At 65.9% G+C, this 53,568-nt stretch carries 60 protein-coding genes and 1 tRNA gene (2 of these 61 cut by a window edge); 27 read left to right on the forward strand and 34 right to left on the reverse strand.

What is annotated here, in order from left to right; translation table 11 throughout:
• Both rho and VGT77_RS14685 read left to right on the forward strand, forming a co-directional pair.
• Nucleotides 1–1,231, forward strand: the 3' portion of a protein-coding gene (rho, locus tag VGT77_RS14680) for a transcription termination factor Rho (RefSeq protein WP_327463828.1). The gene continues 26 nt to the left of window position 1, outside the view; only the last 1,231 of its 1,257 coding nucleotides appear in the window; the start codon falls outside the window, past its left edge; it ends in the stop codon at nt 1,229–1,231.
• Nucleotides 1,232–1,393: 162 nt separating this feature from the next.
• Entirely contained in the window at nt 1,394–2,098 is a 705-nt protein-coding gene (locus VGT77_RS14685) for a TerC family protein (RefSeq protein WP_327463829.1), read from the forward strand.
• A 62-nt stretch (nt 2,099–2,160) separates the two neighbouring features.
• Here VGT77_RS14685 and VGT77_RS14690 read toward each other — a convergent pair whose 3' ends face one another.
• Both VGT77_RS14690 and VGT77_RS14695 read right to left on the reverse strand, forming a co-directional pair.
• Nucleotides 2,161–2,856 carry a dienelactone hydrolase family protein gene (locus VGT77_RS14690; RefSeq protein WP_414713411.1) on the reverse strand — a complete coding sequence of 232 codons (696 nt, stop codon included), beginning with the start codon at nt 2,854–2,856 and terminating at the stop codon, nt 2,161–2,163.
• Nucleotides 2,853–3,326 carry a methylated-DNA--[protein]-cysteine S-methyltransferase gene (locus tag VGT77_RS14695; RefSeq protein WP_327463830.1) on the reverse strand — a complete coding sequence of 158 codons (474 nt, stop codon included), beginning with the start codon at nt 3,324–3,326 and terminating at the stop codon, nt 2,853–2,855. Before VGT77_RS14695 ends, VGT77_RS14690 begins: the two co-directional genes overlap by 4 nt.
• Nucleotides 3,327–3,360: 34 nt before the next feature.
• On the opposite strand from VGT77_RS14695, the gene VGT77_RS14700 reads away from it, so the two are divergent.
• From VGT77_RS14700 to VGT77_RS14725, 6 genes are read left to right on the forward strand one after another with little or no spacing between them, the layout of a single operon-like run.
• Entirely contained in the window at nt 3,361–3,591 is a 231-nt protein-coding gene (locus VGT77_RS14700) for a DUF6489 family protein (protein WP_327463831.1), read from the forward strand.
• Entirely contained in the window at nt 3,588–4,868 is a 1,281-nt protein-coding gene (gene mnmE / locus VGT77_RS14705; protein ID WP_327463832.1) for a tRNA uridine-5-carboxymethylaminomethyl(34) synthesis GTPase MnmE, read from the forward strand. Before VGT77_RS14700 ends, mnmE begins: the two co-directional genes overlap by 4 nt.
• A gap of 59 nt (nt 4,869–4,927) precedes the next feature.
• Entirely contained in the window at nt 4,928–6,760 is a 1,833-nt protein-coding gene (gene mnmG / locus VGT77_RS14710; RefSeq protein ID WP_327463833.1) for a tRNA uridine-5-carboxymethylaminomethyl(34) synthesis enzyme MnmG, read from the forward strand.
• Entirely contained in the window at nt 6,757–7,377 is a 621-nt protein-coding gene (gene rsmG / locus VGT77_RS14715) for a 16S rRNA (guanine(527)-N(7))-methyltransferase RsmG (RefSeq protein WP_327463834.1), read from the forward strand. Before mnmG ends, rsmG begins: the two co-directional genes overlap by 4 nt.
• Nucleotides 7,374–8,156 (forward strand): ParA family protein, encoded by a 783-nt coding sequence (locus VGT77_RS14720; protein WP_327463835.1) that lies wholly within the window; start codon nt 7,374–7,376, stop codon nt 8,154–8,156. Before rsmG ends, VGT77_RS14720 begins: the two co-directional genes overlap by 4 nt.
• Nucleotides 8,153–9,028, forward strand: coding sequence for a ParB/RepB/Spo0J family partition protein (locus tag VGT77_RS14725; protein WP_327463836.1), 876 nt, complete (start codon nt 8,153–8,155; stop codon nt 9,026–9,028). Before VGT77_RS14720 ends, VGT77_RS14725 begins: the two co-directional genes overlap by 4 nt.
• A gap of 104 nt (nt 9,029–9,132) precedes the next feature.
• Here the strand turns inward: VGT77_RS14725 and holA are convergent, their stop codons facing one another.
• Genes holA through VGT77_RS14745 form a run of 4 tightly spaced genes read right to left on the reverse strand, consistent with a single transcriptional unit; the run spans nt 9,133 to nt 13,612 of the window.
• Entirely contained in the window at nt 9,133–10,146 is a 1,014-nt protein-coding gene (gene holA, locus VGT77_RS14730) for a DNA polymerase III subunit delta (protein WP_327463837.1), read from the reverse strand.
• Complete coding sequence (lptE, locus tag VGT77_RS14735) at nt 10,143–10,625, reverse strand: LPS assembly lipoprotein LptE (protein WP_327463838.1); 483 nt, start codon at nt 10,623–10,625, stop codon at nt 10,143–10,145. Before lptE ends, holA begins: the two co-directional genes overlap by 4 nt.
• Complete coding sequence (gene leuS / locus VGT77_RS14740) at nt 10,622–13,126, reverse strand: leucine--tRNA ligase (RefSeq protein WP_327463839.1); 2,505 nt, start codon at nt 13,124–13,126, stop codon at nt 10,622–10,624. The genes lptE and leuS overlap by 4 nt, the downstream gene beginning before the upstream one ends.
• Nucleotides 13,127–13,132: 6 nt before the next feature.
• Entirely contained in the window at nt 13,133–13,612 is a 480-nt protein-coding gene (locus VGT77_RS14745) for a DUF3576 domain-containing protein (RefSeq protein ID WP_327463840.1), read from the reverse strand.
• 201 nt (nt 13,613–13,813) lie between these two features.
• On the opposite strand from VGT77_RS14745, the gene VGT77_RS14750 reads away from it, so the two are divergent.
• A complete protein-coding gene (locus VGT77_RS14750; RefSeq protein ID WP_327463841.1) occupies nt 13,814–14,515 on the forward strand; it encodes a porin in 702 nt (233 codons plus the stop codon).
• 98 nt (nt 14,516–14,613) lie between these two features.
• Here VGT77_RS14750 and VGT77_RS14755 read toward each other — a convergent pair whose 3' ends face one another.
• Entirely contained in the window at nt 14,614–15,138 is a 525-nt protein-coding gene (locus tag VGT77_RS14755) for a thiamine phosphate synthase (RefSeq protein WP_327463842.1), read from the reverse strand.
• A gap of 21 nt (nt 15,139–15,159) precedes the next feature.
• On the opposite strand from VGT77_RS14755, the gene VGT77_RS14760 reads away from it, so the two are divergent.
• Both VGT77_RS14760 and VGT77_RS14765 read left to right on the forward strand, forming a co-directional pair.
• Complete coding sequence (locus tag VGT77_RS14760; protein ID WP_327463843.1) at nt 15,160–15,819, forward strand: YggS family pyridoxal phosphate-dependent enzyme; 660 nt, start codon at nt 15,160–15,162, stop codon at nt 15,817–15,819.
• On the forward strand, nt 15,816–16,478 hold the full coding sequence (locus VGT77_RS14765) for an HAD family phosphatase (RefSeq protein ID WP_327463844.1): 663 nt from the start codon (nt 15,816–15,818) through the stop codon (nt 16,476–16,478). Before VGT77_RS14760 ends, VGT77_RS14765 begins: the two co-directional genes overlap by 4 nt.
• 148 nt (nt 16,479–16,626) lie before the next feature.
• Here the strand turns inward: VGT77_RS14765 and ribA are convergent, their stop codons facing one another.
• From ribA to VGT77_RS14790, 5 genes are all read right to left on the reverse strand, one after another.
• Nucleotides 16,627–17,679, reverse strand: coding sequence for a GTP cyclohydrolase II (gene ribA, locus VGT77_RS14770; protein WP_327463845.1), 1,053 nt, complete (start codon nt 17,677–17,679; stop codon nt 16,627–16,629).
• Nucleotides 17,676–18,470 carry an exodeoxyribonuclease III gene (locus tag VGT77_RS14775; RefSeq protein ID WP_327463846.1) on the reverse strand — a complete coding sequence of 265 codons (795 nt, stop codon included), beginning with the start codon at nt 18,468–18,470 and terminating at the stop codon, nt 17,676–17,678. Before VGT77_RS14775 ends, ribA begins: the two co-directional genes overlap by 4 nt.
• Nucleotides 18,471–18,662: 192 nt before the next feature.
• A complete protein-coding gene (locus VGT77_RS14780; RefSeq protein ID WP_327463847.1) occupies nt 18,663–19,274 on the reverse strand; it encodes an outer membrane lipoprotein carrier protein LolA in 612 nt (203 codons plus the stop codon).
• Between the two features lie 79 nt (nt 19,275–19,353).
• On the reverse strand, nt 19,354–21,666 hold the full coding sequence (locus tag VGT77_RS14785) for an FtsK/SpoIIIE family DNA translocase (RefSeq protein ID WP_327463848.1): 2,313 nt from the start codon (nt 21,664–21,666) through the stop codon (nt 19,354–19,356).
• A gap of 86 nt (nt 21,667–21,752) precedes the next feature.
• Nucleotides 21,753–22,364, reverse strand: coding sequence for a TylF/MycF/NovP-related O-methyltransferase (locus tag VGT77_RS14790; RefSeq protein WP_327463849.1), 612 nt, complete (start codon nt 22,362–22,364; stop codon nt 21,753–21,755).
• Between the two features lie 190 nt (nt 22,365–22,554).
• Between VGT77_RS14790 and VGT77_RS14795 the strand changes: the two genes are divergently transcribed.
• Nucleotides 22,555–23,760 carry a UbiH/UbiF/VisC/COQ6 family ubiquinone biosynthesis hydroxylase gene (locus VGT77_RS14795; RefSeq protein ID WP_327463850.1) on the forward strand — a complete coding sequence of 402 codons (1,206 nt, stop codon included), beginning with the start codon at nt 22,555–22,557 and terminating at the stop codon, nt 23,758–23,760.
• Between the two features lie 105 nt (nt 23,761–23,865).
• On the forward strand, nt 23,866–24,171 hold the full coding sequence (locus VGT77_RS14800) for a hypothetical protein (protein WP_327463851.1): 306 nt from the start codon (nt 23,866–23,868) through the stop codon (nt 24,169–24,171).
• Here VGT77_RS14800 and VGT77_RS14805 read toward each other — a convergent pair.
• Genes VGT77_RS14805 through VGT77_RS14820 form a run of 4 tightly spaced genes read right to left on the reverse strand, consistent with a single transcriptional unit; the run spans nt 24,168 to nt 26,159 of the window.
• On the reverse strand, nt 24,168–24,464 hold the full coding sequence (locus tag VGT77_RS14805) for a chorismate mutase (protein WP_327464011.1): 297 nt from the start codon (nt 24,462–24,464) through the stop codon (nt 24,168–24,170). The two genes, VGT77_RS14800 and VGT77_RS14805, sit on opposite strands and share 4 nt — an antisense overlap.
• The gene (locus VGT77_RS14810; RefSeq protein ID WP_327463852.1) at nt 24,464–24,646 is read right to left on the reverse strand and encodes a Trm112 family protein; all 183 of its coding nucleotides are present in this window, start codon (nt 24,644–24,646) and stop codon (nt 24,464–24,466) included. The genes VGT77_RS14805 and VGT77_RS14810 overlap by 1 nt, the downstream gene beginning before the upstream one ends.
• Nucleotides 24,643–25,263 carry an LON peptidase substrate-binding domain-containing protein gene (locus VGT77_RS14815; protein ID WP_327463853.1) on the reverse strand — a complete coding sequence of 207 codons (621 nt, stop codon included), beginning with the start codon at nt 25,261–25,263 and terminating at the stop codon, nt 24,643–24,645. Before VGT77_RS14815 ends, VGT77_RS14810 begins: the two co-directional genes overlap by 4 nt.
• A complete protein-coding gene (locus tag VGT77_RS14820; RefSeq protein WP_414713423.1) occupies nt 25,263–26,159 on the reverse strand; it encodes a tetratricopeptide repeat protein in 897 nt (298 codons plus the stop codon). Before VGT77_RS14820 ends, VGT77_RS14815 begins: the two co-directional genes overlap by 1 nt.
• A 141-nt stretch (nt 26,160–26,300) precedes the next feature.
• Here VGT77_RS14820 and VGT77_RS14825 point away from each other — a divergent pair.
• Nucleotides 26,301–26,375 (forward strand) — tRNA-Gly (locus VGT77_RS14825).
• 142 nt (nt 26,376–26,517) lie between these two features.
• Here VGT77_RS14825 and VGT77_RS14830 read toward each other — a convergent pair.
• The 4 genes from VGT77_RS14830 to VGT77_RS14845 are packed head-to-tail and all read right to left on the reverse strand — an operon-like array spanning nt 26,518 to nt 29,355.
• Complete coding sequence (locus VGT77_RS14830; RefSeq protein ID WP_327463855.1) at nt 26,518–26,832, reverse strand: multidrug efflux SMR transporter; 315 nt, start codon at nt 26,830–26,832, stop codon at nt 26,518–26,520.
• Nucleotides 26,832–27,311, reverse strand: a complete 480-nt coding sequence (locus VGT77_RS14835) for a GNAT family N-acetyltransferase (RefSeq protein WP_327463856.1) — start codon at nt 27,309–27,311, stop codon at nt 26,832–26,834. The genes VGT77_RS14830 and VGT77_RS14835 overlap by 1 nt, the downstream gene beginning before the upstream one ends.
• The gene (locus VGT77_RS14840; protein ID WP_327463857.1) at nt 27,308–28,210 is read right to left on the reverse strand and encodes a DMT family transporter; all 903 of its coding nucleotides are present in this window, start codon (nt 28,208–28,210) and stop codon (nt 27,308–27,310) included. Before VGT77_RS14840 ends, VGT77_RS14835 begins: the two co-directional genes overlap by 4 nt.
• Nucleotides 28,207–29,355 carry an MBL fold metallo-hydrolase gene (locus VGT77_RS14845; protein ID WP_327463858.1) on the reverse strand — a complete coding sequence of 383 codons (1,149 nt, stop codon included), beginning with the start codon at nt 29,353–29,355 and terminating at the stop codon, nt 28,207–28,209. The genes VGT77_RS14840 and VGT77_RS14845 overlap by 4 nt, the downstream gene beginning before the upstream one ends.
• Before the next feature lie 24 nt (nt 29,356–29,379).
• Here VGT77_RS14845 and VGT77_RS14850 point away from each other — a divergent pair, with 24 nt between their 5' ends.
• The 9 genes from VGT77_RS14850 (at nt 29,380) to VGT77_RS14890 (ending at nt 40,087) form a co-directional block, all read left to right on the forward strand.
• On the forward strand, nt 29,380–30,513 hold the full coding sequence (locus tag VGT77_RS14850; protein ID WP_327463859.1) for a serine hydrolase domain-containing protein: 1,134 nt from the start codon (nt 29,380–29,382) through the stop codon (nt 30,511–30,513).
• Between the two features lie 54 nt (nt 30,514–30,567).
• Nucleotides 30,568–31,947, forward strand: coding sequence for a glycosyl transferase family protein (locus VGT77_RS14855; RefSeq protein WP_327463860.1), 1,380 nt, complete (start codon nt 30,568–30,570; stop codon nt 31,945–31,947).
• A gap of 260 nt (nt 31,948–32,207) precedes the next feature.
• Nucleotides 32,208–32,933 (forward strand): hypothetical protein, encoded by a 726-nt coding sequence (locus VGT77_RS14860; protein WP_327463861.1) that lies wholly within the window; start codon nt 32,208–32,210, stop codon nt 32,931–32,933.
• 43 nt (nt 32,934–32,976) lie between these two features.
• Nucleotides 32,977–33,891: a sulfite exporter TauE/SafE family protein gene (locus VGT77_RS14865; protein WP_327463862.1), complete on the forward strand. Its 915-nt coding sequence runs from the start codon at nt 32,977–32,979 to the stop codon at nt 33,889–33,891.
• Nucleotides 33,888–34,643 (forward strand): TIGR02186 family protein, encoded by a 756-nt coding sequence (locus VGT77_RS14870; protein WP_327463863.1) that lies wholly within the window; start codon nt 33,888–33,890, stop codon nt 34,641–34,643. The genes VGT77_RS14865 and VGT77_RS14870 overlap by 4 nt, the downstream gene beginning before the upstream one ends.
• 57 nt (nt 34,644–34,700) lie before the next feature.
• The gene (locus VGT77_RS14875; RefSeq protein WP_327463864.1) at nt 34,701–36,368 is read left to right on the forward strand and encodes an ATP-binding protein; all 1,668 of its coding nucleotides are present in this window, start codon (nt 34,701–34,703) and stop codon (nt 36,366–36,368) included.
• A gap of 48 nt (nt 36,369–36,416) precedes the next feature.
• Nucleotides 36,417–36,794, forward strand: a complete 378-nt coding sequence (locus VGT77_RS14880) for a histidine triad nucleotide-binding protein (RefSeq protein ID WP_327463865.1) — start codon at nt 36,417–36,419, stop codon at nt 36,792–36,794.
• 21 nt (nt 36,795–36,815) lie between these two features.
• Entirely contained in the window at nt 36,816–39,554 is a 2,739-nt protein-coding gene (locus tag VGT77_RS14885; RefSeq protein WP_327463866.1) for an ATP-dependent DNA helicase, read from the forward strand.
• Nucleotides 39,551–40,087 carry a histidine phosphatase family protein gene (locus VGT77_RS14890; protein ID WP_327463867.1) on the forward strand — a complete coding sequence of 179 codons (537 nt, stop codon included), beginning with the start codon at nt 39,551–39,553 and terminating at the stop codon, nt 40,085–40,087. Before VGT77_RS14885 ends, VGT77_RS14890 begins: the two co-directional genes overlap by 4 nt.
• Nucleotides 40,088–40,104: 17 nt before the next feature.
• Here the strand turns inward: VGT77_RS14890 and VGT77_RS14895 are convergent, their stop codons facing one another.
• The 6 genes from VGT77_RS14895 to rpmF all read right to left on the reverse strand — a co-directional run bounded on the left by VGT77_RS14895 (nt 40,105) and on the right by rpmF (nt 43,784).
• Nucleotides 40,105–40,689 carry a PEPxxWA-CTERM sorting domain-containing protein gene (locus tag VGT77_RS14895; RefSeq protein ID WP_327463868.1) on the reverse strand — a complete coding sequence of 195 codons (585 nt, stop codon included), beginning with the start codon at nt 40,687–40,689 and terminating at the stop codon, nt 40,105–40,107.
• 111 nt (nt 40,690–40,800) lie between these two features.
• Nucleotides 40,801–41,148 (reverse strand): MerR family transcriptional regulator, encoded by a 348-nt coding sequence (locus tag VGT77_RS14900; RefSeq protein ID WP_327463869.1) that lies wholly within the window; start codon nt 41,146–41,148, stop codon nt 40,801–40,803.
• 1 nt (nt 41,149) lies between these two features.
• Nucleotides 41,150–41,473: an integration host factor subunit alpha gene (locus VGT77_RS14905; RefSeq protein ID WP_327463870.1), complete on the reverse strand. Its 324-nt coding sequence runs from the start codon at nt 41,471–41,473 to the stop codon at nt 41,150–41,152.
• 93 nt (nt 41,474–41,566) lie between these two features.
• Entirely contained in the window at nt 41,567–42,526 is a 960-nt protein-coding gene (locus VGT77_RS14910) for a beta-ketoacyl-ACP synthase III (protein ID WP_327463871.1), read from the reverse strand.
• Nucleotides 42,523–43,572, reverse strand: coding sequence for a phosphate acyltransferase PlsX (plsX, locus tag VGT77_RS14915; protein ID WP_327463872.1), 1,050 nt, complete (start codon nt 43,570–43,572; stop codon nt 42,523–42,525). Before plsX ends, VGT77_RS14910 begins: the two co-directional genes overlap by 4 nt.
• Nucleotides 43,573–43,604: 32 nt before the next feature.
• Nucleotides 43,605–43,784: a 50S ribosomal protein L32 gene (rpmF, locus tag VGT77_RS14920; RefSeq protein WP_327463873.1), complete on the reverse strand. Its 180-nt coding sequence runs from the start codon at nt 43,782–43,784 to the stop codon at nt 43,605–43,607.
• Between the two features lie 180 nt (nt 43,785–43,964).
• On the opposite strand from rpmF, the gene VGT77_RS14925 reads away from it, so the two are divergent.
• Nucleotides 43,965–44,393, forward strand: a complete 429-nt coding sequence (locus VGT77_RS14925) for an MAPEG family protein (protein WP_327463874.1) — start codon at nt 43,965–43,967, stop codon at nt 44,391–44,393.
• Here the strand turns inward: VGT77_RS14925 and VGT77_RS14930 are convergent.
• On the reverse strand, nt 44,390–44,986 hold the full coding sequence (locus VGT77_RS14930) for a J domain-containing protein (RefSeq protein WP_327463875.1): 597 nt from the start codon (nt 44,984–44,986) through the stop codon (nt 44,390–44,392). The genes VGT77_RS14925 and VGT77_RS14930 overlap by 4 nt on opposite strands.
• Before the next feature lie 32 nt (nt 44,987–45,018).
• Between VGT77_RS14930 and VGT77_RS14935 the strand changes: the two genes are divergently transcribed.
• From VGT77_RS14935 to VGT77_RS14945, 3 genes are all read left to right on the forward strand, one after another.
• Nucleotides 45,019–45,306 (forward strand): BolA family protein, encoded by a 288-nt coding sequence (locus tag VGT77_RS14935; protein WP_327463876.1) that lies wholly within the window; start codon nt 45,019–45,021, stop codon nt 45,304–45,306.
• Nucleotides 45,307–45,489: 183 nt separating this feature from the next.
• Nucleotides 45,490–45,666 (forward strand): DUF465 domain-containing protein, encoded by a 177-nt coding sequence (locus VGT77_RS14940; RefSeq protein ID WP_327463877.1) that lies wholly within the window; start codon nt 45,490–45,492, stop codon nt 45,664–45,666.
• 104 nt (nt 45,667–45,770) lie between these two features.
• Nucleotides 45,771–46,688, forward strand: coding sequence for a TerC family protein (locus VGT77_RS14945; RefSeq protein ID WP_327464012.1), 918 nt, complete (start codon nt 45,771–45,773; stop codon nt 46,686–46,688).
• Here the strand turns inward: VGT77_RS14945 and VGT77_RS14950 are convergent.
• From VGT77_RS14950 to VGT77_RS14980, 7 genes are all read right to left on the reverse strand, one after another.
• Entirely contained in the window at nt 46,657–47,496 is an 840-nt protein-coding gene (locus tag VGT77_RS14950) for a hypothetical protein (protein ID WP_327463878.1), read from the reverse strand. The genes VGT77_RS14945 and VGT77_RS14950 overlap by 32 nt on opposite strands.
• 78 nt (nt 47,497–47,574) lie before the next feature.
• Nucleotides 47,575–48,999, reverse strand: a complete 1,425-nt coding sequence (locus VGT77_RS14955; RefSeq protein WP_327463879.1) for an aldehyde dehydrogenase family protein — start codon at nt 48,997–48,999, stop codon at nt 47,575–47,577.
• Between the two features lie 67 nt (nt 49,000–49,066).
• Nucleotides 49,067–49,987 carry an MBL fold metallo-hydrolase gene (locus tag VGT77_RS14960; RefSeq protein WP_327463880.1) on the reverse strand — a complete coding sequence of 307 codons (921 nt, stop codon included), beginning with the start codon at nt 49,985–49,987 and terminating at the stop codon, nt 49,067–49,069.
• 185 nt (nt 49,988–50,172) lie between these two features.
• On the reverse strand, nt 50,173–50,529 hold the full coding sequence (locus tag VGT77_RS14965; RefSeq protein WP_327463881.1) for a tetratricopeptide repeat protein: 357 nt from the start codon (nt 50,527–50,529) through the stop codon (nt 50,173–50,175).
• An 88-nt stretch (nt 50,530–50,617) separates the two neighbouring features.
• The gene (rnr, locus tag VGT77_RS14970) at nt 50,618–52,840 is read right to left on the reverse strand and encodes a ribonuclease R (RefSeq protein WP_327463882.1); all 2,223 of its coding nucleotides are present in this window, start codon (nt 52,838–52,840) and stop codon (nt 50,618–50,620) included.
• Between the two features lie 148 nt (nt 52,841–52,988).
• Nucleotides 52,989–53,342 (reverse strand): iron-sulfur cluster assembly accessory protein, encoded by a 354-nt coding sequence (locus tag VGT77_RS14975; RefSeq protein WP_327463883.1) that lies wholly within the window; start codon nt 53,340–53,342, stop codon nt 52,989–52,991.
• 98 nt (nt 53,343–53,440) lie between these two features.
• Nucleotides 53,441–53,568 carry the end of an SUF system Fe-S cluster assembly protein gene (locus VGT77_RS14980; protein ID WP_327463884.1) on the reverse strand. It continues 337 nt past the right edge of the window, so 128 of the gene's 465 nt are visible here — the last part of the coding sequence; its start codon lies off the right edge, out of view — the gene reads right to left on this strand; its stop codon occupies nt 53,441–53,443.

Consider the following 53,568-nt stretch of genomic DNA (forward strand, 5'->3'; position numbering starts at 1 on the left):
CACGCCTGCCGAGCTGGTCGAAAAGGCCGAGCAGCTGGGTGTGGAGGGCGCATCGACGCTCCGCAAACAGGATCTGATGTTCGCGATTCTGAAGGCCGAGGCCGAGAATGGCGAGCAGATCATGGGCGAAGGCACGATCGAGGTGCTGCCCGACGGTTTCGGCTTCCTGCGCAGCCCGGAGGCTAATTATCTCGCCGGCCCCGACGACATTTATGTCTCGCCGAACCAGGTGCGGAAGTTCGGCCTGCGCACCGGCGACACGGTCGAGGGCGAAGTGCGGGCGCCCAAGGACGGCGAGCGTTATTTCGCCTTAACCCGCCTTAACCAGGTCAATTTCGATGATCCGGAGGCGGTGCGTCACCGCGTCAACTTCGACAATCTGACACCGCTCTATCCGGAGCAGAAGCTCGATCTCGATCCCAAGGATCCGACGATCAAGGACAAGTCGGCGCGGGTGATCGACATCATCTCGCCGCAAGGCAAGGGACAGCGCGCGCTGATCGTCGCCCCGCCGCGGGTCGGTAAGACGGTGCTCCTCCAGAACATCGCCCGCTCGATCACGGCCAATCACCCTGAAGTCTTCCTGATCGTGCTGCTGATCGATGAGCGGCCAGAGGAAGTGACCGACATGCAGCGTTCGGTACGCGGCGAAGTGATCAGCTCGACCTTCGACGAGCCGGCCACACGCCACGTGCAGGTCGCGGAAATGGTGATCGAGAAGGCCAAGCGCCTGGTGGAGCACAAGAAGGACGTCGTGATCCTCTTGGACTCGATCACGCGTCTGGGCCGCGCCTACAACACCGTCGTGCCGTCTTCCGGCAAGGTCCTGACCGGCGGCGTCGACGCGAATGCCTTGCAGCGGCCGAAGCGCTTCTTCGGCGCCGCCCGCAACATCGAGGAGGGTGGCTCGCTGTCCATCATCGCCACCGCGCTGATCGATACCGGCAGCCGCATGGACGAAGTCATTTTCGAAGAGTTCAAGGGCACCGGCAATTCGGAAATCGTGCTCGACCGCAAGGTCGCCGACAAGCGCATCTTCCCGGCAATGGATGTCGGCAAGTCCGGCACGCGCAAGGAAGAGCTGCTCGTCGACAAGGGCACGCTCTCCAAGATGTGGGTGCTGCGCCGCATCCTCATGCAGATGGGCACAGTGGACGCGATGGAGTTCCTCCTCGACAAGATGAAGGATTCGAAAACGAACGCGGACTTCTTCGACAGCATGAATCAGTAGCGACGGGCGGCCGTGCTGTGTCAGCCACGGTCTCGCGCTAGCTCGGCCCGCGCGCAAGGCGCGACTGACGGCGCGGATTCACTCCGCGCCAGCCCTTGCCCCCTTCCGCTCCACTCGCCTATCGCCTCCTGAACCCTGGCGACTGAAAGGCGTTAGACCCGGATGCTCGAACTTCTCACCGCATCGGCCGCAGCAACTGGCGGCATCTGGGACGCCATCGTCCACGATTTCTCGAACATCACCGAGCCGGCCGCCTTCGCCGCCTTTCTGCAAGTGCTGATGATCGACATTGTGCTGGCAGGCGACAATGCGATCGTCGTCGGCGCGCTTGCGGCGGGCCTTCCGGCCGATCAGCGCAAGAAGGTCATCTTCATCGGCGTGATCGCGGCGCTCGTGCTGCGCGTGGCCTTCGCTCTTGTCGTCACGCAGTTGATGCAGATCGTCGGGCTGATCTTCATCGGCGGTCTGCTGCTGGTCTGGGTGGCCTGGCGTATGTGGCGCGACTTGCGCCACGCCGGCGAGTCGCCCGGTTCCGAGGAGATTGTCGGCGACGAGCATTCCGGCCTCAAGCCGGCGAAGAGCTTTGCCGGGGCCGCCTGGGCGGTCGCAATCGCCGACGTCAGCATGAGCCTCGACAATGTGCTCGCTGTCGCCGGTGCGGCGCGCGACCACCCCGGCATCCTGATCGTCGGCCTGATCTTCGCCGTCGCTCTGATGGGCCTCGCGGCCAACATCATCGCCCAGTATATCGAGCGGTATAAGTGGATCGCCTATGTCGGCCTGGCGGTAATCGTCTATGTCGCCGGCAAGATGATCTATGACGGGTGGATTGATCCCAAAGTCGGGTTGGGCACTCTGTTCAGCTGATTGCTGCCGTTCGTATCGAGCGAAGCCGAGATACGCTTCTCGACTGCGGTTGGGACGAGGGTCTAAGCCAGATGCTCCGCGAAGAACGCCTCGGTGCGGCTGTCGGCGAGCCGCGCGGCTTCGTCGTTCCGGCGCTTCCCCATCTCGGCCGCGAAGCCGTGATCCAGGCCTTCATAGTCGTAGAGCGTGACTTTCCGATGGTCGTCCAAGCCCTCGTGCATCGCCTTCTGCACCTCGGGCCCGACGAACCCGTCCGCGGTGGGGATATGCAGCAGCAGCGGCCGGGAGATGGCATGCTTCTCGCGCAGCAGGCCGTCGATGCCGACGCCGTAATAGCCGACGCTTGCATCGATATCGGTGCGGGTTGACGTCATGAAGGCAAGCCGCCCGCCCAGGCAATAGCCGACGCAGCCGACCTTGCCTTGGCCGCCGAGCCGTTGGCGCGCGGCGCGGATCGTCGCCTCTATATCGCGAATGCCGGTGTCCTGGTCGAAGCGCCCCATAAGGCCGAGCGCTTCCTGGAACTGCTCCGGCACATCAGGGTCCAGCTCGACACCCGGCTGCAGCCGCCAGAATAGATCCGGCGCGAGAGCCAGATAGCCGAGGCTCGCCCAATGATCGCACTTGCGGCGAATGCCTTCATTTACGCCGAAGATTTCCTGGATGACGATCACCGCCGCCTTAGGGGTTCCGCCGGGCTCCGTTGCATAGGCGTTGAAGCGGCCGTCATGGGCCAGCGTTTCGATCTCCATCATCATATAAGCCAACCTTCCGCCTTTTCGTGTTTGAGCAGCTCTCGCTTCGTGTCGGGGCCGTTGCCCGCCGAATAAGGACCAAGCTTGTAGCCCGCTTGCAGGATGCGGTGGCACGGAACCACGATCGGATAAGGATTGTGTCGGCAGGCCTGACCTACCGCGCGCGCGATTGAGCCGGTCCGGGTTGCTATCTCGCCATAGGTCGCCGTGTGACCGAAGCCGACAACACGCATGGCCCGCCAGATCTCGTCACGACGTGGCGTTGAGGCGGGTTGCAGCGGGAGGTTGAAGTCGGTCAGCCGGTGCTCGAAATAGGCAATCAGTTGAGCGCGAGCTTCTTTGAGAACCGGCGATGAACCCTCGTCGTTCCGACGATCCCCAATCGAAATGCCGGTGATCAGATCGCCCGTGGCCGTGATGCGGATCGGCCCAATAGGCGTTGCGATTCGAACCGCCGAATGGTCATAAGCCATGGCGCGAGTTAGCAGCGGGGCCAAGAGGGACGCAATGAAGATCAATGTCGAAGTCGATTGCACGCCCGAGGAAGCACGGCGCTTCATGGGCCTGCCCGACCTGTCGCCCGTCCACGAGGCTTATGTCGCGCAGTTGGTCGACACGGTGAAGAATGGCGTCAGCTCTGACGCGATGGAATCGATGCTGAAAAGCTGGGGTCCGATGAGCGATGCCGGCTTCAAAATGTGGCAGCAGGTGATCGAAGGAATGACCGGCCGCAAGTGACGGACACGATCTTCGCGCTGTCGAGCGGAGCGCCGCCGGCAGCGATAGCGGTGATCCGGATCAGCGGCCCGGCTGCCTTCGAGACGGCGGAGCGGCTGGCGGGACCGATGCCTGCGCCTCGGGCATTGTCGCTGCGGACGCTGAAAGACGCGGAGGGAGGGGCGCTGGACCGGGCTCTGGTCGCCTGCTTTCCGGCGAGCGGTTCGGTCACGGGCGAGCCGCTGGTCGAGCTGCACTTGCATGGTGGCCGCGCGACAGTCGAGGCAGTGGAGGAGGCGCTGGCCCGCTGCGACGGTGTGCGCCGGGCAAGAGCAGGGGAATTCACCTGGCGCGCCTTCGAGAATGGCAAAATGGACCTGGTGCAGGTGGAGGCGCTGTCCGATCTGCTCCGGGCCGAGACGGAGGCGCAGCGCCGCGCCGCTCTGGCCGGCGAAGGGCTGAGCGCCGATGTCGAGCGCTGGCGAAGGGAATTGCTGATGCTGTCGGCGCTAGTCGAGGCGGCAATCGACCAGTCGGACGAGGACGATGTGCCCGCCGATCGCGGGCGCATCGAACAGATCGCCACGACCTTGCTGCACGAGATGGCCGCGTTGCTGGAGCGGCCAGGATCCGAACGGCTGTTCGAGGGGGTTCGAGTGGTGTTCGCCGGGCCGCCGAACGCCGGAAAATCGAGTATAATCAACGTTTTAGCGGGGCGTGAAGTGGCGATCACGTCACCTCTAGCCGGCACGACGCGCGATGTGATCGAGGCACCGGTGCGGCTTGGCGGAGTCGCATTCGTGTTCACGGATACCGCTGGTATTCGTGAGGCGTCCACCGACCCCATCGAACAGGAAGGGATTACACGCGCCACACGTCGGATCGCTGACGCGGACGTCCTTGTCTGGATGGGCGACGAACCGCCGCCCCTGAACATTCACGCTCAGCTGATCCCCATTCACCCGCGCGCCGACGAAGCCGGCCGGGAGCGGGTCCCAGATGGCCGCCTATCTGTTTCTGCCAAGACGGGTGAGGGGCTGTCGCAGCTGACGGAGCGCCTGATCGACGCCGCCAGGAAGATGCTCCCACGCGAGGGAGAGGTAGCGCTGGGTCGGCGCCAGCGGCTGCACGTGGTAGAGGCGCACCAGGCGCTCGCCGCGTTCATGGCGGAGCATGACGAACTGATTGCCGCTGAGCATCTTCGATCGTGCCGAACCGCCTTCAATGCGCTGACCGGCCGCGCCGGAACGGAGGAGATGCTGGATGCGCTGTTCGGAACTTTCTGCATCGGCAAATAGAGGTTGTTCCACGTGGAACAGTTTGACAGCTTGCCTCATGTAGGATTTGAGGCGCCGCCATGTACGACGTGATCGTCATCGGCGGCGGCCATGCCGGATGCGAAGCGGCGGCCGCCGCCGCGCGGATAGGCGCGCGCACGGCCCTAGTCACCTTCGATGCACGAACGCTCGGCGCCATGTCGTGCAACCCCGCCTTTGGTGGCCTCGGCAAGGGGCATCTCGTCCGCGAAGTGGACGCTTTGGACGGTCTGATCGGCCGAGCGGCGGACGAAGCTGCGATCCATCATCGTATGCTCAATGCCTCCAAGGGCTCGGCGGTGCGCGGTCCCCGTGTGCAGGCGGACCGCAAGTTGTTCCGCGCCGCCATCCAGCGAATGCTCCGCAACCAGGACAGGCTCGACATTGTCGAAGGCGAAGCGACTTCATTGCTGATCGACGACGCGCGTGTGAATGGCGTTGTGCTTGGGGATGGTCGTAAGATGGCGTCCGGCGCAGTGGTGCTGGCGACTGGTACCTTCCTAAGCGGGCGCCTCTTCAGAGGCTTGGCGACGGAGCGGGGCGGACGCGTGGGCGAGGCGGCATCGGTTACGCTAGGCGAGCAGCTTCGCGCGCTCGACCTGCCGATGGGGCGGCTCAAGACCGGGACGCCGCCGCGCCTTGAAGGGCAGACTATCGATTGGAGCGGGCTCGAACGTCAGCCCTCGGATGAGTCGCGCTGGACCATGTCGCCGCTCACGCCGCACCGGCTGCAGCCGCAGCTCGCCTGCTTCATCACCCGCACCACGCCGGCGACCCACGACATCATCCGCGGCGCGCTCGATCAGTCGCCGCTGCATTCAGGAGCGATCGAGGGGCAGGGGCCGCGCTATTGCCCGTCGATCGAAGACAAGGTGCTGCGCTTCGGCGATCGCGACGGTCACCAGATCTTCCTAGAGCCGGAAGCCCTAGACGATCCGCTGATCTATCCGAACGGCATCTCGACGTCGCTCCCGGTCGAAGTTCAGCAGGCAATGATCCGGACGATTTCCGGCTTAGAGCGGGCGGTCATCGCTCAGCCCGGCTATGCGGTGGAGTATGACTATATCGATCCGCGCGCGCTGACCGGCAGGCTGGAGCTGCGGGCTCTGTCGGGCCTCTTCTTCGCAGGGCAGATCAACGGCACCACCGGCTATGAGGAGGCAGCAGCGCAGGGGCTGGTCGCCGGCGTTAATGCGGCGCGCCGGGCGGGCGATCAGGAACCAGTGACCCTGGAGCGGTCCGACAGCTATACCGGCGTCATGATTGACGATCTGACTCTCCAGGGCGTCACCGAACCATATCGTATGCTTACCGCTCGGGCCGAATACCGGCTAAAGTTGCGCGCGGATAACGCCACGGAGCGGCTGACGCCCCTTGGCGAGCAGCTCGGCTGCTTGCGTCCGGAGCGCCAGGCCTATGCCCGTCAGCGTCGTGAGCAACTCGCCAGGATTGTCGACCTGTTCCGCACCCGGGTCCGCGCCCGCGCGGTGTCGCCAGAGTTGCGCGACGATGGCAAGACGCGGACGCTTGCGGAGTGGCTGTGCTTCGGCGGGGTCGAGCGCGAGCATCTGCTCGGCGTCGCGCCGGCACTGGCGGAGGCCGATCCGGAACTGCTCAACATCGCGATCGATGATGCGCGCTACGCCCCTTATCTGGGGCGGCAGGAAGCCGAAGTGCGGGCCCTTCGCAGCGCGGGTTACACGCCGATCGCGCCGGACCTCGACTATCGGACTGTCCCTGGCCTTTCCAATGAGATGGTGGAGAAGTTGGACGCGGCACGGCCAGCAGATATGGAGAGTGCCGGTCGCATTCGCGGGATCACTCCGGCTGCATTGGCGATTATTCTTGCGCACAGCCAAAAGCGCGCCGCGTGACTGAAGAGGAAGCGTGCTCCTGGATATCAGAGCGCTATGGTGAGGACAGGCTCGGCAAGCTCGAGAGTTTCGTCAAGATCCTGCTTGCGGAAAATGGTCAGCAGAACCTGATCAGCAAGGCGAGCGAAGCCCAGATATGGGTGCGCCACATCCTCGATTCTGCCCAGCTAGACCGGCTCGCCGAGGGTGCCGACACTTGGCTGGACGTCGGCTCAGGCCCCGGATTGCCGGGTATTGTTCTCGCGTGCCTAAGTGAGAGGCCAATCCTGATGGTCGAGCCACGCCGTAGACGCGTCGAGTTTTTGGAGCGCGCTATCGAAGCACTGGAGCTTCCTCATGCGCGGGTGCGGCAAGCCGAAGTTCAGCGAATGACCGGTGATCGCTTCGAGGCGGTGACGGCGCGGGCCTATGCGCCGCTGCCGCAGATCTTCAAATCCACCGTTCAACTCACAACTCCATCCACCATTTGGGTGCTCCCCAAAGGTCGAACTGCGGAACGGGAACTGGATGAGGCGCGCCAATCATGGCAAGGTGTGTTCCACGTGGAACGGAGCCTGACCGACGCCGATGCGCGCATCATCGTCGCGCGGGACGTGCGCCAGAAGGTAAAGACATGATCTGCGTCGGCGTGGCCAATCAGAAGGGTGGAGTGGGCAAGACCACGACCGCCATCAACGTCGCCACTGCCTTGGCGGCGATTGGCTGGCGCGTGCTGCTGATCGATCTCGATCCCCAAGGCAATGCCTCGACCGGCCTCGGCATTGGGCAGTCGGCGCGAGGCGCCAGCAGCTACGACCTCCTGACAGGCGAGGCCGAGCTAAACGACTGCGTCGTTACCACGCGCATTCCGCGGCTCGACGTTGTACCGGCGACTGTCGACCTTTCAGGGGCCGAGATCGAGCTGATCGAACTGGATCAGCGGACGCATCGCCTACGCAACGCCCTGCATGGGACAGCCGCGGCGCGCTGGGACATCTGTCTGATCGACTGCCCGCCGTCTTTGGGCCTGCTGACGGTGAACGCCATGGTCGCCGCCGACTCCCTGCTCGTTCCTCTGCAGTGCGAGTTCTTTGCATTGGAAGGACTTAGCCAGCTACTGCAGACGATCGAACGCATTCGCGCCGGATTTAATCCGCGTCTGGAGATACTCGGCGTCGCGCTCACCATGTTCGATAGACGCAATAACCTGACGGAGCAGGTGGCGCAGGACGTGCGCACCTGCCTTGGCGACAAGGTTTTCGATACGGTGATCCCGCGCAACGTCCGCCTGTCCGAGGCGCCCAGTCATGGCATGCCGGCGCTGATTTACGACCATCGCTGCTCCGGATCCGAAGCCTATATGGCGCTCGCCCGAGAGCTGCTCGGCCGCCTGCCCAATCTGAAGAGAGCCGCATGACCGAAGCCGTTCGCAAGCGCCCCGCCGGTTTGGGGCGGGGCCTCTCCGCCCTGCTCGGCGAAGCTAATCAGGAAGCGCCCGCCCTCGGCGGCGCGCGCGGGGTTCGGACGCTGCCTGTGACTGAGTTGGAGCCGCATCCTGAGCAACCACGCCGGTTTTTCGACGACACTGCGCTGGACGAACTCGCCCGCTCGATCGAGACACGGGGGCTGATCCAGCCTATCGTCGTTCGACCCTGGAACGGCAAATATCAGATCGTCGCCGGTGAGCGACGCTGGCGGGCGGCGCAGCGCGCCCGGCTCCACGAAATTCCGGTCATCATCCGCGAGTTCGACGAGGCCGAAACGCTGGAACTGGCCCTGATCGAGAATATTCAGCGGGAGGATCTGAATGCGATCGAAGAGGCGCAGGCCTACTCCAAGCTGATCTCGCGCTTCGGCCACAGCCAGGAAGCGCTGGGGCGGATCGTTCACAAATCGCGCAGCCATATCGCTAACCTGTTAAGATTGCTCGATCTTCCAGAGAGAGTGCGGGCGATGGTGGCCGACGGTCGGCTTTCCATGGGGCATGCGCGGGCGATCATCACCGCGCCGGACCCGGAGGGGCTTGCTCAACAGGTGGTGGAGCGTGGCCTGTCGGTCCGTGAGACGGAGCGACTGGCGCAAGCCGCCCGGCCGGAGGCGCAAAGGCCCGCTCGGCTGCCGAAGGAAAGCGATGCGGATATTGCCGCACTCGAACGCCAACTCGGCGATCTGCTCGGCCTCAAGGTCAAGATCAGCTATGGCGGCGGGGCAGGGGCGGTGACGCTCGGCTTTTCCAGCCTCGACCAACTCGACCTGATCTGCCAGCGCCTGACCGGCGAACGGATCTAGAGAACACTTTTCTCGTCATTCCCGCGAAAGCGGGAACCCGGAGTCACCGAGAAGAAGCTGGAACCCCGCTTCCGCGGGGATGACGGGAGAGGGAGAGGGAATAGCTAACGCCGCTGCGCGTGGCGGGCGATCGTCAGCAGATCCTGGGACAGGATCACGGCGCCGGCATTTCCTGAAGCGAGCAGCTGCGCCTGCGCGCCCGTCATCCGCTCGATCAATGTCGCGAGTTCGCCGGAGCTCCAGCGGCGGAGTTCGGCCTCGATCACTGGCTTGTCCTTCCAGAACAGCGACTTGCCGGCTCCCTCGATCGCTGCCGACAGGCTGGTGCGGTCGGCCTCCGAACGCAGCGCGGCAAGCTGCAACAGCTTCCGGAGCATGGCACGAAGCAAGGCAATGCCCTCCTCACCGGCCGCGCCGAGCTGAACCAACTCCTCGGTGGCCGGCTTGACGGCACCGGTGAGCACCGCGTCGATGAGTGCGCCCGCGCTGCTCTCGCCTTCGCCCGCGCCGATCGCGTCGAGAGCCTGAGCGTCCAGCATCTTGGGTGCGCTTTCGGAGGCGTCGATGAACAGGGCAAATTTTTCGAGTTCGCGTGCGATCACCGCCCGGTCTCCCGCCGCCGCGTCGAAGATCTGGCGGGCAATGTCGGGCGCGATTTTCAGCCCGAGCGGTTGGCCGAGGCCGACGACCAGCGGTACGGCATCGCGCGCTTCAGGCAGGTAGCTCGCAAAGGCCAGCGCCTCGCGGGAGGCGAGCACCAGCTTGAGCAATTTCGAAGCAGGCTTGAGCGCGCCAGCGACAATGGCGACCGGATTGCCCGCCTGAGGCGCCGACAGCAGTGCCTCGACAGCGTCCGTCACTTCGTCGCCATTCGCCCGGACCCGGATGTAGCGGGCGCCGCCGAACAGTGACGTCGACGCCGCCTCGTCAGCAAGCAAAGCAGGGTCCTTGGCGAGAGTTGCGCCGTCCAGATCGATGCGCTCAGCATCGGCGCCCATGGCGCTGCCCAGGCGGTCGGCGAGTGCGCGGGAACCCGCTTCATCAGGTCCGTAGAGGAGGAAGCAACGCGCTTCCGGCTTGCTCAGGGCCCGCTCGATCGTGCCCTTGTCGGCCTTCATTGCGCGCGTTTGGCGTAGAGCGCGATGCGGGCGACGATTTGGTCGGCGACTTCCTGCGCCAGCCGTTCGAGCGCCGTATTCTCCGCTGCAATCGTTGCATATTCGGAGCGGACCACGTCGATGCCGACATCTGACCCTGCCGTCGCGTCGAGAAGCACCGCACCGCTACCGGCTTCTGTCAAGCGATAGCGCGCGCGCAGCGTTCGGCGCTCGCGCGTGATGGCATCGTCGCGTCGCACGCCAAAGCCCTCGATCTTGTCGTCGAGTTCGACCACCAATCGGTAGAGCGGCGCGCCTTCGCGAACCGCGGCCACGCGGTCCTTCAGCGCATTCTGCACCAGCCAGCCATTGCGGCCCGGAATAGGCGCGACTTCGACGCCTGCAAGCGCCTGCGCAACGGTGCCGGTCGACCCGCCGGAATAGAGCGGCTGCAGCCCGCATCCGGCCAGGAACAGCAGGGGAGCGAGGCGTAGGATCATGCGACCAGGTTCACCAGCCGGTCGGGCACGACGATCACCTTTTTGGGCGCGGAACCGTTCAGCAGCCGCACCACGTTCGGAGCCGCGAGCGCCGCCGCTTCGAGCGCCTCCCGCGCCTCGCCCCGCGGCACGGTCAGCGTATCGCGCAGTTTGCCGTTGACCTGCACCGCGATGGTGACTTCATCCTCGACCAGCAGAGCCGCATCGAAGTCCGGCCAAGGCGCGTCGGCGATCAGGCCGCTTTGGCCGAGCGCCTCCCAAGCCTCCTCCGCCAGATGCGGGATCATCGGCGCGACCAGGCGCACCAGGGTCCGGATCGCTTCCGACCGGTCTGCCGATGGCTTGGCCTTCTCAATCGCCCCGACGAACTCGTAGAGTTTGGCCACCGCCTTGTTGAAGGCCAGCGCTTCGATGTCCTCGGCCACGCCGGCGACGGCCCTGTGCCGCTTGCGGGCGAGCGTCAGGTCCTCGCCCTGCGCCTCGTCGACGCTCTGCACCAGCCGCCATACCCGGTTCACGAAGCGCCACGCGCCCTCGATGCCCGACACCGACCAGGCGAGATCGCGCTCAGGCGGCGAGTCGGACAGCATGAACCAGCGCACCGCGTCGGCGCCGTAGCTGTCGAGAATGGGCGCGGGATCGACCACATTCTTCTTCGATTTGGACATTTTCTCCACCCGGCCGAGCGTAACGGGCTCGCCGTGCTTCGTGACCAGCTTGCCGTCGCGTTGTTCGACTTCCTCCGGGCTGAGCCAGCGGCCATCGCCACCTTGATAGGTCTCGTGCGTGACCATGCCTTGCGTGAACAGGCCGGTGAACGGCTCCTTGATGTCAAGCCGCCCGATCCGGTTCAGCGCACGCGTCCAGAACCGGGCATAGAGCAGGTGCAGGATCGCATGCTCGACGCCGCCGATATATTGCCCGACTGGCAGCCAGCTTTCCGCCGTTGCGCGATCGAATGGCTTGTCGCCCGGCTGGCTGGCGAAACGGATGAAATACCAGCTGGAATCCACGAAAGTATCGAGCGTGTCGGTCTCGCGCCGCGCCTTCCCCCCGCATTTGGGGCAGTCGACATGCTTCCATGTCGGGTGCCGGTCGAGCGGGTTGCCGGGCACGTCGAAGCTGACGTCTTCCGGCAGCACGACCGGCAGTGACCCCTTGGGGGCAGGCACAACCCCGCAAGCATGGCAATGGATGATCGGGATCGGCGTGCCCCAGTAACGCTGGCGCGACACGCCCCAGTCGCGCAGGCGCCAGACGGTGGTGCCACGGCCCCAGCCTTCGGCCTCCGCGCGCTCGATCACCGCCCGCTTGCCGGCCTCCACGTCCAGCCCGTCCAGAAAACGTGAATTCACCAGCTTGCCCGGTCCGGTATAGGCCTCGTCGCCTTCGAACATCGGCTGCGTCTCTTCGCCGTCCGAGACGACGCGGGTGACCGTCAGCCCGTACTTCCGCGCGAAGTCCAGATCGCGCTGGTCGTGCGCCGGCACGCCGAACACCGCGCCGGTGCCGTAATCCATCAGCACGAAGTTCGCGATATAGACGGGCAGCTGCCAGTCCGCGTCGAACGGGTGGGCGGCGGTGAGGCCGGTGTCGAAGCCCTTCTTCTCGGCCGTCTCGATCTCGGCCGCAGTGGTCCCGCCGGCGCGGCATTCCTCGATGAACGCGGCGGCCGCGGCGTTGTTCTCCGCTACTCTCGCTGCAAGCGGATGGTCCGCCGCGACCGCAACGAAGCTCGAGCCGAAGATCGTGTCCGGCCGGGTGGTGAACACCTCGACCTCGCCCCCATTGGACAGCTGGAAGCGGAACTGCAGGCCCTGGCTCTTGCCGATCCAATTCTCCTGCATCAGCCGGACCTTGTCGGGCCATTGGTCGAGGCTCTGCAGACCCTCCAGCAGCTCGTCGGCGAAGTCGGTAATCTTGAGGAACCATTGGGACAGCTTGCGCTTCTCGACCAGCGCGCCCGAACGCCAGCCGCGGCCGTCGATCACCTGCTCGTTGGCGAGCACGGTCATGTCGACCGGGTCCCAGTTGACCGCCGATTCCTTGCGATAGACCAGGCCTGCTTCGAACAGGTCGAGGAACAGCGCCTGTTCGTGGCCGTAATAGTCCGGCTCGCAGGTGGCGAGCTCACGGCTCCAGTCCAGCGCGAAGCCGAGCGATTTCAGCTGGTCGCGCATCGTGGCGATGTTGGCGCGGGTCCAGCTGCCTGGATGCACGCCCTTTTCCATCGCCGCGTTCTCGGCCGGCATGCCGAACGCGTCCCAACCCATCGGGTGCAAGACTTCCATGCCCTTCATCCGCCGGAAGCGGGCGAGCACGTCCCCCATCGTATAGTTGCGGACATGGCCCATATGGATGCGCCCCGACGGGTAGGGGAACATCTCCAGCACATAGCTTTTCGGCTTCGGGCTATCGTCGCGGGCATGGAACACGCCCTGATCTGCCCAGACCTTCTGCCAGCGCGCGTCGGCCGTCTTGGGATTAAACCGTTCGGCCACAGGCGTTTACTCCAGGCCAGACGCGGCGCGCCTCAAGTCCCGCGCCTTGGTGAGGATGATGTCCTCCAGCTTCTGCACTGTCGCGGCGGCGACCGGTGCATCCACCCATTGTCCGCTCTGGCTGATCTGGCGCGAGGCGGCGACGCGGAGCGCATCGGCTCGCAAATCCTGGTCCAGGATCGACACGGTCAGCTTCATCCGCTCGGCCGGCGAGTTCGGATTCACATACCAGTCGGTCACGATCACGCCGCCGTTCGAGTCCGCCTGGACCAGCGGCATGAACGACACGGTGTCGAGCGCGGCGCGCCACAGATAGGAATTGACGCCGATCGTGGTGATCTTGGAGGCGGCGAGATCGGCCTGCTTCGTGCGGTCCTTGTCGCCGCCACCGCCTAATCCCTTCGACAGATCCTCGCGGATCCACTCGCAGGCGCTCAGCGCCAGCAGCGAGGAACAAAGCAGAACGAAACGGGACGAGCGCAACATGGGCAATCCTTCGGACACGGCCGGTTAATCGCGCGCCGTTATAGGGGTTGAAGGCTGCCTCGCAAGCGATGCTGTGGATGTTGTGCAACAGGTGGCAAGGATTCGACTCCAGGCGGTGGCGACTCCTGTGTCGAAGCGCTACTTGTGACGTTCGTAAGTGGGGGTGAAGTAGATTCGGCGATGCGTATGCGGCGCACTTGGGTGGCATTGACGGGCGCGGCTCTGGCCGTGATCGCTGCCGCTATGCCCGCGATCGGCGCCTCGTCGGACGTGACCCGCAAGATTCTGAAGCGGCCGGTTTCTCTAAGCGCACGGGGCGGCATCGGCTCCTTCACGCCCGCGGCCGCCGACCCGCGTGTGGCGGCAGCCTTTGCCCGTGCCGGCCTCGCCAATAGCGGCTTCCGCTTCACGCCGGCCTCCTCCGTCAAGCCGGGTTCGCAGGCGGTCACCGTCGCGGTCCGCGCGGCGACGGCAGCGCCCAAGCCGACCGGCACGCGCGTCACCGCCGTACCGCAGTCGGTCAGCATCGCGCCGATCGCCTATAATCTCGGCATGGCGGTGGGCTGGAAACGTTTTGCCCTGTCCGGCGACATGGCGCGGGTCGACATGGCCGGCCTGCCCGGCAGCCGCGAGAAGCTGGATGTGGGCGTCAGCTATAATGCGCCGAAGTGGAGCGCGCGGATCCAGGCGGGCCAGGATCGCCCGGTCGATGCCGTCTCGGCCAACCTGACCGGCGGCCGCAGCTATAATGTCGATGTCGGCGGCTCTTACTCGCTCAGCCGCAACCTCGACCTGACCGCGGGCCTTCGCTACCGCGCCGAGGAACGCCACCGCCTGCAGATCGTCGACGATGGCCGCCGCGACAGCCAGGCTGTCTATATCGGCACCGCAATCAAGTTCTGATAGGCGTCTCCGCCCATTTTCGTCATCCCCGCGGGAGCGGGGAGCCAGCTTCCTTCTCCGTGACTCCTAGATTCCGCTTTCGCGGGAATGACGAAGGTTTAGCCAAAGGCATCGATCGCCGCCCAGCCCTCAGCCCCAAGTCCCCTGAGCCGCCGGGCGCGGGTCCGATTCACCCCGCCGAGCGCGATCACCGGCCGGCTCGCCTGACGCGCCAGGAGGCCGAACCGCACGGCGCCCAAAGCCCTGGTATCCGGGTGCGAACGGGTCGGGAAAGCGGGCGACAGCAGCAGCATGGCAGCGCCGGCCCGCTCGGCAGCGGCAATCTCCGCTGCGTCGTGCACCGGGTATAGGCGGGGAAGTCCGGCTCGCTCAGGCGATGCTCCATACACGCCTTGCGCTTTGGCGCGACGCGCCTCTCCCTCGGTCCCAGCAAAGACGGTGAAGCGTCCAGTTCCTGCGATCCGCCGCGCCAGCACGATCCGCTCGCGCAGCGGCAGCGAATAGTGGCGCACCACCACGCCAACGTGTCGCGGCAGCCGCGCTGCGATCCGCTCCGGCGCCTCGCCTTGCCGCTCGTCGGTCAGCATCCAGACGCGCGGCAATGCGAGGTGGCGGCGGCTCATTGCGGTTCCTATAGCAGCGCGATGCCCGAAGCCGAACGCCTGTCCGCCGTCCGCGACCGGATCGCGCGCGCCGCCCGCCTGTCCCGCCACGCGCCCGAAGACGTAACCTTGATCGCGGTGTCCAAGACGCACCCCGCTGCGGCCATTGAGCCACTCATCTCCGCCGGCCAGCGCCTCTTCGGCGAGAACCGAGTCCAGGAAGCGGAGGAGAAATGGCCGAAGCTGCGTGACCGCCATACCGACCTGGAACTGCACCTCGTCGGCCAGCTTCAGTCGAACAAGGCCGAGGCGGCGGTGAAGCTGTTTGACGCCGTCCATTCGGTCGACCGGCCGTCGCTCGTCGCCGCGCTGGCGAAGGCAATCGACAAGGCCGGCCGCGCGCCGCTCCTCTTCGCACAGGTCAATATCGGTGACGAACCGCAGAAGGGCGGCTGCCCGGTGGTCGAACTGCCGAAGCTGCTCAGGGAGGCCGAGGCGGCAGGCGTCGGGTTGTCCGGGCTGATGTGCGTGCCTCCGGCTGGTCGGGAGGCGGCGCCCTATTTTGCGCTGCTGGCCAAGCTCGCCCGCGACAATGGCGTGCCGCTCCTCAGCATGGGCATGTCGGACGATTTCGAGACGGCGGTGATGCTGGGCGCCACCCATGTCCGGGTCGGCTCCGCCCTGTTCGGTCCTCGCGGATGAGGTTCGACGGGATTATCTTCGATTTCGACGGCGTGCTCCTCGAAAGCGAATGGGAGGGCAACCGCCATCTGGCCGGGCTGCTGACCGACTTGGGTTTTGAGCATTCGGTCGAAGACGCCTTGACTCACTATGTCGGCTTGAGCGGTCCAGCCTTCATCGGCGCGATCGAAGAACGGATCGGCCAGTCGCTGCCCCCCGAATTCCACAGCCGCCGCGCCGAGGAAGATGCGCGCGTGCTGGCCGAAGGCGTGGCTGAGGTCGCGGGCGCCGTCGCCTTCGTCCGCTCGCTCCCGGTGGACTGGCCAAAGGCCGTCGCGTCATCCAGCAGCAGCCATTGGGTGCGCACCCACTTGGCTCATCTCGGCCTCGCCGACCTGTTCGGTGACCTGGTCTTTAGCGGCAAGGAACATGTCACCAAGGGCAAGCCCGCGCCCGACCTCTACTGGCACGCGGCCGACGCGCTCGGAATTGACATCGCTCGCGCGGTCATTCTGGAAGACTCGCCCGTCGGCGTCCGCGGCGCTGTCGCTTCTGGCGCCAACGTCATCGGCCTCGCTGCCGCCTCCCACTGCCTGCCCGGCCACGCCGGCCGGCTGCGCCAGCTTGGAGTGCACCAGGTGGCGCACAGCTTTGAGGAAGTGCGGGCAATGATCTCCTAACTCAGCCCTCATACGTCGCCCCGTGCTCGACACGGGGCTTGGCTCCTTCTTCTACTCTCTCCTGACGATCTGGAGCATCCAAGAACAGCCAAGCCCCGTGTCAAGCACGGGGAGACGCTTGTATGCTCCTGCAACACACTTGAACGATCTAAAGCTGGTGCCCGGTCCGGTCCCGCTTTGTCGCCAGATACTTTTCGTTGAACGGATTGGCCGTCATGCGATGCGGGACGCGTTCGACCACCTCGATGCCCGCCCGCTCCAATTCGGCAACCTTGGCCGGGTTATTGGTCAACAGCCGCACTTTGCTTTGGCCGAGCAGCTCCAGCATCCGTGCGGCAACCCTGAAGTCGCGGGCATCGACGCGGAAGCCGAGGCGGGTGTTGGCGTCGACTGTGTCGAAGCCCTGATCCTGCAGCCGATATGCGCGGAGCTTGTTGATCAGTCCGATGCCGCGGCCTTCCTGGCGCAGATAGAGGAGAATGCCCCAGCCTGCGCCGGCGATCTCCTTGAGCGCGCCTTGCAGCTGCGGTCCGCAATCGCACTTCAAGGAGCCGAGCACGTCGCCGGTCAGGCATTCGCTGTGCAGCCGCACGACGGGAGGCTGGCCGTTCGGCGCGCCGAGAATCAGCGCAACATGCATGTCGCCGCCATCGGCTCCGCGAAAGGCGACGATCTCTGCGCCCTCATTCGCCTGGACGGGGAGCCGGGCGCGGGTCGAAAGCTGCAGCCGCGCGGGGTCGGAAAAGGCGCGAATGTCGGCTGGTGATACCGGATCTGGTCCACCCTCCAGCACGAAGAAGGCAGGCAGAAGACCTGCCATACGGGCGAAGTCGAGAGCGCAGTCGGCGAGCGCCTGATCGCCCACGGCAGTCGCTCGGAACGGCCCTTTGAGCGGCGTGGCGAGATCCAGCGCGGGGTCGGACAGGGCAGTCGCCGTGTCGAAGTCGAGCCAAGGCGCCCGCTCGATGCGCACTGCGTGACCGGGGTCGGCCGCTTCGCGCTGATTGGCCAGCTTGAGGGTCTCGGCGCGCGCTGCGGACAGCAGCACATCGGCGCGCCCCTCCGGATCGAAAGCGGCGAGCTGCGCCGCATCCGCCGTCTCGATCGCCAGCAGTCTCAGCACCGCATCGCCTTCGCCGATCGCGATCGGCCAGCCGCGCCGCATCGCATCGATGGCGCGCGCGGCCGAGCGGTCGTTCAAAAACGGAACTCCGTCACCAGCGGCACATGGTCGGACGGCTTGAGCCAACTGCGGCAGGGCTCATGGACATGGTGCGCGACGGCATTACCCGCGAGCTCGGGGCTGCACCACATATGGTCGAGCCGCCGGCCGCGATCGGATGCCGCCCAGTCCTTGGCGCGATAACTCCACCAGGTGAAGCAGCGCTCCGGCGCCGGCACGAAGCGGCGGCCGAGATCGACCCAGTCATGCGACGCCTGCAGCTTGCCCAAAGTCTCGACCTCGATCGGCGTGTGGCTGACGACGTCGAGCAATTGCTTGTGGCTCCACACGTCGCATTCCAAGGGCGCGATGTTGAAGTCGCCGACCATGATCGTCGGCACGCCCAGGCTCTCGCTCCATGACGTCATGCGGGCAAGGAAATCGAGCTTCTGGCCAAATTTCGGATTCAGCTCGCGGTCGGGAATGTCGCCGCCGGCGGGCACATAGACATTCTCCAGCCGCACGCCGCTCGGCAGCCGTACGCCCAGATGGCGCGCCTCGCCATTCGCCTGCCAGTCGCGGCGCTCTTCCTCGATCAGCGGCAGCTTGCTGACGATGGCGACGCCGTGATGCATGCGCTGGCCGTGCAGCAGCACATAATCATAGCCGAGCGCGCGGAAGGCCGCGTGCGGGAAGCTGCCGTCTTCAACCTTGGTTTCCTGCAGGCAGAGAATGTCGGGCTGCTCCTGCTGGAGAAACTGCTCGACGATGCCGATGCGAAAGCGGACGGAGTTGATGTTCCAGGAAGCGATCTTAAGCGTATCGGTCACGTTTCGGACTTAAGCACCCGCCCCTAACAAGGAAAGACCCCCGCTCCGGGGGCTTGGAGCGGGGGCCGACCGAGCGTTCGTCACGCTGGAGGGAAAGGGCTCTCCGGGCGGGCAACAGGGGGAAATCCCGCCAAAAGCCCTCTCCACAGCCCTCCCTCTAGCGTCGCAAATCTTGCACGCACATGAACAAAATCACTTGCGGTTCTTACGGGGTCTCGGGTCGTCCCACGCAAAAGCCGTGTCGGCGATGGGCAGGTTCAACCGCTGGTTGCTCAGCCGCACCGTGGTGCGATTATTTTGCGCATCGAGCGCGACCCAGCCCTCCAGCATCAGCCCGCCAGGAGCTCCGGCCCGCTCTGTGAAGGCCAAGGTGATCGAGCCGAACTGCGGCCGTCTTGGATCGCGCGCGAGGATTGTGATCACGCCCGGCGCCGCCGAGGGCACGACCTTGGCGATGCGCGACAGGTCGCGCTTGGGATTGAGCAGGATGTCGAGCGGGGACCCGCCGATCGGATAGCGCGAGACTTGGCGAACCTGATAGTCGATGAAGGTCAGCGCCCGCCCGTCGCTGACGATCAGGATCGGCACTCCTTGCTCATACTGGAAGCGCGCCTTGCGCGGTTGCTTGATCGTGAGCCTACCCGGCAGGCGCTGGCCCTTGCGATCGGTCTGAACGAAGTCCGCCGTCATCGTCTGCACGCCGCGCATATGCTCCTGCACCCGCCGGATCACGCTGGGTTGCGCAACGGCCGGCGCCGTGAGTGCAAAGGAGGTGGCGGCAGCAACAAGGGCGCGAACGATCATCAGGCTCTCCAGATGTGCGCGCGCTAGTTCGCGCGCCTTGAACCGCGACTGAACTCGCGGCGCGCGCGGCGGCTCCCCCTCAAATCGGCTCGCCGCTGGTGTCGATCAGCACTTCGCGGCGGCCGACATGGTCGGGGCGGCTGACTTTGCCCTCCTGCTCCATCCGTTCGATCAGGCGGGCGGCGCTGTTATAGCCGACGCGGAGCTGGCGCTGGACATAGCTGGTCGAAGCTTTCTGACTCTCCGCCACGATCTGCACCGCCTTGCGGTAAAGCGCGTCTTCGGGGCTATCGTCGCCCTTGGGCGCGCCGTCGAACTCGAACTGGCCGTCCTCCGGCTCCTCGGTGACCGCTTGGATATAGTCGGGCTTGCCCTGCGCCCGCCAATGATCGGCGACCGCCCGCACCTCGTCGTCGGACACGAACGGGCCGTGCACGCGCACGATCTGCTTGCCGCCCGGCATGTAAAGCATGTCGCCCTTGCCGAGCAGTTGCTCCGCGCCCTGCTCGCCCAAAATGGTGCGGCTGTCGATCTTGGATGTGACCTGAAAGGAGATACGAGTCGGCAGGTTTGCCTTGATCACGCCGGTGATGACGTCGACGGACGGGCGCTGCGTCGCCATGATCAGATGGATGCCGGCCGCGCGCGCCTTTTGCGCCAGCCGCTGGATCAGGAACTCCACTTCCTTGCCAGCCGTCATCATCAGGTCGGCGAGTTCGTCGACGATGACGACGATCTGCGGCAGCGGCTCGTAGGAAAGCTGTTCTTCCTCGTAGATCGGCTGCCCCGTCTCGGCGTCGTAACCCGTCTGGACGCGGCGGCCGAGCGGCTGACCCTTGGCCTTGGCGACGCGCACCTTGTCATTGAAGCTGGCGAGGCTGCGCACCCCGACCGACGCCATCATCCGGTAGCGCTCTTCCATCTGCTCGACCGCCCAGCGCAAGGCGCGGATCGCCTTGGGTGGATCGGTGACGACCGGCGACAAGAGGTGCGGGATGTCGTCATAGATGCTCAGCTCCAGCATCTTCGGATCGATCATGATCATCCGGCACTGGTCCGGGGTGAGCCGGTAGAGCAGCGACAGGATCATTGCGTTCAGGCCGACCGACTTGCCCGATCCGGTGGTGCCGGCGACGAGCAGATGCGGCATCGGCGCCAGGTCGGCGATAACCGGATCCCCCGCGATGTTCTTGCCCAGAATGATGGGTAGAGCCCCGCCCTGCTCCTCGAACGCCCCGGAGCCGACCAGCTCGTGCAGCACCACCGCCTCACGCTTCTGGTTGGGCAGCTCGATGCCGATCACGGTGCGGCCAGGGATGGTCGCGACGCGCGCCGACAGCGCCGACATGTTGCGGGCTATGTCGTCGGCAAGCTGGATGACGCGGCTCGCCTTGATGCCGGCGGCGGGTTCCAGCTCGTACATGGTCACGACCGGCCCCGGCCGCACCTCGACGATCGATCCCTTCACATGGAAGTCGTCGAGCACGCTTTCGAGCAGCCGGGCGTTCCGCTCCAGCGCCGCCTTGTCCAGCGGCCCGCCATTCGAAGGAGGCGCGGGCTTCAACAGGTCTAGCGGCGGCAGGCTGAACCGATCGCGCAGGTCGAAACTGGTCTGGACCGGGGCGGCGCCCGGCTTCTTGTCGGGCGCGCCGTCGCGGCGTTCGGGCACCGAGATGACCGGTGGCGGCCGGTCGTCCTGCGCCACCGGACGACGCTTTTCGGCGACAACCTTCGCCGGTTTCACCGCACGGACCTGTACCGGCTCGTCCTCCTCATCGATGTCGCGGCGGCGGAACAGCCAGTCGCGTTCGATTTCGTCCAGCTCCAGGCTGACCGCCCAGACGGCCAGCCCGGCGACGCCGATCACGATCATCAGGCCGATCTGCGCCCACCAGCGGATGTCCGCGTCGCCGATCGGTGAGAGCGCCAGTCCCGCCAGCCTGGCGAGCAGATAGCCGACTGCTCCACCGAACCCGCCCGGCAGCCCGGCCACCGATGTGTCGCGGAACAGAGCCAGCGCAGTGCCGACCAGAGTCACCCCCAAGAGCGCCAGCGGCAGGTTGCGCTGCCACCGGCCGACGAAACGGTCGTGCCACAGCCGCAGCGCCATGATCAGCAGGAAGGGCACGACCAGGCCGACGGCGGGGCCGAAGAGCGATAGCAGCAGGTCGGACGTCCATGCGCCGGCGCCGCCGACCCAGTTCTGCGGGGCGCCACCCGCCGCCGTGTTCAGCGCGGCATCACTCGGCCGGTAGCTAACCAACGCCAGCGCGAGCAGAAAGGCGCCGGCCGCCAGTGCGATCGCGCCAGCCAGCGCGCCGCTGCGGGCAAAGCCCCGCGCGATTGCGTCGCGCCAGCCCGGCTCTTCCTGTTCTGCGACCCGCGTTGCCACCGGCTTACCCCGCTTTGTGCGCGAAATGTTCTGCCGATCAATTCGCGCATGCGGGACTCGCCGTCAAGCGGCGCTTGCTCGCAGGGTCAGCGCACCCGGATGAACGCAGCGTGCTGGAACGCTTTGGTCGCGGCCACCATCTCGAACGCGTATCCGGTCTCGCTCATGAACTCGCGGAACGCGCGCAGCTCGTGCGGCGCGTCGAAGAATTCGTCGAAATAGATGTAGGTGCCAATCTTGATCGCGTCCCGCAGCTCCCGCAGCACATAGATGGTCGATGAATACAGGTCCGCATCCATGTTGAGCACGAGCACATCGTGCTCGGGAAGCTTCACGTGCGGCAGCGTATCGGAGAACAGCCCCTTCTCGAACGATACCCGGCTGTCGTCGATCCGCGGCAGCTGGCCGTCTACGTCGAAATGGCCCTTGTCGTACGACGTGTTCCAGCGTTCCGGCAGCCCTTCGAACGTGTCGAAGCCGATCATCCGCGTTTCCGGGTTCTTGAGCCTTTCGGCCCACCAGCGCGTCGCTGCGCCTTCGAACACGCCGAACTCCAGGTAGAGCACGCGCTCGTTCGCCGCCTTTGCCAGGATCGTGTCCCACACGCCTTCGCGGCGGTCGAACCTTGGCGAGCCGATATGGCCATTGGCCTTTACCCAAGCGCCGACTTCGACCAGACCGGCCGCGCGGCCGATCATATCGACGGCCCGGCTCGGCAGTCTCTCCCCGGTGCGCGCCAGCACCTCGTTTCAGAACACTCATTGCATTTCCCCCCGATTCGAACGGCATTGATACACATCGCCCGGCAGAGTCCCAGCCCCGGGAGTGCCCCGAACATTGGCTGGCAGGCTCTAGGACAGCTTCTCAGTTCCGCTTATGGAAGCGGGCATGCACAGCGACGTGATCATCCTTGGCGGCGGCCTGGTCGGGCTGACTTTCGGCCTCGCGCTCGATGCGCATGGCTTATCGGCGACGATCGTCGACCCTGCCGATCCGGAGGCGGTGCTGGCGCCTGGCTTCGATGGCCGCGCGTCGGCTATCGCCAGTGCGAGCTGGGCGATGCTGCAGGCGATCGGACTTGGCGACCGGCTCGACGGCAAGGGATGTCCGATCCGCGCGATCCGGGTCAGCGACGGGCTGAAGCCCGGCGCATTGGATTTCGTACCGGCGGCCGACGAGGATGCGCTCGGCATCATGTTCGGAAACAGGCTGTTGCGGCAGACGCTGCACGCTGCCGCTGCCGAGGCGAAGCAGCTGCAGCTGCTGATGCCGGCGCGCGCGGCCACCACCGAGCGTGGCCCCCATGGCGTGACTGTCACGCTTGAAGATGGCCGTGTGCTCCGAGCACCGCTGCTGATCGCCGCCGAGGGGCGCAATTCCCCGACTCGGCGGGCTGCCGGCATCAATGTCGCCCGCTGGAATTATGACCATGTCGGCATCATCGCCGCGATCGAACATGATCGGCCGCATGACAATGTCGCCTACGAGATTTTCTATCCCGAAGGCCCATTCGCGATCCTTCCCTTGCTCCCGGGCAACCGCTCGGGCCTGGTCTGGTCGGTCGCGAGGGCGGATGCGCCCGGCTATCTGAAGCTCGGCGAGCGCGGCTTTCTCGCCGAGCTGGAGCGCAAGATGGACGGCTTGCTCGGGAGCATGAAACTGCTCGCGCCGCTCTCCGCCTACCCGCTCGGCTTCCACCATGCCGGCCGGATCACCGATCACCGGCTGGCACTGGTCGGCGACGCGGCGCACGGCATCCATCCGATCGCGGGGCAGGGCCTGAATCTTGGCCTGCGCGACGCGGCGGCGCTCACCGAAGTGCTGGTCGAAGGGACTCGCTTGGGTCTCGATCTCGGCGACGCGCAGCTAATGAAGCGCTATGAGCGCTGGCGCAGCCTCGACACCTTCCTGGTAGCTTCCTCGACCGACAGCCTCGCCCGCCTGTTCGGTATCAGGGGCGAGGCAGCCAGCGCCGTTCGCCGCTTCGGCCTCTCGGCCGTCCAGCGCATCAAGCCGCTCAAGGAATTCTTCATGGCCGAAGCGCGCGGCGAGTTCGGCGACAAGCCTAAGCTGCTCAGCGGGCTTACCGTCTAGCTGCGCCTTCAACCCATTCTTCAGCCTTCCGGATTAGCTCTGCTCTCCATGATCCAGGTGAGTGTAGAACCATGGCGCAAGCTCGTCCGCGCCAGGATGAGTGGCATGCTGTCGATCGAAGAAGTGCAGACCTTTGCGGAGGACTTCCGCCGCGCTGCAATGAGCATGAACGCTGGGTCGAACGAGTTCACGCTTCTCGTGGAAACACAGGGCAACACCGTCCAGCGCCAGGACGTTATGATCCTGTTCCAAGAGTTGCTCACCCGCCCTCAGGTGCGCGCTCGCCGCATCGCCATCGTGCGCCACGGCATGCTCGGCCGAATGCAGGCGCGGCGGCTCGCCGAACAGCGCACCGATACGCAAGTGTTCGACAACATGCCCGAAGCCGAGGCCTGGCTCCGCGCCGCCTAGCCCCTGATCGCGTCGAAGCGATCGAACTCATAGGCGATCGACGCTTCGACCAGCCGGTCGTAGAGATCGGCAATCACCTCGGGCGGGAAGCCGACGCGCGCGGCGACCTGTCGGGCATGGTCGATGACGGCAGCCTTGCGCACTTCGTCGCGGACCAGCTTCCGTTCCGGCTTGATGCGGGCAGCGGCGTCCATGAAGCGCATGCGGGTGCCGAGCAGCGTGACGATCTGTTCGTCCAGCGCGTCTACCCCGGCGCGCACCTCGGCCATCGTCTCGCAACGCTCAGGGTCGATCACCTGCGCTCCCCTTCGCCGAGCGAGCGCGCTTCTTCGGGCAGCATGACCGGCACGCCGTCGCGGACCGGATAGGCGAGCCCAGCCGCTTCCGACACCAGCTCCTGCGCGTCGGCGTCATAGCGCAGCTTCGTGCGCGTGACGGGGCAGACCAGCACCTCAAGCAGGCGCGGATCGATCATTGCAGCGTCACCGGGTCGTCGCGGTCGCCGCCGTGCCGGCTGAAGAATTGCATCAACTGGATGATCATCTCGGTCCGTTCTTCTAGGCTGTCAGCCTCCAGCAACGCCTGTTTGGCGGCAACATCGAACGGCGCGATCTGGGCGATGCCGTTGACCAGCGATTCGTCGTCCAGCCGCGACACCGCGTTCCAGTCCACTGCATAGCCCTGCGCGTCGGCGAAGCGCCGCGACTCCGCTTCCAAAGAGGCACGGTGCGCCATCGCCAGCGGTGCGGCCGGCATATCCTCCTCCAGTTCGGCTTCGACCTGACGGAAGGGCGTAGTGACGTCCAGCTCGGCGCGAATGCGGAAGCGGTGCGTGCCTTCGAGCACGATATTGTAGCGGCCGTCGTCCAGCGCCTCGACATGGGCGATCTTGCCGACGCAGCCCATTTCGAACAGCGGCGGCGGCTCGCCGGCGGCTCGCGGCTGGACCATGCCAATGCGGCGGTCGCGCGCCATCGCGTCGCTGACCAGCGCCCGGTAGCGTGGCTCGAAGATGTGCAGCGGCAGCTGCATGCGCGGGAACAGCAAAGCGCCCGGCAGCGGAAAGATGGACAGGCGGACGGTCTCGCCCATCAGGTGAACAACAGGGCGGATAGGCGGCGGCGCGTGGCCGACGTCCAGGGGTCTTCCAGCCCGACCACCTCCATCAGCTTGAGCAGCCGCGAACGGGCAGCGCCCTCGTTCCAGCCGCGATCGATGCGGATGATCGCCAGCAGCTGGTCGGCGGCGCCGTCGCGGTCGCCGCTCGCCATCAGTCCGCCGGCCAGCTCATAGCGGGCTTCGAGATTATCGGGATCGGCCTCGACCTGGCGCTGCAGGGCGGTGAGGTCGTCGACGGGCGTGGCTTCGCGGGCGAGCGCGATGGCGCTCTCGGCGCGCGCGATCGCCGGGTCCTTGCGCGCCTCTTCTGGCAGCGTCTCGATCAGTCCCGCGGCATCGTCGATCTGGCCCGTTCCGACCAGCGCCCGGACCAAGCCCGACACGACCTGCGGCTGGTCAGGCGCCATTTCGATCAGCTGCGAGAAGATGCCGACCGCGCGCTCCGGATCGCCGCTCGCTAGCACGTCCTCGCCCATCGCGATCAGCGGCTCCAGCTCGGCTTCCTTGGCCTGCGCCTCGCCCTGGATCGGCAGCTGCTTCAAAATCTGGTCAAGATACTGGGTCAGCTGACGCTCGGTGCGGGCCGGCGTCAGGTCGGCGACCAGCTGGCCCTGGAAGAGGGCATAGACGGTTGGGATCGACTGGACGCGAAATTGCGCCGCAATCAGCTTGTTTTCGTCGACATTGATCTTTTTGAGCACCACGCCCTTGTCGGCATAGTCGGCAGCGACCTTTTCGAGCACCGGCGTCAGGGCCTTGCAGGGGCCGCACCATTCCGCCCAGAAATCGAGGATGACGAGGTTCGTCATCGACGGCTCGACGACCTCGCGCTTGAACGTGTCGATCGCGTCGCGCTCGGCTGCGCTCATTCCCAGACTGGCCATGCTCACTCCGTTCGTTTCGCCCCTATGTGGGTGAAAGCGCCCTCGTGCCAAGGGGGTTGCATGGCTTGGCAGGTGGGGCTATTGGCCCCGCCTCACCCGCCCCGACTTCTTGGGGCAGACGCCAGAGCGGGCGTAGCTCAGGGGTAGAGCACGACCTTGCCAAGGTCGGGGTCGAGGGTTCGAATCCCTTCGCCCGCTCCAGCGCAGCGCGAGCGAAAGAGCTCGCTCTTTCGACTCCGCGCAAGCCCGGCCGGCCTGGTGAAACCAGGTCCGACGGCGCGGCTTTGCCGCGGCGCCACTTATACGGCTGGGTTCCCGCTTTCGCGGAAATGACGAAAGTCGTTCAGGAGACCAGCTTCAACCCCGCGATGCACGCGACAATCCCGAAGATCAGGATGACCCTGATCGGCGCGCTCGCCTCTCCAAAGAACATGATCCCGACCAGCACGGTCCCGATCGCCCCGATCCCACCCCACACTGCATAAGCCGTCCCCATCGGGATGGATCGGGACGCCACTTCCAACAACCCCATCGACAGCGTCACGGAAACCAGGAAACCGGCCGTCCAGGGCAGGTTGCGGAAGCCGTCGACGAAGCGCAGGCAAGTGGTGAAGCCCACCTCGAACACCCCCCCCAGGATCAGCAGCGCCCAGGCCATCAGTCTTCCGCCAGCCGGTCGAGCGCTTCGCCGTGAAGGCGCCAAGGCTGCCAGCCAAGTTGCCGCCGGCCGCCCAAGCGCTCGTAAAAGGCCATGGCATCGACGTTCCAATCGAGCACGGCCCAGTCGATCCGCGCGCAGTTCCGCGCCTTGGCCTCTTTAGCGAGGCGGCGAAACAGCGCTTTTGCCACTCCTTGGCCGCGCACGGTCTCATCGACGAACAGATCTTCGAGATAGAGGCTCGGGCGCCCTGTCCAGGTCGAATAGGTCAGGAACCAGAGCGCCAAGCCGATCGAGCGGTTTTCCAATTCGGCGAGAAAGGCGAAGACCTGTGCGTCCGGCGCAAAGAGCGTCTCCCGAATTGATGCCTCTGTCGCCTGCACGGCATTGGGCTCGCGCTCATAGGTCGCCAGTTCCTTGATCAGCTTGAGGATCACGGCCTCGTCGCCGGCGCGCGCCCAACGTATGTCGAGCGTCATAGCGAAGCCTCGAGGCTAAGTTCCTGCGGCCGGCGCGGTGGCCGGACGGCGATGTAGCAGCCGATCACGATCAGTGCGGTGCCGGCCAGCACCCACCAGCCGATCGCCTCCTGAAAGAACAGCCAGCCAAAGAGCGCGCCCCAGCCGAAGCCGGTGTACTCGACGACAACCAGCGACTGCGCCTCTGCTCGCGCATAAGCCCAGGAGAGCAGCATCAGGGACAGGAGGGCAAGGGCGGCGCTCGCCAGGATCTCTGGCGCCTCGGCAAGCGGCGGCAGCACCGCAAAAAAGGGCGCCGCAAGCAACAGGAAGAGGCCGGTCGTGAGGTTCTGAAAAAAGCCGACTTCAACCGGCGATGCGATCTGTGCCTGCTTGCGCATCAGCACCAGGTTGAAAGCGTAAAGCACAGCCGAAGCGAGCACGGCCGCCATGCCGGCGAGCACATCGGCGTCGTAGCGGCCGGTCGCCCGCGCCACCAGCATCAGCGCCACGCCCGAAAGCCCGAGCACCGAGCCGATCAGCGCCTGGGCCCGCACCTTCTCGCCCAGCAACAGGCTGGCGAGATAGGCCGCGATCAGCGGCGCGATGAAGGACAGGGCTATGGCTTCGGCGAGTGGCACGCGCGCGATCGCCCAGAACCAGAGCACGGCCATCACGGAGACGATGCCGCCGCGCAGGAAGTGAAGCCGCATCGTGCTCATCGCCGGCCAGGCGTGGCGGCGAATGAGGAAAATGGTCCCGCCCATCGCCGCGCCTGCCAGCGTGCGCCACAAGGTCGCGTTATAGGCTCCGATGGAAAGCGACAGGCCCTTCATGAACGCGTCCATCAGCGTGAAGCTGGCAATGCCGATGCAGGCGACGGCGAACGGGATAGCGATGGACTTGGGAGCGCCGGTCATTTCAGGCTCCGTACTGCCGGGGAGTCGAGGCAGCCAGGGCTGAGCCGTGCCGGGCGCGGCTGAACCGAGACGGGCGGTACTTCGATGGTCTTGCCGATACCGATGGGCGCGAACAGGCGAGGGTCATGGCCGGCGCAGCGCATTGCCTCAGTGAGCAGCTTCGGCGGAGTGTCATAGGCTTCGAAGCTCAGCCGAAAGGTGCCCCAGTGGATCGGCAGCGCTCGGTATGCTTGGGCGCCTTCGAACACCTTCACGGCATCGATCGGCCCGAGATGGCTGGCGGTGCCCATCTGCCCGGGCCGGAAGCGGAAAGCACCGATGGGGATAAGGGCAAGGCGAACGGGTCCTAGTGCCGCCGCTTCGGCCGGCCACTTGCCGTCGCCCAGACCCGTGTCGCCGGCGAAGAAGAGATTGCCGCCGGGCAGCCGCACGACGAAGCTCGACCAGAGGGCGCGGTTGCGGTCGGCAAACCAGCGGCTGCCCCAATGGTGGTTGCGCGTGACGACCAGCTCAGCACCCCGAAAGAGCATGCGCGTGCCCCATTCGGCTCTCGTTGCAGTGATGCCCCGGCTACGCAGAATGGCGTCATTGCCGAGGCTGGTGACGATCAGAGGACGATCGCGCTTCCATAGCCGCTTGAGAGTCGTCAGATCCATGTGGTCATAATGGTTATGGCTGACCAGCACGAGGTCGATCTTGGGCAGGTTCTCGAAGCGGACGCCGGGGGCGGCGACACGGCGTGGGCCGAAGCCGAAGGGTCCTGCCGTGTCGCTCCAGATTGGGTCAGTCAGGATGTTGAGACCGGCCGTCTGCACCAGCACCGTTGCATGGCCGATCCAGGTGACGAGCATCCGCTCACCCTCGACCCGCTCTGGCGGCTTGGTCGGGGAAACCGGCACCGTGTCGGGCCAGGGCGGGCGGCCATCGCTGCCGGTCAGGAAGCGCGCGAAAAAGCCGGCGCGGCTGCCGCCGGTCGGGGGCGCCGCCGTGTCTTCGCCGTCCGGGTTGAAGAAGCGCGCGCCGTCGAAATGGGCGCTTTCCGGCCCGCGATAATAGACGCGATCGAGGAAGGGCGGCACGAGCACGATGGCGAGCAACAGCGCCACGGTCAGAAACAACAGAACTCGACCGATTGCGCGCGCCATGCTCTGCCGCCATCCTCCCGCTTCATGACGCGCATAAGGCTCCTGATCCTCGCCGCAACCGCTTTCCTGTCGGCCTGCTCGTCGCTGCCCCGTCCGAGCCCGCCCAGCACGGCGATCCGCGTGACGTTCGACGCCAACCGGATCGCGTCCGTGGAGGCGCGCGGCGTGGGCTTGAACGATCCGGTGCGGATCGCGTCCATTTCCAAGCTGATCGTGGCGATCGGCGTGATGCGCTTGGCGGAAGCCGGCACGCTGCAGCTGGACGCCGATGTGTCGGACCGGCTCGGCTTCAAGCTACGAAACCCGCATTTCCCGGACGTGCCCATCACGCTGCGGCTGCTGCTGTCGCACCGGTCCAGCCTCAAGGATGATGTCGATTACGCGATCCCGCTCGGCCGCACTGTGCGGGACACGCTGTCTGATCCAAAGGCGTGGGATGCGGAGCACCCGCCCGGTACCTTCTTCCGCTATGGCAACATCAACTTCCCGGTGATCGCTTCGGTGATGGAACAGGCGACCGGCGAGCGATTCGACCTGCTGATGGCGCGGCTCGTGTTCAAGCCACTTCAAATTGATGCCTGTTTCAACTGGACGACGTGCAGCGATGCGGCGGTCGGCCGCGCCATCGTGCTGCGGGACGAAAAAGGCGGCGTGCGGCGAGACGATCTGGGGGGCAAGCGGCCGGACTGCCCCGTGCTGGCGCCGCAAGGGTGCGACCTGTCTCGCTATAGCCTCGGCAGCAATGGAGCGCTGTTCAGCCCACAGGGCGGTACGCGCATTTCCGTCGCTGGGCTCGTCCGCCTCGGTCAGCTGCTGCTGCGGGACGGCGAGGGGCAGATCGGCCCGGAGTCACTGGAGACGATGATCGGCCCTGAATGGGTGTATGACGGGAGCAACGGCGACACCGAAGGCGGCTTCTGGTGCGCGTATGGCCTGGCGGTGCAGACCCTCGCCGCCTCGCCCGCCTGTCGCAACGATCCATTTGGCGACGGAGAGCGTCGCGTCGGGCATTCGGGCGAGGCTTATGGTCTTCGATCCGGCCTGTGGGTGGACCGCAGACGTGGCCGTGGTGTCGCCTATTTCGTCACGGCGGTGCCGGACGACGTTGAAAAGGGCCACTCCGGCTTCACCAGGGTCGAAGAGGCGATCGCGCGCTAGCGGCGTGCGTGGCTGCCCAAATGTCGAAATCATAATGCTCGAGGGGGGAGCGGCATGGACGGGGCGGTCTGGGCGCTGGCGCAAGCGACGCACGAACTCGCCCTGTTCGCGGCGGTTGGGCTTGCGATCGGCGGGCTCGACGACCTGCTCGTGGACCTGATCTGGGTCGCGCGGACAGCCTGGCGGCGGGTCACCATTTATCGCCGCTTCGCTCCCGCCACAGCCGAAGGCCTTGCCGCACGCGCGTCTGGACCTGTGGCCGTGTTCGTTCCGGCATGGCGTGAGGCGCTGGTGATCGGGCAGATGGCAACGGCCGCGCTGCAGCGCTGGGCCGACGAAGACGTGCGGCTCTATGTCGGCTGCTATCCGAACGATCCGGAGACGATCTCGGCCATCGAAACCGTCGCGGCCAACGATCCACGGCTGAGGCTGGTCGTTAATCCGCGGCCGGGCCCCACCACCAAGGCGGACAATCTCAACGCGATGTGGCTGGCCATGCTCGACGACGAGATCGCTATGGGGCGCCGCTTCGTCGCGGTGGCGCTGCACGATGCCGAGGATGTCGTGCACTCCGCCGAGATCGGCATCTACGCGACGCTCTGCCGACGCTTCGATCTGGTGCAGTTGCCGGTCGTCGCATTGATCGAGCGCGACCGGGGCATGTGGCGTCGCTTCGTCAGCGCCCATTATGCCGACGAGTTCGCGGAGAGCCATGCCAAGGGTCTGGTGGTGCGGGAAGCGCTCGGGGCGGGTGTGCCATCGGCGGGTGTCGGCTGCGGCCTGTCGCGCGACCTGCTGCAGCGCATCGCCAACCGCTTTGGCGCCCCCTTCGATCCGGGGACGGTCACCGAAGACTACGAACTCGGGCTCCGCGTGCGGGAAATAGGCGGGCGCGGTATCTTCGTGCGGCTGCCGGCAAGTCGCCAGGGCGGGCTGGTAGCGGTCCGAGCCCATTTTCCGAACACCGTCGAGGCGGCGGTGCGGCAGAAAGCGCGATGGCAGGCGGGCATCGCCTTGTCCGGCTGGACCCGGCTCGGCTGGCGCGGCGGCTTGGCCGAGCATTGGATGCGCTTTCGCGACCGGCGTGCGATCCTGTTGGCGCTGGTGCTGCTCTGCGCCTATTTCTCTGCAGGCTTGCTGCTGGCGCTGGAGGCGGTTGGACGGGCACCCAAGTTCAGCGATGCCGAACTCGCCCTGTTCGGCCTCTGCACGGCGCTGATGCTGTGGCGGTTAGGCATGCGGGCGCTGTTCGTCGGTCGCATCTATGGATGGGCGGAAGCTCTCGCTTCCTTGCCGCGCGTGCTGCTCGCCAACTTCATCGCCATGGCATCGGCGTGGCGAGCTCTGATCGCCTATCTCCGCATCGCGCGGGGCGCGCCGCTGACCTGGGACAAGACCGAGCATGATTTCCCAAGGACCATGCCCGCCGAATGAGGGTCGGGCCGGTCGCCTTTCTGTTCCTGGTGATCGGCGCTTGGGTGCTCGCTCGCGCGGTGCTGCTCTGGCCGAGTGGTGAGGAAGAGCGCCGGCGGGAAATCGCCTGGGCGCCACGGCTGCAACTGCCTATACCGCAACAAGAACAAGCGTCCTCTCCCCCGTTCGTTTCGAGCGAAGTCGAGAAACCTTCGCTCAGGGTTCGAACCGCTTCTCGACTTCGCTCGGAGCGAACGGAGCAGGGGATCAAGCCCGCGGAGATGCTGCTATTCGGCCTTGCTCCGGCCCAGGAGCAGCCAGCCTCGCCCACCAAAGAAATCGTCCTTCCGCCTGTGGCTCCGTCCGCCGAAAGAAGGTCGAAGCGTCTCAGCCTCTCCGCTTGGGCGCTCATCCGCAGCGATATCTCGCCCGGGCTCGCCGCTGCCGGTCAGCTGGGCGGCAGCCAGGTTGGCATACGGGCGCGCTATGCAGTGGCCGACCAGGTGCACTTCGCGGCGCGCCTTTCCAGCCCGACCGGCAGCAGCAAAGGCAAGGAAGCGGCGGTGGCCGCTGATCTCCAGCCCTTCGAGGCGGTCCCGATCACCTTGACCGTCGAGCGGCGGATCGGGTTGGATCGTGGCGGACGCAACGCCTTCGGCATCGGCGTGTTCGGCGGCTTTGACCGCCAGGTGGCAAGCCGGACGGCGATCGATGGTTATGCGCAGGCAGGCGTCGTCGGGCTGAAGTCGCGCGACGCCTATGTGGACGGGGCTGTCCGCGCGGAGCGGCAAGTGGCAAGCATCGGCAAAATGCGGATCGGCGCGGGTGCAGGGCTCTGGGGTGGCGCGCAGCCGGGCGCGTCGCGGTTGGACGTGGGACCGCAGGTCGTCGGCCACGCGCCTGTTGGCCAACTCAATGTGAGACTCGGCGCCGAATGGCGGCAGCGCGTGGCGGGGAACGCCGGGCCGGGCTCCGGGCCGGCATTGAGCCTGGGCGCTGACTTCTGAACCTGCTTCCGCTCACCGCTCTCGGCGGATAGGCAGGGCGCTGATGGACCTTTACCTTCCGATCGCCAACCTGTCGGTCAATGCGCTGGTGATCGTCGCGCTTGGGCTCGGCGTCGGCGTGTTGTCGGGGCTGTTCGGCGTCGGCGGCGGCTTCCTGACCACGCCGCTCCTCATCTTCTATGGGATACCACCAACGGTCGCTGCCGCGTCCGCCGCCAGCCAGGTGACCGGCGCCAGCGTGTCGGGTGTCTTCGCGCACTTCCGCCGCGGTGGCGTCGATGTGGCTATGGGGGCCGTGCTGGTCGTGGGCGGCATGGCGGGCTCGGTGCTGGGGGCGGCCATCTTCCGGCTGCTCCAGGCAACCGGTCAGATCGATACGGTCATCAACCTGCTCTACGTCATCCTCTTGGGCAGCATCGGCGGATTGATGATGCGCGACGCGATCCAGACGATCCGTGCGTCGCGCGGTGAGGCCGCTCCGTCCCCGCCGAAGCGACGTCATCATCCTCTTGTCGCTTCCCTGCCGCTTCGTTGGCGCTTTTACACCTCCGGCCTCTACATCTCTCCGCTAGCACCGTTGATCCTGGGACTGATCACCGGCGTGCTGACCGTGCTGCTCGGCGTCGGCGGCGGCTTCATCATGGTGCCGGCGATGATCTACCTGCTCGGCATGGGCACGCGCGTGGTGGTGGGCACCTCGCTGTTCCAAATCCTGTTCGTGACGGCGGCGGCGACCTTGGTGCATGCCGTGACGACCAAGGCAGTGGACATCGTGTTGGCCGCTCTGCTGCTGCTCGGCAGCGTCGTCGGCGCGCAGTTGGGCGCGCGCCTCGCCCAGCGGCTGAAGCCCGATTATCTGCGGCTGCTACTCGCGGCGATGGTGCTCATCGTCGCCATCCGCCTGGCGATCGGCCTCGGCTGGCGGCCGGACGAAATCTACACGGTGCAGCCGGGATGATCTGGCGCCTCGGCCTATTTCTGCTCGCTCCCTTGCTGCTCGGCCAGGCCAAGCCGGTGCTGGTACCCGATGTGTCGCAGCGCGACATCGAGATCATCTACAGCTTCACCGGCGCCGAATTGCTGCTGTTCGGCGCGATCATCTATCCGGGCGGGCGCGCTCCTGACCGGCCCGCCGACATTGCCGTCGTGATCAAGGGCCCGGTCGAGCCGATCGTCCTGCGCGAGAAGCAGAAGGTCGCTGGCATTTGGGTCAATGCCGACAGCGCCCGTTTTCGCTCCGCGCCAGCCTTCTACGCCGTGGCGAGTTCCCGGCCGCTCGAGCAGATCGTCGACGAGCGCACCGCCGCCATCTACGAACTCGGCATTCGCAACCTGCAGCTCTCACCCGCCGACGCCGATACGCCCGACGAAGCGAATCGTTTCGAGGAAGGCCTCGTCGACCTTCGCCAGCGCTCTGCCCTTTACGCAGAGCAGCCGGGCGCGGTGCTGATCACCGACAATGTCCTTTACCGCGCTCGCATCCGCATCCCGGCGCGGGTGCCGGTGGGCACTTACACGGCCGAGACCTTCCTGATCCAGGACGGGCGCGTCATCGCCGCCGCGGTGCGGGACATCACCATCCGCAAGGGCGGCTTCGAACAATTCGTCGCCACGGCCGCCGAGGATCACAGCACCGTTTATGGCGTGCTGGCCGTCGCCCTGTCGGTAGCGCTGGGCTGGGCTGCGGGCGCGGTCTTCCGCCGCTTCTGACTTTCTTTACGAGTGGGCGGCTAGATCCGGCGCGACCTCGCGCCAAGGATTGCCGCAATGGATCTCGCTTCGAACCCCTCTCAGTTCCAAGACGATGGCGCGCAACCTTCGGGCGAATGCGCAGGCCTGGCGCGGGTGGCGATCGGATCGGTGTTCGAGGTGGCCGGCTCCAACTCGCAGATTCTGCTCGACCGGCGCATGCTCGACCAGAACGCGAACCATCCCGATCCGAGCGTCGCCACGGGCGGGCAGGTCGGCTCGCAGGTCAAGATCAAGGTGGGCGTGACCTGGCTCGTCGCGAGCGTCCGCTCACTGCGCCTCGATCCGGCGACCGGCTCCATCGTGGCGCAGATCGACTTTCTCGGCGAAGGCGACGAGGAAAGGCTGACTGGCCGGCTCTACCGATTCCGCCGCGGCGTGACGCGCTATCCGGTGCCCGGCGCCGAGGTCTTCCCGGTCTCGAACCTCGACATGAAGGAAATCTACGCCGCGGCCGAGCAGGCGCATATCGAAGTCGGCACCGTCTTTCCGACCAAGGATATTCGCGGCGCGCTGTTCATCGACGCTTTGCTCGGCAAGCATTTCGCGCTGCTGGGCTCGACCGGCACCGGCAAGTCGACCAGCGCGGCGTTGATCCTCCACCGCATCTGCGAGATGGCGCCGGAGGGTCATATCGTGATGATCGACCCGCACGGCGAGTATTCGGCGGCCTTTGAGGGCAATGGCGCGATCTACGACGTGTCGAATCTCGCCATGCCTTATTGGCTGATGAACTTCGAAGAACATTGCGAAGTGTTCGTCACATCCTCCGGCTCCAACCGGCAGATGGATGCGGACATTCTCGCCAAATGCCTGCTGGCAGCAAAGGCCAAGAACCGCGCCGCGGAAGGCGTGTCGAAGCTGACCGTCGACTCCCCCATTCCCTATCTGCTGAGCGACCTGACCAGCCTGATCCAGGCGGAAATGGGCAAGCTCGACAAGGCGGGCGACAGCGCGCCGTATCTGCGGCTCAAGACCAAGATCGACGAGATCAAGGCCGATCCGCGCTACAGCTTCATGTTTTCAGGCATGCTCGTCGCCGACACGATGGCGGACTTCATCGCTCGCGTGTTCCGCCTGCCCGGCCAAGGCAAGCCGATCTCCATCATCGACGTGTCGGGCGTGCCGTCCGAAATCACGTCCGTCGTGGTCTCGGTGCTCAGCCGCATGGTGTTCGACCACGCCATCTGGTCGCGCGGCGAACAGCAGCGGCCGGTCCTGCTCGTCTGCGAGGAAGCACACCGCTACGTGCCCAATGAACGGAACGCCGACAGCTCGTCGGTCGGCCGCATCCTCAGCCGGATCGCCAAGGAAGGTCGTAAGTATGGCGTATCGCTCGGCCTGATCACGCAACGCCCGTCCGATCTGGCGGAGGGAGTGTTGTCGCAGCTCGGCACGATCATCGCGATGCGTCTCAATAACGAACGAGACCAGGCGTTCGTGAAAGCCGCCATGCCAGAAGGCGCGCGCGGCTTCCTCGATTCGATCCCGGCGCTCCGCAATCGCGAGGCGATCATCTGCGGCGAAGGCGTCTCGATCCCGATCCGTGTCGCGCTCGACACGCTCGAGGAGCATAAGCGGCCCGCCTCCAGCGACCCGGTTTTCTCCGACCTGTGGAAGCGCACCGGCGGCGAGGAAGACAGCCTCGCGCGCACCATCAAACGGTGGCGCGCGCAGGGACGGTGACGCCGGTCGCCGGCAGGGCTATCAGCTCCGAACCAGCCTGGAGCCGATATGCCGATCGACGCGCGTGCGCCTTATGACGAGAGCAACATCTTCGCCCGCATCTTGCGTGGCGAGATACCATGCCGGAAGGTGCATGAGGACGAGCATGCGCTCGCCTTTCACGACATTAACCCGCAAGCGCCGCAGCACATATTGGTGATCCCGAAGGGCGCCTATGTGTCCTGGGACGATTTCTCCTCTCGAGCCAGCGAGGGAGAGATTGCAGGGTTCGTGCGTGCGGTCGGCCAGGTCGCGCGGGAGGCAGGGCTGGTCGATGCCGGCTATCGGCTGCTCGCCAATATCGGCGTGAACGGGCACCAGGAAGTGCCGCACCTGCACGTCCATATTTTCGGAGGACGCCCACTCGGGCCGATGCTGGCCCGCTAAGTCGTTGCCAATCTGTTCTGCATGCCCCAGATCGGGCATGTGACGCCGCTGCCCTATCCTGCGCTCCACGCCAGCCATGCCGGCATCTGGATCGCCACGCCCGATGGCGAGGCGCGGGCAGCCGGGCGTGGAGAGGCCATCGCACTCGCGTCCGAAACGCCGATGATCCTTCTAAACGCGCCTTTGGTGGCGGCGCGGCTCGGCTATCCGGAGCTGTCCGGCCTCGACCTGCTGGAGCTGTTCGCGTTCGTGCATCCGGCCCGATTTGCCGTGCCGACGCCCAAGGGTTTGGCGCGCGCGCTTGGACTGGCGCCTCCGCAGGACGACGCACAGGCGGCGCCCTTCCTGCTGAAGGCGGCGGCGGCGTTGCTGGCGCGGATGGAAGCGCCGGACTGGCACGAGCGGGAAGGCGCCTGGACCTCGGCGCAGGCGCTCGGACGGCTGCGCTGGCCCTGGTCGGCGGCGCTCAACCAGCGGATCGCCCGGCCCGAACGCCAGGAACGCTGGCTCTTCACCCGCCTGCCCGAATGGGAGGAGAAGCCGCCGCGTTCTGCCCCACGCACCATCCATGTGCCGCCCGGCGCCGCTGTCGATCGGCTGAACGAATTGACCGGCCATGGCGCCGAGGAGCGGCCCGGCCAGCGCGCTTATGCCGAAGCGGCCGCCGCCGCCTTCGGCCCGCGCCCATTCAAGGACAGCCCGGCCATGTTGTTGGCCGAGGCGGGAACCGGCATCGGTAAGACGCTGGGCTATCTCGCGCCGGCCTCGCTCTGGGCGCGGGAGGCGGACGGCGCGGTCTGGGTCTCGACTTATACCAAGGCGCTGCAGCGGCAGCTCGATCGCGAAGGCGAGAAGCTCTTCCCCGACCCCCGGACTCGCCGCGAAAAGATGGTCGTTCGCAAGGGGCGGGAAAATTACCTCTGCCTGCTGAACCTCGAGGATGCGCTGCAGGGAGGCTTTCAGGGCCGCGCCGCCATCCTCGCGCAGCTCGTGGCGCGCTGGGCCGCCTATAGCAAAGACGGCGACATGATCGGCGGCGACTTGCCCGGCTGGCTGCCGACTTTGTTCCGCCGCAATGGCTCGACTGCCCTGACCGACCGGCGCGGCGAGTGCGTGTTCGCGGGCTGCCCGCACTACCGCAAATGCTTCATCGAGCGGGCGAGCCGCGCCAGTGCCGATGCAGAGCTGGTCGTCGCCAATCACGCGCTGGTCATGGTCAACGCAGCGCGGGGGCGGGAAGCAGCCAATCGTCCCACCCGTATCGTGTTCGACGAAGGTCATCACCTGTTCGAAGCGGCGGATTCGATGTTCTCGACCGCGCTGACCGGGCAGGAGGCGATCGAGCTCCGCCGCTGGATCACGGGGCCAGAAGGAAGCGCGCGCGGGCGGAGGCGTGGACTGGCGGCTCGCCTGTCCGATGTTGCCGGTTATGACGAGGAGGGAGCGCAGGCAATTGCCGCAGCGGCGGCCGCTGCACAGGCGCTGCCATCGGACGGCTGGCTGCAGCGTCTAGGCGACGGACAGCCATTCGGTCCGGTGGAGGCGCTGCTCGCAGCCGTGCGCGGCAGGGTCTACGCAAGGGGACAAGGGGAGGACGCGGGCTACGGGCTTGAGACCGAGCTTGTCGATCCCGACGGTCCGCTGGTTGAAGCCGCTGGCAACGCAGCCGCTGCACTGGAAGCGCTGCACCGGCCGCTGATCCACCTCGGACGTCGGCTCGAGGCGGTGCTGACCGACGCGCCGGACTGGCTCGACACCCAAGCCCGTGCGCGGATCGAAGGCGCGGTGATGAGCCTTGGTTGGCGGCTGGAGACGCTCGCCGCCTGGATCTCGCTGCTCGGGCGCATCGGCGGTCCGGCGGACCCGGATTTCGTCGACTGGCTGGCAGTAGCACGCTCCGAAGGCCGCGAATATGATGTCGGCCTGCATCGCCACTGGCTCGATCCCACCCGCCCGCTTGCCGAACTGGTGCTGAAGCCGGCGCATGGCGTGATCGTCACCTCGGCGACGCTCACCAATGGGGACTGGGCTTCGGCCGAAGCGCGCGCGGGGGCGCATCACCTGCCGCGTGCGCCCCTCCGATTTGAGGCGCCGAGCCCGTTCGATTATCCTTCGCAAGCGGAAGTGCTGATCGTCACGGACGTGAAGAAGGGCGATGTGCCGGCGCTCGCGGGCGCCTATGCCAGTCTGATCGCCGCGTCGGGAGGCGGTGCGCTCGGCCTGTTCACCGCCATTCGCCGCCTCCGCGCCGTCCACGCCCGCATCGCCGACCGGCTCGCGCGCGATGGCTTGCCGCTCTATGCGCAGCATGTCGACCCAATCGACAGCGGCACGCTGGTCGACATTTTCCGCGATGATAGTCACGCCAGCTTGCTGGGCACGGATGCACTGCGGGATGGCGTCGACGTGCCCGGCCATTCCTTGCGGCTGGTGGTGATGGAAGGCGTGCCCTGGTCCAAGCCGACCGTGCTCCATGCCGCACGGAAGCTGGCCGGCGGCGGCTCGGCCTATGAGGACCGGCAGGTTCGCGCGCGGCTGGCGCAGGCGTTCGGCCGGCTGATCCGGCGGGCTGAGGACCAGGGAACGTTCGTGCTGCTGTCGAGCGCATGCCCGAGCCGATTGCTCACCGCCTTTCCGCCCGGCACCCCGGTGCGTCGCGTGACGCTGGCCGTGGCTGCCGAGCGGATACGATCCCGTCTTTCATCTGCCACGGAAACGCGGCATGCCGCCGCTGAGGATGAGCTGACGGGGCGGACATGAGAACACTCACGCTGCTGCGCCATGCGAAATCGAGCTGGGACGATCCGGTCCAGCGCGACTTCGACCGGCCGGTCAATCAGAAGGGCCTGCGTGCGGCCCGCACCATGGGCGAATATTGCCGGCGTGAGGGACTCGCCTGGGATCATGTCATCTCCTCACCTGCGGTCCGCTGCATTGAGACGCTCGACGGCTTCTGGGACGGCTATGGCAAGACGCTGAAGCCGGTCTGGGACCGTCGCGTTTATCTCGCCTCCTGCGTCACCCTGCTCGACCTGATCAACGAAGCGCCCGCCGGGGCTGAGCATGTCCTGCTCGTCGGCCACAATCCGGGGCTGGAAGACCTGGTGCTGATGCTGGTCCCGGACGACGGCGAGGCGTTGCGCGACTCGCTGGAAGACAAATTCCCGACTGCGAGCGTGGCCCTGATGAGCTTCGACGGCGAATGGGGCGACCTTGCGGCACGCAAGGCCAAGCTCACCCGCTTCGTGCGCCCCAGAGATCTGGACCCGGCTTTAGGCCCCGATCAGATCTGACCGGGGCCTAGATCGGGTCAGGCGTGACGGACGGTGACCCGTCGCCGCGCTGCCGCACCGGCAAGCGCGAAGCCTGCGAGCATCATCGCCCAGGAGGCGGGCTCCGGAACTGCATTGCCGACGTTGAAGGTGATGCTGGCAGTCAGCGATCCGGCAGAAATGTTCACTCCACCCGGCAGCACGTCTCCGAAGATGCCATTGTTGGTATCGTTGACGACGATGCGGAAGCTGTTGAGACCGGCCTGGAATCCGGAAGTGACCACGACATTGCGCGCGCCATTACCGCGTGTGTAGGTGAATGGATTGTTCGGACCGCCAAGGGTCAGGACGAGATTGCCGTTACCCGGTCCGAAGATGCCGCCATTGTCGACAATGACATCGTTGAGCAGCACCACGCCGCGATCGTCAATGCTCAAGCCCGTAATGGTGAGCACCGCGTTCGAGAAGCCAGTCGGCAAAGTGAAATCGTTGTTGACGATGTAGAAGGCTGACGACCCGGCGGCCGCGTTGAAGCTGGTGTCAAGATTGATGGTGGCGGCCGAGGCGACACTCGAGGCCAAGGCTGCACTCGCCAGGCCGGCGAGCAGGTAAGACGCGCGCATGAATACACCCCTTGTTTTGAGTTCCGGGCGCGACCCAGTGGGAGGCCGTTTGCCGGCCTTCCCGCAGCCATTAACCTTTAGAAGGCGTTCTGGTTCCGGATGGCCGCGCGACTAAGCCGCGTCCTGTTCCAGCGCGTCGGCCAATAGCGCGCGGATGCGCTTCAGCTCGGCAAGGGGAAGCGCAACCGGACTCGGCTGCGGCTCCGGCTCCGGAGCGACCTTCTCGGCGAGCAGCTTCTGTACGCCCTTGATCGTATAGCCTTCGCGGTTAAGCAGCCGGTCGATGCGCTTCACCAGCGCCACATCGTCGGGCCGGTAATAGCGGCGATTGCCGGCGCGCTGCAGCGGGCGGAGTTGTGGGAATCGCGTTTCCCAGTAGCGCAGGATATGCTGCGGCAGGCCGAGTTCCTCGGCCAGTTCGCCGATGGTGCGGAACGCGGTGTCGGACTTGCTCGCCAAATCAGCCCGCGCTGACGATCCGGTCGCGAAGCATTTGGCTGGCGCGGAAGGTCAGCACACGGCGCGGCGCGATCGGTACTTCGACGCCCGTCTTCGGATTGCGGCCGATGCGTTCGCCCTTGTCGCGCAGCACGAAGCTGCCGAAGCCGGAAATCTTGACGTTCTCGCCCTTGGCCAGCGACTCGCACATATGGGCGAGAATGCGCTCGACGATGCTTGCCGACTCGGCACGCGAAAGCCCCACCTGCCGATGCAGCGATTCGGCCAGGTCCGCCCTGGTCAGCGTGCCCGCGTCCATGCGGATATTCGGATCGGCGTCAGCCATGCGAGTCCCCCACTCCAGCTTTATCCACAACGAACCTTAATTCGCGCCGGAAATCAATGACGATGCGGCGAACGGACTGATCCGTCTTAACGATCAGAAGCGAAGCACCGATGCACCCCAGGTGAAGCCGCCGCCCATCGCTTCCAGAACCACTACATCGCCGGCCTTAATTCGCCCGTCTCTGACAGCGGTGTCGAGAGCCAGCGGTACCGAGGCGGCCGACGTATTGGCATGCTGGTCGACGGTCACGACCACCTTTTCCGGCGGCAGGCCCAGCTTGCGGGCGGTGGCGTCAAGGATGCGGGCATTGGCCTGGTGGGGCACGACCCAGTCCACATCCTCAGGAGTCAGGCCTGCGGCATCGAGGGCTTCGTTCATCACGGCGGCGAGGTTCACAACCGCGTGCCGAAACACCTCACGCCCCTTCATCCGCAGCTTGCCGACCGTGCCGGTGGTGGACGGGCCGCCATCGACATAAAGCAGTTCATTGTGACTGCCGTCCGCGTGCAACCGAGTCGCGAGCACGCCGCGATCGCTTTCCTCCGCACCCAGCACGATTGCGCCGGCCCCGTCGCCGAACAGAACGCAGGTCGCGCGATCTTCCCAATCGAGAATGCGGCTGAACGTCTCCGACCCGATCACGAGCGCGGTCTCCGCCGAACGCGCGCGGATCATGCTTTCGGCCACCGAGACAGCGTAGAGAAAGCCCGAGCAGACAGCGGCGACGTCGAAGGCCACGCAGTCGGGAATGCCGAGCGCGGCCTGGACCTTGGTGGCGCTGGACGGAAAGGTCTGGTCGGGCGTCGCGGTCGCCAGCACGATCAGGTCGATGTCGCGTGGCTCCAGCCCTGCCGAGGCGAGTGCCGCCCGGGCAGCGTCGGTGGCCAGGGTCGCGGTCGTTTCGCCTTCTCCGGCGATGTAGCGGAAGCGGATGCCGGTGCGCTCGACGATCCATTCGTCAGACGTGTCGACTTGCGCTGCCAGTTCGGCGTTGGGCACGCGCCGTTTCGGAAGCGCCGAGCCGGTGCCGAGAATGGCTGCACGCCGCGTCACTTGGCGGCGACCTGTGCCGGGTGGTGAGCGTGGAACCGTTCGAGATCCTCACCGATCCGCCGGGTGATCGAGGCGCGGGCGAGCTTAGCCGCCACTCCGATCGCATTGGCAACGCCGCCCGCATCGGCGCTGCCATGGCTTTTCACGACAACGCCGTTCAGGCCAAGGAAGACCGCGCCATTGTGATTGTTCGGGTCGAGGTGCGTCTTCAGCATGTGGAAGGCAGGACGCGAGAGCAGGAAGCCTGCCTTGGACCGCAGCGAGCTGGTGAAGGCGCGGCGGAGCAGGTCGGTGATGAAGCGCGCGGTGCCTTCGACGGACTTGAGCGCGATATTGCCGGTGAAGCCGTCGGATACGATCACATCGGCCTCGCCGCGTCCGATGCGGTCCGCCTCGATATTGCCGTCGAAGGAGAGAGGCAGATAATCAGCCTCGCGCAGCAGGGCCGCGGCCTCCTTGACCTCGTCGGTGCCCTTCAGCTCTTCCTCGCCGATGTTGAGCAGGCGGACGCGCGGCCGCTCCAGCCCCATGACAATACGGGCATAGGCGGCGCCCATCACCGCGAATTCGACCAGGTTGTTGGCGTCGCACTCGGTGTTCGCGCCAAGATCGAGCATCACGAGATCGTTATCGCCGAGCGTCGGCAGCAGCGCGGCCAGCGCAGGCCGGTCAATGCCGGGAAGCGTGCGCAGCGCCAGCTTGGCCATCGCCATCAGCGCGCCGGTATTGCCTGCGGACAGGGCCGCATCGGCCTTGCCCTTCTTCACCGCGTCGATCGCCAGGCCCATCGATGTGGTCTTGGCGCGGCGGATCGCCTGAGTCGGCTTGTCGGTGCCGGCGATCGTTTCCGGGGCGTGCAGGATTTCCGACGCCGCACGCAGCTTCGCATCAGCTGCTAGCACGGGCGCGATCGCCGCTTCGTCGCCGACGAGCAGGAACATCAGCGCGGGGTCGGCCGACAAGGCGCGAGACGCGCCCGCCGCCATGACAGGCACGCCTTCGTCACCGCCCATCGCATCGATGGCGATCCGCGGCGTCGAGCTCATCGGGGCTGGTCCTCCGCGCTTCGCCCGCGCGGTCAGGCGTCGACCGAGACGATCTCGCGGCCGTTATAATGGCCGCAGGCATTGCACAGATTGTGCGGCAGCTTCAGCTCGCCGCAGTTGGAGCATTCCTGATAGCCCGTGACCTTCAGCGCGTCGTGGCTGCGGCGCATGTTGCGCTTCGAGGGCGAGGTCTTTCTCTTCGGCACTGCCATGACGGCACCTGTTCCAATCTTCTAGTCTGACAAACGCGGCGGGCCGTCCACCATTGCGGCATGGAGCCGCGGACCACGGACTGATCGCGAGCGAAGGCGGCGCATATATCGATTTCCGCCGCCGTTGCAAGCACTCCAGCCCCGTGGCAGCGTGGGCCTGCAACGGGGAAGGGGCCGAACATGATCTTGCCGATTACGCTCACCATGGCGGGCGCCGCCGCCCTGCTCAGCCTGTGGCTGGGCTGGCGCGTCGGGCAGAAGCGAATCTCCGAAAAAGTATCGATCGGTGACGGCGGCAATGCCGCGCTGATCGCCCGTATGCGCGCGCAAGCCAACTTCGTCGAATATACGCCGTTCGTGCTGATCCTGATCGGGCTGATCGAACTTGCCGACGGCACCAGCCTGTGGCTCTGGGCGGTGGGAGCCATCTACCTGCTCGCGCGAATCGCCCATGCATTCGGCATGGACGTGCAGCCGCCCGCGCGTAGTCCGCTGCGCGGCGTCGGGATCGGCGTCACCATGCTCGTGCTGGTGGGGCTCGGCCTTTACGCGATCGCGTTGCCGCAGCTCCACGCCCGGGAACGCGAAGTGCCCACCGCCACCGTCTAGGCGAAAGCGGGGGCGCCCTTCAGCCGCTGATAGGCGCCGATGACGCTCTGCAGCTTCGTCTCGTGCGTGCGGTCGCCGCCATTATGGTCGGGGTGGTAGCGGCGGACGAGTTCGGTGTAGCGTTGGCGGAGCGCCCGGCGATCGGCATTCGGCTCCAGCCCCAAAGTGGCGAGGTCGCGACGATTCTCGCCCGAGAGCGGCTTGCCGTCGTCGCGCTGCTTGGGGGCGGCCTGGCGAAAGCGTGCGCCGATAGCGTCGAGCGGGTCGGCAAAGTCGCCCCAGCGCGGCGGCCTGTCTGCACCCGTGTGCGCGAAGGCGCGAGTCTCCCTCTCCCAGCCGGCAAAGGGGCGCTGGGCGGCCTCGATCTCCTCCGTGCTCATGCCGGAGAAGAAGTTATAGCCGGCGTTGAACTCGCGGACATGGTCGAGGCACAGCCAGCGCCATTGCGGCGGCCGGTCGCCGGAGCGGCCCTCCACCGAGGCCGGTGCGCGAAACTCGCCGGGCTCCCGGCAGCCGGGATGCGCGCAGGTGACGGCCGCGTTCTCGACGCGTCCGTGAAAACGGGTGTTGGGACGATCCTTGGGCGCGCGCATTCTCGCTCGGGCAAAAGCGGTTATATGGGGGCATGGACGCAAAGACGAAGGGGCCGGTTGCGGCCGAGATCGAGAAAAGATTGATGGACGCGCTCCAGCCGGTGCGGCTGGAAGTGATCGATGACAGCGAAAAACATCGCGGACATGCGGGCCATGATCCGCGCGGCGAAAGCCACTTTTCCGTACTGGTGGTGAGCGAGGCGTTCGCGGGCAAGAACCGAGTCGCCCGCCAGCGCTTGGTCAATGCGGCACTGGCCGATCTGCTGAGGGAGCGTGTCCATGCGCTCGCCATGGTCACCAAGGCGCCCGGCGAAATCTAGCCGTTCATCTGTCCTTCAGCATCGCTGCCGTAACGAACTCGCGTGCGGGCCGGGCCCCTCTGACGATCGCACGATCGTGATGTCGGACCGCATCGAGTGCGCTCGATGCATTGGGTCCGGCGGAGCAACGCTCCTCCATCGATGAACCGAGCGCCCTCGCAGTCACTGAACTGGAGGAGCTCTATGTCACCTTTCAAAGCCTATACTCTCGCGCTGCTGCACCGGCGCCTCGATCGCGCCGCCGATGATGAGGCGCGTCGGCGTTTCCCCGACCAGGCGCGGCTCGCGCGGCTGAAGAAGTTCCGGCTGGCCGTGCGCGATCGGCTCGCACGGGCGGCGCGTGGACCGGTCAGCGCCTGACGCGCCAAGGGGCCGGGCACCCGTCCGGCCCCTTCCTTCCGTGCAAATAGGGGGAAACAGTGTTCGAGATTGTGGGTCAGGACTGGCTGGGTAAGCCGGCCTGGATGTGGCTTGTCTTCATAGGCATCGTGATGGCGTTGCTGGCACTGGACCTGGGCGTGCTCCATCGCAAGCAGCGCGAGATTGGTGTCGCCGAAAGCATGGTGATGTCCGGCGTCTATATCGCGCTCGGCCTCGCCTTCGGCGGCTGGGTCTGGTGGTCGCTCGGCGAGGCGGCTGGACTTGCCTATGTCACCGGCTTCGTCATCGAAAAGAGCCTCGCGATGGACAATGTCTTCGTTATCGCGATGATCTTCACGACATTGGCCGTGCCCCGGCGATATCAACACCGGGTGCTGTTCTGGGGCATTTTGGGCGTGATCGTGCTGCGTGCAGTGATGATCGGTCTCGGCGCCGCGATGGTCCAGCAATTCGGCTGGGTGCTCTACGTCTTCGCCGCCTTCCTGATCGTCACCGGCATCAAGATCTGGCTGACCGCGGAAAAGCCGGTCGATATCGGCGACAGCGCGGTGCTCCGTTTCGTGCGCCGCCGCTTCCGGGTGACCGAGGAACTGCATGGCGAGCGCTTCTTCGTGCGCAAGGACGGTGCCTGGTATCTGACGCCGCTCTTCCTGGCGCTGGTCATGGTCGAGTTTGTCGACTTGGTGTTCGCGGTCGACAGCGTGCCGGCGATCCTCGCCATCACGACCGACCCTTTCATCGTCTATACGTCGAACATCTTCGCGATCCTGGGCCTTCGGGCACTCTACTTCGCGCTCGCCGCGATGACGCACCGTTTCCATTATCTGAAATATGCGCTGGCGCTGCTGCTGGTGTTCATCGGCTCGAAAGTCTTCATCGCCGATGCGCTCGGCCTGGCGAAGATTCCGCCGCCGGTGTCGCTGGGTGTGACCTTCGCGATCCTCGCGGCGGGGGTCGGCTGGTCGCTGTTCAGGACGCGCGGCCAGCCAGTGCCTGTCTGACCGCGACGGCGAGCCGGTCGGCCACGCGCTCGCCATGGTGCATATAGAGATCGGGCTCGATCGCTTCGAGCTCGATCAGCGCCAGCCTGCCGTCCAGTCGGCGCAGAAGGTCGATGCGGACGTAGAGTGCTTGGCCGGGCATTGCCCGGAGCGCAGCTGCTGCGACCGCCTCGGCCTCGCTGTCCGGCTGCCAGCGCGTGTTCACGCCGCCGAACTGCGGCTGGATGCGGAAGTCGCCGGATTGGGCCACCTTCCGGATGGCGTGGCTGAACACGCCGCCGATGTAGAAGAGCGAATATTCGCCTTCATTCTCGATGGCGGGGAGGAAGGGCTGGACCATCGCATCCCGCAGCACAGGTGCTGGATCGGAGCGGGTCAGGCGGTGTGTCCGGTAGCTGCCGGCGGAGACCTGGGGCTTGACCACCAGCTCATCGCAGCCGAAGCGCTCGAACGCAGCGGCGACGCTGCCCGCTTCGGCATCGCCGAACCAGGTGGGCACCGTCGGCACGCCGGCGGCTTCGAGCTCCGCCAGATAGGTCTTGCGCGTATTCCAGCGCATCAGCCCAGCGGGGTTGAACAGCGGCACCTCGGCCGGCCAGGCGTCGAGCAAAGCCGTCCAGCGATCGAGATCCAGGTGATACCCCCAAACGAGGAGGGCCAGCGCCGGCCGGTCCCCGGCCTCGGTCCAGGGGTGAGGCCTCAAGTCGAGGCCCGCGGCGGCAAACGCCTCGGCGTAGAACTTGGCCTGCTCGATTGCTTCGAGCGCATAGGGGCTGTGGTCCGGGGGCGTGAGGATGTCGATGATCATAAGCTCTCGTTCCCCGGCGCAGGCCGGGGCCCATCTCTTGAGCGCCGATATGGACCCCGGCTTTCGCCGGGGAACGAATTAAGCCGGCTCGCCGACGACCGACTTCACCTCCATGAAGTCGGTCAGGCCGTATTTGCCATTCTCGCGGCCATTGCCCGACTGCTTATAGCCGCCGAACGGCGCGCCAGGGTCGGGGGACCATTGGTTGATGGTAACCAGTCCAGCGCGCAGGCGCCGCGCGATCTTGGCCGCCCTGGCGGGATCGCCCGAGATCGTTGCGGACAAACCATAGGCGGTGTCGTTGGCGATGCGGATGCCGTCTTCCTCGTCCTTGTAGGTCATGACCGTGGCGACGGGTCCGAACACTTCCTCCTGGGCGATGCGCATGTCAGGCGTCACGTCACGGAACAGCGTCGGGCGAATGTAGAAGCCGCGGTTGACGCCCTCCGGCAGGCCGGTGCCGCCGGTGACGAGCGTCGCTCCTTCGTCGATCGCACTCTGGATCAGGCCTTGGATCTTCTCCCATTGCGTGCGGTTCACGACCGGGCCGATATGCTGACCGTCCGCGAGCGGGTCGCCGACGGGCGTCGCTTCCATCATCGCCTTGATGAAGCCGACCGCTTCATCGACCTGGCTCTGGTGGACGAGCACGCGGGTCGGCGCGATGCAGCTCTGACCGGTGTTGGCGAGCACGCCCATTACGGTCGGCGGCAGCACCGCGTTCAGGTCGGCGCCTTCGAGCACCAGGTTCGGCGCCTTGCCGCCCAGCTCCTGATGCACCCGCTTGACGGTCGGCGCGGCGGCGGCGGCGATAGCGATGCCGGCGCGCGTCGAGCCGGTGAAGCTGACCATGTCGACATCGGGATGCGCGGAGAGCGCGGCACCCACCGTCGGCCCATCGCCCTGCACCAGGTTGAACACCCCGGCCGGTACGCCTGCCTCATGGAGGATTTCAGCGAGAATGGCCGCATTCGCCGGCGTCTCTTCCGAGGGCTTCAGCACCATGGTGTTGCCAGCGGCGAGCGCAGGCGCGACTTTGGCGGCGATCTGGTTGATCGGCCAGTTCCAGGGCGTGATCATGGCGACGACGCCAATCGGCTCGTGCAGCACCTTGGTGGCGCCGATCATCTCCTCGAATTTGAAGTCGCGAAGGGCCTTCAGCGTGAACATGAAATGGCCGAGACCCGCCGGCGCCTGGGCGCCCATCGACAGACTCATCGGCGCGCCCATTTCGATGGAGATAGCGCGGGCAAGGTCGGGGATGCGCGGCTTATAGGCGGCAATAATCCGCTCTAGTAGCGCGATGCGCTCTTCGACGCTGGTCTGGCTGAAACTGTCGAAGGCGCTCCGGGCCGCGGCCACCGCCCTGTCGGCATCGGCCTGGCTACCGAGCGTGATCTCGGTGCAAGGCTCTTCATTGGCGGGGTTGATGACCTGGTGGCGCCGGCCGCCTTCGCTCTCGACCCACTCTCCGGCGATATAATGCTTCAGGTAGCTCATCATGGCTTCGCTCTCCCGACTCCGGTTTGCGCCAGATTGCGTTTCTGAACGCAACTGGCAAGCGCGGATGTCACCCAGCACCGTCTGGGCAATAACGGGCCTTCTCCTGAGGCGCAGCGCGCAGGCGAGAGTCGACATAATAGCCAATCATGCCACGGACGCGCGTCTGCTCGGTGGCTGGGGTGAACTCGGCCGCGTCACGCAACCAGCCATCGATGCATGCTTCCTTTGTGGCGGTGCCTTTGGCGCAGTCGAGCAGATTGTTGAACGCCAGCCGCCAGCGGCGGAAGGCGGCCCGGTCCATCGCCGCGCCGTGGCCGGGAACAAGCGTGCGGAACGGTGCCTTTTCTATGTTCGCGAGTGCGGCGCGCCAGCCTTCCGGACAGGCCGTGTCCATGAAGGGCGTAATCGCCACGACAAGATCGCCGACGACCGCCAGCCGTTCGTTCGGGTCATAGAGCCACACATCGCCCGCCGTTGCGGCATGGCGCTCGAGATGAACCTCGAAGCGACGGCCAGCGATGGTCATGGCACCGGTTCGCCGGACAACCTGCGATGGACGGAGATTGGCGAGATCATCCATGGCGGCCATGTCTCGCCTGATCTCCGCGACCTGCTCGGGCGGCGCCTTGCCGGAGGCGATATGCGCCTCGGCGGCGGCCCGGCTGCGCGGGAAAAAGCCCTTGAGCGCGCCGTCCACTGCGTCGCTGCCGATGATCGGAATGCTCGGGAAGGCAGCGCGCATCTCGGCATTGCCGCCGGTGTGGTCGAGGTGCCAGTGCGTGTTAACGATGGCGGCGACCGGCTTGCCGCGCGCTCTGGCGGCGGCGATCAGCTTATCCTGATGCGCGGGGTGGCGACCAGTGTCGACCAGCACCAGTCCAGCGGGCGCATCGATCAGGACCGAATTACCGTCCGGCCCTTTGGCGGGAGCGAAGCTGCCGGGGACCAGCGTCCAGGCGGCTGCGAGCAGCAGCGAAGCGGTGATCATGCGGGGAGAGTAAGTGCTCAGGCGGGCAAGGAGGAGGTCACCGATCGAGCAGGCGAGCCGGTTCGTAGAAAAATGCGACCAGCTCCGTCCGGCCTGAGCTTGTCGAAGGCCTGCTCCTGTTCTCAGCTCAAAGCAAAGAACAGGGCTTGGACAAGCTCAGCCCGGACGGTGAAGGAATCAGGACGTCAGCGAGACGCCATTTGCCGGGCGCGATCCAGTCCGCGCTGAGCGAGTTGATGGGACGAGACCTGCTGGCGGCTTGCGGTCAGCATCATGACATTGTCCGTGGCCATGACCTGCCGGTACAGCGCCTCGGCCTGCTCCAGACGACCCGTCTTCGCATAGACATGCGCCAGGTTGATCAGCACCGACGGCTCGTTCGGCTCCTGCGCCCGCTGCGCGATCAGCCGCGCTTCCGCGCCGGCCAGATCGTCGCGCTGGATGGCGTTGAAGCCGTAGCGCTGTTCCTGTGTCTGCGCCCCCGCCGCAGTGGCTGCCAAGGCCAACGCCAACCCCATCCCGGACGCGCGCAGTGTAAGCATGGCACCTCTCCTTCATCCGGTTACACCCCGGTGGCAGGAAGATGACAATAATGTGACGAATCTGAAAAGCAGATTTTTGTTACAGTCGCTAACGTCTTGATTGATGACGAATGTTGCTCGGCCGCCCGGCGCGCTTCGAAGGGCGGGCGCGATCCTGCCGCGTGCGTTGCGGGCGAGTCGATCCACCTTCGGGGAGCTCGAACCGCAGTGAGCCTGTGACCGGGTTCGCTTCGGCAAGGCGGAGCTTCAGGCGAGTGCCTGGCGCGAATACCGTCTCGCTGTCCTCGCCGCGAAGGGTCTGGCTTGCCTCGTCATAGCGGAAATATTCGGTGCCGAGCGTGGACACAGGCACCAGCCCATCACCGCCCAGGCCCTCCACGGTCGCGAAAAAGCCGAAGGGCTGGACGCCGGTGATCCGGGTTTCCAGCACCTCGCCGACGCGTTCGGATAAATAGGCAGCGACATAGCGGTCGACCGTCTCGCGCTCGGCTTCCATGGCGCGGCGTTCGAGGCGGCTGATCGCTTCGCCGATCAGGTCCATCGCCTCGCTTTCGCCCGGCGTCAGCGCAGTCTGCTTCACATCGGGACCAAGGCCGTAGGCGCCGATCAGCGAGCGGTGCACGATCAGATCGGCGTAGCGCCGGATCGGGCTGGTGAAATGCGCATAGGAGCCGAGCGACAGGCCGAAATGGCCGGCATTCTCCGGTCCGTAATAGGCCTGAGTCTGGGTGCGGAGGATCTGCTCCATGACCTGCGGCCGGAACTCGGCGTCACCGACCCGTTCGATGATCCGGTTAAAGGTGCCGGGCTTGATTACCTGGCCAAGCGTGAACTCGAGATCGAAGGTTTTCAGATAATCCTTGAGAGCGACCAGTTTCTCGCGGCTCGGCGGTTCATGGTCGCGGTACATGACGGGAGCTTTCTTCGCCTCCAGCGCCTTGGCGGCCGCGACATTGGCCGCGATCATATAGTCCTCGATCAGCTTGTGCGCGTCGAGCCGCTCGCGCGGGGCGACCGACATGATGCGACCCTTCTCGTCCAGCACCACGCGGCGTTCGGGCAAGTCGAGCTCCAGCGGCTCCCGCTTCGCCCGCGCCTTGTACATGGCCTCCCAGCACGCCCAGAGCGGCTTCAGTGCGGTCTCGACCAGATCAGGGTCCACCGCCTCCGCCGAGCCGTCGATCGCCGCCTGGGCATCCTCATAGGCGATGTTCTTGGCGATCCGCACAACGGCGCGGGTGAAGCGCCATTCCTTCAGCTGCCCGTCCTTGCCGATCGTCATGTGGCAAACGAGCGCGGCGCGATCCACGCCTTCCTTCAGTGAGCAGACATCGGCCGACAGTGTCTCCGGCAACATCGGCACGACGCGGTCGGGGAAATAGACGCTGTTGCCGCGCTTGCGGGCTTCCCGGTCCAGCTGCGAGCCGGGGCGTACGTAGAAGCTCACATCGGCGATTGCGACGACGGCATTCCAGCCCTGCTCCGTCGCCTCCGCCCAGACGGCGTCGTCGTGATCCCGCGCATCGACGGGATCGATCGCTACGATCGGCAGCTGGCGAAGGTCCTCTCGCTCACCGAGGGCGATCTTCGCCATCCGCTCGGCTTCTTCGAGCACCTCCTCGCGGAACATATGCGGGATGCCGTGGCGATGGATGGCGATTAGCGAGAAGCTGCGCGGCTCGAACGGATCGCCCAATCGCTCGACGACGCGCGCGGTGATCCGCGGCGGGCGGCCGGTCTTCTCCGCCAGCACCAGATCGCCCGCTTCGGCATCGCCCTTGTCGGACACCGGAAAGTCGCGCCGCTCGCGCTTCTCGACGCCCTGAAGGAACCAGCGGTCGCCTTCCTGATGCAGCACGCCCAGCATCAGTTCCTCGCCGCGCGCGAGCTTCTTCATCGGGTGCGCAATCCAGCCCTTGCCCGCCTCTTCGGTGCGGGAAAGCACGCGGTCGCCGACGCCCAGCGCAGACTGCTTCTTGCGCTCCCGGATGCGGAGCTTGGGCGCGGGCGTGTCCGCCTGCCACTGTTCTGGCACCGCCCAGGCCTGCCCATCCTCGTCCACATCGACGATGCGCAGCACGGTGACCTTGGGAATGCCGCCCATCTTGTGGAAGGCGCGGCCGGGCGCGCTGTCGATCAGCCCTTCATCGGCCATGTCCTTGAGCAGGGCCTTGAGCGCGATCTTGTCGGCGCCGTGCAAGCCGAAGGCGCGTGCGATCTCCCGCTTGCCGGCGGGTTCGTCGGACGTGTTGATGAAATCGAGGATCTGCTCGCGGGACGGCAGGCCTTGGACGCGCTTCGGCTTGGGCATGGGCTCTCCTATGCCCTCAACCCCGCCGCACGCCAGTTTGTTTCGGTGGTCGCTTTATCCTCGTCTTAGCGAGCGGAGCGAAGCAATCCAGCCTCGCGCCGCTGGATTGCCGCCTCGCTGCGCTCCTCGCAATGACGACGCCAGGAACTTAGACGGTGAAGCTCTCGCCGCAGCCGCAGCTGCCCTTGGCGTTGGGGTTCTGAAAGGTGAAGCCGGCGGTGAAATCATCCTCCACCCAGTCCATCGTGGAGCCGATCAGGTAGAGAATAGAGCCGCCATCGACGAACAAGGTGCCGCCGGGCGTGTCGATGCGCTCGTCCAGCGGCTTGGCCTCGGTGACGTAATCGACCGAATAGGCAAGGCCCGAACAGCCGCGGCGGGGTGTAGAGAGCTTGACCCCGATCGCATCCGCCGGCGCGCGCGACATCAGCGCAGCAATCCGCGCTTCGGCGGCGGGAGTGAGGATCAGCGCCTTGGGGCGGGCGCGGGTTGTGGTTGTCATAGTGCGTTAACCCTCATCCGTTCGCTTCGAGCGCAGTCGAGAAGCGGAGCATGACGTGATGCACGCATCTCGACTTCGCTTGATACGAACGGACATGTTTACAACATGCCAAGCTCGAGCTTTGCTTCGTCCGACATCTTCTGCGGATCCCAGGGCGGATCCCAGACGAGGTTCACCTCGGCATCGCCGATCCCCGAAACGGCGCCGACGCGAAGCTCCACCTCAC

This window comes from Sphingomonas sp. (assembly GCF_035944535.1).
GTDB lineage: Bacteria > Pseudomonadota > Alphaproteobacteria > Sphingomonadales > Sphingomonadaceae > Sphingomonas_B.

What these genes read in the sequence shown, in the direction of transcription:
- VGT77_RS14685 (WP_327463829.1), top strand. Translation starts at nt 1,394, where the DNA reads ATGCTCGAACTTCTCACCGCATCGGCCGCAGCAACTGGCGGCATCTGG.
- VGT77_RS14690 (WP_414713411.1), bottom strand. Translation starts at nt 2,856, where the DNA reads ATGATGATGGAGATCGAAACGCTGGCCCATGACGGCCGCTTCAACGCC.
- VGT77_RS14695 (WP_327463830.1), bottom strand. Translation starts at nt 3,326, where the DNA reads ATGGCTTATGACCATTCGGCGGTTCGAATCGCAACGCCTATTGGGCCG.
- VGT77_RS14700 (WP_327463831.1), top strand. Translation starts at nt 3,361, where the DNA reads ATGAAGATCAATGTCGAAGTCGATTGCACGCCCGAGGAAGCACGGCGC.
- mnmG (WP_327463833.1), top strand. Translation starts at nt 4,928, where the DNA reads ATGTACGACGTGATCGTCATCGGCGGCGGCCATGCCGGATGCGAAGCG.
- VGT77_RS14720 (WP_327463835.1), top strand. Translation starts at nt 7,374, where the DNA reads ATGATCTGCGTCGGCGTGGCCAATCAGAAGGGTGGAGTGGGCAAGACC.
- VGT77_RS14725 (WP_327463836.1), top strand. Translation starts at nt 8,153, where the DNA reads ATGACCGAAGCCGTTCGCAAGCGCCCCGCCGGTTTGGGGCGGGGCCTC.
- holA (WP_327463837.1), bottom strand. Translation starts at nt 10,146, where the DNA reads ATGAAGGCCGACAAGGGCACGATCGAGCGGGCCCTGAGCAAGCCGGAA.
- lptE (WP_327463838.1), bottom strand. Translation starts at nt 10,625, where the DNA reads ATGATCCTACGCCTCGCTCCCCTGCTGTTCCTGGCCGGATGCGGGCTG.
- VGT77_RS14745 (WP_327463840.1), bottom strand. Translation starts at nt 13,612, where the DNA reads ATGTTGCGCTCGTCCCGTTTCGTTCTGCTTTGTTCCTCGCTGCTGGCG.
- VGT77_RS14755 (WP_327463842.1), bottom strand. Translation starts at nt 15,138, where the DNA reads ATGAGCCGCCGCCACCTCGCATTGCCGCGCGTCTGGATGCTGACCGAC.
- VGT77_RS14760 (WP_327463843.1), top strand. Translation starts at nt 15,160, where the DNA reads ATGCCCGAAGCCGAACGCCTGTCCGCCGTCCGCGACCGGATCGCGCGC.
- VGT77_RS14765 (WP_327463844.1), top strand. Translation starts at nt 15,816, where the DNA reads ATGAGGTTCGACGGGATTATCTTCGATTTCGACGGCGTGCTCCTCGAA.
- VGT77_RS14780 (WP_327463847.1), bottom strand. Translation starts at nt 19,274, where the DNA reads ATGATCGTTCGCGCCCTTGTTGCTGCCGCCACCTCCTTTGCACTCACG.
- VGT77_RS14790 (WP_327463849.1), bottom strand. Translation starts at nt 22,364, where the DNA reads ATGATCGGCCGCGCGGCCGGTCTGGTCGAAGTCGGCGCTTGGGTAAAG.
- VGT77_RS14795 (WP_327463850.1), top strand. Translation starts at nt 22,555, where the DNA reads ATGCACAGCGACGTGATCATCCTTGGCGGCGGCCTGGTCGGGCTGACT.
- VGT77_RS14800 (WP_327463851.1), top strand. Translation starts at nt 23,866, where the DNA reads ATGCTGTCGATCGAAGAAGTGCAGACCTTTGCGGAGGACTTCCGCCGC.
- VGT77_RS14810 (WP_327463852.1), bottom strand. Translation starts at nt 24,646, where the DNA reads ATGATCGATCCGCGCCTGCTTGAGGTGCTGGTCTGCCCCGTCACGCGC.
- VGT77_RS14815 (WP_327463853.1), bottom strand. Translation starts at nt 25,263, where the DNA reads ATGGGCGAGACCGTCCGCCTGTCCATCTTTCCGCTGCCGGGCGCTTTG.
- VGT77_RS14820 (WP_414713423.1), bottom strand. Translation starts at nt 26,159, where the DNA reads ATGAGCGCAGCCGAGCGCGACGCGATCGACACGTTCAAGCGCGAGGTC.
- VGT77_RS14830 (WP_327463855.1), bottom strand. Translation starts at nt 26,832, where the DNA reads ATGGCCTGGGCGCTGCTGATCCTGGGGGGGGTGTTCGAGGTGGGCTTC.
- VGT77_RS14835 (WP_327463856.1), bottom strand. Translation starts at nt 27,311, where the DNA reads ATGACGCTCGACATACGTTGGGCGCGCGCCGGCGACGAGGCCGTGATC.
- VGT77_RS14840 (WP_327463857.1), bottom strand. Translation starts at nt 28,210, where the DNA reads ATGACCGGCGCTCCCAAGTCCATCGCTATCCCGTTCGCCGTCGCCTGC.
- VGT77_RS14845 (WP_327463858.1), bottom strand. Translation starts at nt 29,355, where the DNA reads ATGGCGCGCGCAATCGGTCGAGTTCTGTTGTTTCTGACCGTGGCGCTG.
- VGT77_RS14850 (WP_327463859.1), top strand. Translation starts at nt 29,380, where the DNA reads ATGACGCGCATAAGGCTCCTGATCCTCGCCGCAACCGCTTTCCTGTCG.
- VGT77_RS14855 (WP_327463860.1), top strand. Translation starts at nt 30,568, where the DNA reads ATGGACGGGGCGGTCTGGGCGCTGGCGCAAGCGACGCACGAACTCGCC.
- VGT77_RS14860 (WP_327463861.1), top strand. Translation starts at nt 32,208, where the DNA reads ATGCTGCTATTCGGCCTTGCTCCGGCCCAGGAGCAGCCAGCCTCGCCC.
- VGT77_RS14865 (WP_327463862.1), top strand. Translation starts at nt 32,977, where the DNA reads ATGGACCTTTACCTTCCGATCGCCAACCTGTCGGTCAATGCGCTGGTG.
- VGT77_RS14870 (WP_327463863.1), top strand. Translation starts at nt 33,888, where the DNA reads ATGATCTGGCGCCTCGGCCTATTTCTGCTCGCTCCCTTGCTGCTCGGC.
- VGT77_RS14875 (WP_327463864.1), top strand. Translation starts at nt 34,701, where the DNA reads ATGGATCTCGCTTCGAACCCCTCTCAGTTCCAAGACGATGGCGCGCAA.
- VGT77_RS14880 (WP_327463865.1), top strand. Translation starts at nt 36,417, where the DNA reads ATGCCGATCGACGCGCGTGCGCCTTATGACGAGAGCAACATCTTCGCC.
- VGT77_RS14885 (WP_327463866.1), top strand. Translation starts at nt 36,816, where the DNA reads ATGCCCCAGATCGGGCATGTGACGCCGCTGCCCTATCCTGCGCTCCAC.
- VGT77_RS14890 (WP_327463867.1), top strand. Translation starts at nt 39,551, where the DNA reads ATGAGAACACTCACGCTGCTGCGCCATGCGAAATCGAGCTGGGACGAT.
- VGT77_RS14895 (WP_327463868.1), bottom strand. Translation starts at nt 40,689, where the DNA reads ATGCGCGCGTCTTACCTGCTCGCCGGCCTGGCGAGTGCAGCCTTGGCC.
- VGT77_RS14905 (WP_327463870.1), bottom strand. Translation starts at nt 41,473, where the DNA reads ATGGCTGACGCCGATCCGAATATCCGCATGGACGCGGGCACGCTGACC.
- plsX (WP_327463872.1), bottom strand. Translation starts at nt 43,572, where the DNA reads ATGAGCTCGACGCCGCGGATCGCCATCGATGCGATGGGCGGTGACGAA.
- rpmF (WP_327463873.1), bottom strand. Translation starts at nt 43,784, where the DNA reads ATGGCAGTGCCGAAGAGAAAGACCTCGCCCTCGAAGCGCAACATGCGC.
- VGT77_RS14925 (WP_327463874.1), top strand. Translation starts at nt 43,965, where the DNA reads ATGATCTTGCCGATTACGCTCACCATGGCGGGCGCCGCCGCCCTGCTC.
- VGT77_RS14930 (WP_327463875.1), bottom strand. Translation starts at nt 44,986, where the DNA reads ATGCGCGCGCCCAAGGATCGTCCCAACACCCGTTTTCACGGACGCGTC.
- VGT77_RS14935 (WP_327463876.1), top strand. Translation starts at nt 45,019, where the DNA reads ATGGACGCAAAGACGAAGGGGCCGGTTGCGGCCGAGATCGAGAAAAGA.
- VGT77_RS14940 (WP_327463877.1), top strand. Translation starts at nt 45,490, where the DNA reads ATGTCACCTTTCAAAGCCTATACTCTCGCGCTGCTGCACCGGCGCCTC.
- VGT77_RS14945 (WP_327464012.1), top strand. Translation starts at nt 45,771, where the DNA reads ATGTGGCTTGTCTTCATAGGCATCGTGATGGCGTTGCTGGCACTGGAC.
- VGT77_RS14950 (WP_327463878.1), bottom strand. Translation starts at nt 47,496, where the DNA reads ATGATCATCGACATCCTCACGCCCCCGGACCACAGCCCCTATGCGCTC.
- VGT77_RS14955 (WP_327463879.1), bottom strand. Translation starts at nt 48,999, where the DNA reads ATGATGAGCTACCTGAAGCATTATATCGCCGGAGAGTGGGTCGAGAGC.
- VGT77_RS14960 (WP_327463880.1), bottom strand. Translation starts at nt 49,987, where the DNA reads ATGATCACCGCTTCGCTGCTGCTCGCAGCCGCCTGGACGCTGGTCCCC.
- VGT77_RS14965 (WP_327463881.1), bottom strand. Translation starts at nt 50,529, where the DNA reads ATGCTTACACTGCGCGCGTCCGGGATGGGGTTGGCGTTGGCCTTGGCA.
- rnr (WP_327463882.1), bottom strand. Translation starts at nt 52,840, where the DNA reads ATGCCCAAGCCGAAGCGCGTCCAAGGCCTGCCGTCCCGCGAGCAGATC.
- VGT77_RS14975 (WP_327463883.1), bottom strand. Translation starts at nt 53,342, where the DNA reads ATGACAACCACAACCCGCGCCCGCCCCAAGGCGCTGATCCTCACTCCC.